Below are 56,074 nucleotides of genomic sequence, written 5' to 3'. Positions count from 1 at the left end.
TCCTGTGGGCGCTAAATGCGAAAACTACGCGGCTTAAAAGGGCCAATTCCCGCCTTTAGACGGAAAAAAATAAAAAGGTTGAAATTCATTTTCTCTCAGGCAAGAATGGCTTTTCATCCGTATACGTTACAGGACGACCTGTAAACGCTATTCTCACCGGGGACGGCCCCATTAATTATCTGGAGCCTGCTATGTCCTGGATCATTCTATTAATCGCTGGTTTACTTGAAGTGGTATGGGCTGTCGGCCTGAAGTATACCCACGGTTTTTCTCGTCTGACCCCCAGTATTATCACCATTACGGCCATGGTTATCAGTATGGCGTTACTTTCCTGGGCAATGAAAACGCTGCCCGTTGGAACGGCGTACGCCATCTGGACCGGCATCGGCGCCGTCGGGGCGGCAATCACCGGTATCCTTCTGCTGGGCGAGTCTGCCTCACCGGCGCGTTTGCTCAGTCTTGGCTTGATCGTCGCGGGTATCATTGGGCTAAAACTCAGTGCGCATTAATTCGTCGCTGATATTGCTACGAACCTGATTGTTTTACCCAAATTAATTTATTGACGTCAAACCCCTCCCGGGTCGCGACGGCCAGCATTTGCTGTTTTATTTCCTCAGAAAGCGTTGGCGTGCGAGAGAGTATCCACAGATAGTCGCGATCCGGGCCGCACACCAGCGCATGACGGTATTCCCGGTCAAGCGCAATCACGTTATAGCCGCCGTAGAACGGGCCGAAAAAAGAGACCTTGAGCGCGGCGCGGTTTGGACTACCGGTAAAATACGCTTTGCCTTCTGTTTTTTGCCACATTCCCCGATCCGGGTTATAGCCTTTATTGATGACATTAATCCCGCCATCGTCACGCAGACTATAGGTGGCCGTGACTTGTTCCAGTCCACGTTCAAATCGATGATCGAGGCGTGCGATCTCATACCAGGTGCCGAGGTAACGTTTGGCATCAAAGTTATTTACCACGGTAACGCCTTTAGGCGGAGTAGGCGAACTACAGGCGACAACCAGAAATGCAGCCGTAACTGCAGCAACGACGGGCAGAATGCGCATGAGATTTTCCTTCCAGTGTTTTTTCTAAGTGTAGAACCTGGCGGGAAAATGAGAGGCAGGAAAAGAAAAAACGCCCTCTTATCGGGTAGATAAGAGGGCGTCGTGGCAACTTAGAGAGTGATAACGCCAATCGCCGTCACAACGGTCAGGATTGCCGCCAGACCGTAGAAGACCCATTTGCCCGCAGGCACGTGGATTTTCAGGTCATGCATCGCGTGGTGCATACGGTGTAGGCCACACCATAGCGGCAGCACGATCATCAGGAACAGAAAAACGCGACCAATGAAGCTTTGGGCGAACGTCAGTACGCGCTCAAAACTCAGGGCATCGCCCGGAAATAGCCCCAGCGGCAGCATGATGCCAACCAGTAGCACGATCACCGGCGCGATGATCGCGCCCCACATACCGCCTGCGCCAAACAGTCCCCAGAATACGGGTTCATCAGAACGTTTTGGGTTTGGATTAATCATCCGGGACTCCTTACCAGAACAGGGCAACATACAGAATGACTACGGTGACTACCGCAGTGACCACCCAAAGCCCTTTGATGATTGGCTCTGGCCCCATTTTTTCGTCTTTTACAATGATATTGGCCGCCTTCGGCGCCAGTTCAAACCAGGTTTTGGTGTGCAGCAGCGCGGCCGCCAGGGTGATCAGGTTTAAGATCACTACCACCGGGTTTTGTAAAAAGCCGACGAATCCCATCCAGGATTCCGCGCCGTGTTTGAGCGCAAACAGACCGAAAATCAGTTCAATACTGAACCAGACTGCCGGCACCGCTGTGCCTTCGCGCAGCATATAAAAGCGATAAAACGGCAGTTTTTTCCACCAGGTGGACGTCATCGGCCGCACATAGGGTTTGCGTTTAGTCGTCATGTTGCACTCCTTAGCGTGGTTTCAGGGTGGCGATAAGAAAGTCTTTCGAGCTTTCCACTTTACCCTGCTGAATGGCCGCAGCCGGATCGACATGTTTTGGACAGACTTCGGAGCAGTAGCCCACGAAAGTACAGGTCCATACGCCGTTCGGACTGTTCAACTGCGCCATACGCTCCTTCTTACCGTGATCGCGGCTATCTTCGTTATAGCGATGCGCCAGCGTAATCGCAGCCGGTCCGATAAACTCAGGATTCAGACCGAACTGCGGGCACGCGGCGTAGCACAGACCACAGTTGATGCAACCGGAGAACTGGTGATACTTCGCCATTTGCGCCGGGGTCTGGACATTCGGCCCCTGATCTGGCGTGCGAGAGTTGCCAATAATGTACGGTTTGATCGCTTCCAGGCTTTCGATAAAGTGCGTCATATCGACAACCAGATCGCGCTCAATCGGGAAGTTCGCCAGCGCTTCCACCTTCATACCGTTGGTGTAATCGCGCAGGAAGGTTTTACACGCCAGTTTAGGGACGTTGTTGACCATCATGCCGCAGGAGCCGCAGATCGCCATACGGCAGGACCAGCGGTAGCTCAGGTCTGGCGACAGGTTATCTTTGATGTAGCCCAACGCGTCCAGTAGCGATGTTGTTTCATCATAAGGAACTTCATAGAAAGCACTGTGCGGCGCGGTATCGGTTTCCGGGTTATAGCGCACCACCTCAACTTTCAGGTTTTTCATCTCAGCCATTCGCCTTCTCCTTCTTATCGGCTGCTTCCGCTTCACCGCCGTAAACACGTTTGGCTGGCGGCAGGGTGGTGATTTTCACGTCGCTGTATTCCAGACGGGTCGTGCCATCAGCATCGCGGAAGGCGAGGGTGTGCTTGAGGAAGTTCACATCGTCGCGCTCGGTACAGCCTTCATCCAGACGCTGATGCGCGCCGCGGGACTCTTTACGCGCCAGCGCAGAGTGCGCCATACATTCCGCCACGTTCAGACCATGACCCAGTTCGATGGTATACAGCAGGTCAGTGTTGAACACGCTGGAGGTATCGGAGATACGTACGCGCTTGAAACGTTCCTGAAGCTCGGCCAGTTTATCAACGGTTTTCTGCATCAGTTCCGGGGTACGGTAAATACCGCAACCTTCTTCCATAGACAGACCCATCTCATCGCGGATCTTCGACCAGTTTTCGTTGCCTTCCTGGTTCACCAGATTTTTCAGACGTTGTTCAATATCGGCAACCTGGGCGTCGAGCGCGGCGCTATTTGCGGCACCTGCCGTAGCAGCGCGTTCCATTGCTTGTTCGCCAGCCAGACGACCAAACACCACCAGTTCCGCCAGCGAGTTGGAACCGAGGCGGTTCGCGCCATGCAGGCCAACAGAGGAGCATTCGCCAACGGCAAACAGCCCTTTGACACGGCTTTCACAGTTCTGGTCGGTTTCAATGCCGCCCATGGTGTAGTGCGCGGTCGGACGTACTGGAATCGGTTCTTTAACCGGATCGACGCCGACATAGGCTTTCGCCAGTTCGCAAATGAACGGCAGACGTTCATGCAGTTTCTTCTCGCCGAGATGACGCAGGTCGAGGTGAACCACATCGCCGCGCGGCGTGGAGATGGTGTTGCCTTTACGCCATTCGTGCCAGAAAGCCTGGGATACTTTGTCGCGCGGCCCCAGTTCCATATATTTGTTTTTCGGCTCGCCCAGCGGCGTTTCGGGGCCCATGCCGTAGTCTTGCAGGTAACGGTAGCCATTTTTATTGACCAGAATACCGCCTTCGCCGCGGCAACCTTCGGTCATCAGAATACCGGAACCTGGCAGGCCGGTCGGGTGATACTGAACGAATTCCATATCACGCAGCGGAACGCCGTGGCTCAGCGCCATGCCCATCCCGTCGCCGGTGACGATGCCGCCGTTGGTGTTATAGCGGTATACGCGGCCTGCGCCGCCTGTCGCCATGACCACGGCGTTGGCGCGGATTTGCACCAGCGTGCCTTCCATCATGTTCATTGCCACCAGGCCGCGCGCATGGTTGTCATCAACCAGAATATCCAGCACGAAATGTTCGTCAAAGCGCTGGATTTGTGGGAACTGCAGGGAAGTCTGGAACAGGGTATGCAGCATATGGAAGCCGGTTTTATCCGCGGCGAACCAGGTACGCTCGATTTTCATACCACCGAAGCGACGCACGTTAACGCTACCGTCCGGACGGCGGCTCCACGGGCAGCCCCATTGCTCCAGCTGCGTCATCTCAGTGGGACAATGGTGGACAAAGTAATCCACGACATCCTGCTCACACAGCCAGTCTCCGCCTGCTACCGTATCGTGAAAATGGTAGTCAAAGCTGTCATGATCCTGGGCGACAGCGGCTGAACCCCCTTCGGCAGCGACGGTGTGGCTGCGCATCGGGTACACTTTTGAGATCAGTGCGATTTTAGCATTGGGATTCGCCTGTGCGGCAGCAATTGCAGCACGTAATCCCGCGCCACCGGCGCCTATAATGGCAAGATCGGCTTGAAAGGTTTGCACGACATTCCTCCAGATTATTGTAATTTCACCCTCGCGCAGCCAGATAAAGCCTCTGGGTTCTGCGAAGTATGAATGCGTTTCCACTGCTCCTTTATGGGTACAACAGTATAGTCTCAGGGATGTGAGGGAAATTTGACGTGTTCGATTTTTTTAGCGTATCAGAGGGATGAATTATCATTGATTTTGATTAATTTAATTACTAAACCATCTGAAATCACTTTTTTTACCCTCCAGAAGGCGCCCGATACGCCTGCGCAAAATTTGTTTCGCCCGCGCGTTGCGAGTAGACTTCGTGACCTTGTCTTAAACTGGAGAAAGAATCATGAGCGAAACGGCAACCTGGCAGCCGAGCGCGTCCATCCCCAATTTATTAAAACGTGCGGCGATTATGGCGGAAATCCGTCGTTTCTTTGCCGATCGTGGAGTGCTTGAGGTTGAGACGCCCTGCATGAGTCAGGCGACGGTCACAGACATTCATCTGTTCCCGTTCGAAACGCGTTTCGTCGGACCTGGCCATTCCCAGGGGATGAACCTCTATTTAATGACCAGTCCGGAATACCATATGAAACGCCTGCTGGCGGCAGGGTGCGGCCCGGTTTTCCAGCTATGCCGCAGTTTCCGTAATGAAGAGATGGGACGACATCATAATCCGGAATTCACTATGCTGGAGTGGTATCGCCCGCATTACGATATGTACCGCCTGATGAATGAAGTGGATGATTTGCTTCAGCAAGTGCTGGATTGTCAACCCGCGGAAAGTCTCTCCTATCAACAGGCGTTTCAGCGCCATCTGGAGATTGACCCGTTATCAGCAGATAAAACGCTGCTGCGTGAGGCGGCGGCAAAGCTTGATTTAAGCAATATCGCCGATACGGAAGAAGACCGTGATACGTTGCTGCAACTGCTGTTCACGATGGGGGTTGAGCCGCATATAGGTAAAGAAAAGCCGACCTTTATTTATCACTTTCCGGCAAGTCAGGCATCGCTGGCACAAATCAGTACCGAGGATCATCGCGTCGCCGAGCGCTTTGAGGTGTACTACAAAGGTATTGAGCTGGCGAATGGTTTCCACGAACTGACGGACGCACGTGAGCAACAACAGCGCTTTGAACAGGACAATCGTAAGCGCGCCGCTCGCGGTCTGCCGCAGCAGCCGATTGACCAAAATCTACTGGATGCGCTGGCCGCCGGTCTACCGGATTGTTCCGGCGTGGCGCTGGGGGTTGATCGTCTGGTGATGCTGGCGCTGGGAGCAGAAAGCCTGGCGGACGTGATTGCTTTTACGGTCGATCGGGCGTAAATCTGAAATTCACTCTTTCGCGAGATAAAATGGCGCAATAAGCGCCATTTTGTAGCATATTTTTTCAATTATCCTCTGTTTGCCACAACATAAGGCTGGAACTTTGATGCCATTTAGGTATCAATCCTGTGTTGATTTTTTTATCGCTGACCTTTGTAAAAAAGAAGGCGGCGTCAATCGGTGAGCGGCGTCTGGCAAACGCGCTCGAGCGTAAGGGATGGTTGAATGACCCACACGATAAAAAAGATGAGCCTTATTGGGCTTATCCTGATAATTTTTACTTCTGTTTTTGGTTTTGCGAATAGCCCGTCGGCGTTTTATTTAATGGGGTATAGCGCAATTCCGTGGTATATATTTTCTGCCTTGCTGTTTTTTATTCCATTCGCTTTAATGATGGCTGAAATGGGTTCCGCTTATCGCAAAGAAGAGGGCGGGATCTATTCGTGGATGAATAATAGCGTGGGGCCACGTTACGCGTTTATCGGCACGTTTATGTGGTTTTCATCGTATGTCATATGGATGGTAAGTACGGCGGCAAAAATTTGGGTACCGTTTTCTACTTTTGTTTTTGGCGCCGATATGACGCAGCACTGGCGTATTGCGGGGCTTGAGCCTACGCAGGTTGTCGGGCTGCTCGCCGTTGGCTGGATGATTCTGGTGACGTGTGTCGCCGCCAGAGGGATCAATAAAATTGCGCGAATTACGGCGGTCGGAGGTATTGCCGTAATGTGTCTTAATTTAGTTTTATTGTTAGTGAGTGTCGCTATTTTGTTATTAAATGGTGGGCATTTTGCACAAGAAATTAATTTTACCTCGTCACCGAATCCGGGTTATCACTCCGGCCTGGCAATGTTGTCATTTGTGGTATTTGCTATTTTTGCTTATGGCGGTATTGAGGCTGTCGGCGGACTGGTGGATAAAACCGAGAAACCGGAAAAGAATTTTGCGAAAGGTATTGTCTTCGCGGCCATTGTGATTTCAATTGGTTATTCTTTGGCGATCTTTTTATGGGGCGTCAGCACTAACTGGCAACAGATATTAAGTAATAGCGCCGTTAACTTAGGGAATATTACCTACATTTTGATGTCGAGTTTAGGCACGACATTAGGTAACGCGTTAAACCTTTCTCCGGACGCAGCGATGACGGTGGGCGTCTGGTTTGCGCGTATCACCGGCCTTTCTATGTTTCTGGCTTATACCGGCGCGTTTTTTACGTTGAGCTATTCACCGCTGAAAGCCATTATTCAGGGGACGCCAAAAGCGTTGTGGCCCGCGCCGATGACGACACTGAACGCTAACGGTATGCCGGCGACCGCTATGTGGCTACAGTGCGTGCTGGTGAGTCTGTTTATTTTGCTGGTCTCTTTTGGCGGTGACACTGCATCGGCGTTTTATAACAAACTCACGCTGATGGCGAACGTCTCAATGACCTTGCCATACCTGTTCCTTGCGCTGGCATTTCCCTTCTTTAAAGCGCGTCAGGATCTGGAGCGGCCATTTGTTCTATTTAAAACCAAAGCCTCTACCCTGGTCGCGACGGGTGTTGTGGTGCTGGTGGTGACGTTTGCCAACGTCTTTACCATCATCCAGCCGGTGATTGAAGCTGGGGACTGGGACAGCGCCTTGTGGATGATCGGCGGCCCGATCTTCTTCTCGCTGCTGGCGATGGCGATTTATCAGAATTACAGCAGCCGCATGAGCGCTGATCCGGAGTGGGCGGCGGAGTAAAGACCGTATGCCGGATAAGACCCCAAGGGGCGCATCCGGCATTTCTTGCCTGGATCATGCGCTACAAACTCCCCGCCGGGCGGCTGGTTTTACCCGCTGACGTTAACGTTCTCCCCGTTTGTTTACCTCCGAGACTCTCCAGACGCATCTGGAACGGCGGGAACGGCATATCAATACCGTGTTCGCGGAAGCCAGCCAGAATCAATTGGTGGATCTCATGGCGTAATGGCATACGGTGTCCCATTTCCGCGGCATAGATACGCAGTTCGAAAATCTGAATACCCTGCTGGAGATCCACCAGAAAGATTTCAGGCGGTGGGTTATCAAGCACCAAAGAACAGCGCTGCGCCGCCGTCAGCAGAATTTGCGTCACCTCTTCGCTATTGGCATCCGCCGGTGCCGGGATGGTTAACACCACGCGCGTAACGGAGTCAGATAGCGACCAGTTGATAAACTGTTCGGTGATAAAGGCTTTATTCGGCACGATAATCTCTTTACGATCCCAGTCACTGATGGTGGTGGCGCGGGTATTGATTTTGGTCACGCTGCCGGTGAGATCGCGAATGGTCACCGTATCGCCGATACGAATCGGCTTTTCAAACAAAATAATCAGGCCGGAGATAAAGTTAGCGAAAATTTCTTGCAGGCCAAAACCAAGCCCAACGCCGAGCGCGGCCACCAGCCATTGTAGCTTCGACCACTCAATGCCGATCATCGAGAAACCGACCAGCCCGCCAATTAGCATTAACAGATATTTGGTGATGGTCGTGATGGCGTAACCGGTACCAGGCGTTAAATCGAGATGCTGTAATAACGCCAGTTCCAGCAGCGCAGGCAGATTACGCACCAACTGCGTGGTGATGATAAAGACCAGAATCGCAATGAGCACCGCCCCCAGAGTAATTGGCTCCAGGCTTTCCACGCCTTGCACCGTAGAGGTGACATCCCACAGCGAAATATTCTCCAGGAAGCCGAATGCCGAGTGGATTTCCGACCACAGTACAATTACCGATAGCAGGGCGATAAGCATCAGAATTGAGCGGACCAGACGCAGCGACTGAGCGCTAATAGCGTCAAGATCGATTTCACTTTCATCAATGTCGACCGCGCCTTCCAGGCTGGAGGAGTGCGCCGGTTCTTCTTCGCCGCGCGCGCGCTGCGCCAGCATTTCCGCCCGACGATGTTTGGCGCGGTCAAAAGCCAGTCGGCGTCGTTGGATCAGCATCCAGCGGCGAATGACGTGATAGATGACCAGCAACAGGAACCAGATAGCGACCGAGGTTTCCAGTCTCGCCAGTAGCGCCTGTGCCGTGGCCAGATAACCTACCGCCGCCGCCAGAATCGCGATAAGCGGCGCGCCCATCAGCATATTCCACAGCAGGCTGTTGACCATGTTGTCGCCGTTGCCTTCTTTATCAAGATAGAGCGGGATGCCCGCTTTTTTCAGACTCAGCGTGACCAGCGCCAGCGCGCCGCATATCAGGATGAAGCAAAGGCGGCCCAACGAGCCGGAAAACTCCCGATCGTTAAGATTATCAAACATGATCACTGCCATAATGAGCGGCACGATCAGCCCAATGCTCATCAGGTAGTAGCGCATCGCTTTCGCTACCCGGTTTCGCGGCCAGCCGAAATGCGCCACAAACAGGCCATTAGGGCGGGCAAAAGCGGCGCAAATCATGACTACCCACAACAGCGGTACTGTCGCCGTCACGCCATCGCCGATGGCGACGGCCAGCGGATACGGCCAGGCTTCCTGCAGACCATAGCCGAGCGTCGCCCACAAGACCGGCAGCGGCGAGGCGACCAGAATCGACCAGAACACCGTTCGCAGCGTCAGCGAGAAGTGATCCTGGGTGACTTTCCCGACGCGCGAGGCCGAACGCTCAAGGAACCGGTTGAAGTGTTGGCGTGAATAGAGGCTAAACCCGACCAGCGCCAGCGCGCCGAATAACGGCAGTAGCGTCTCTTTGCTGGTCAGCATCATGATGCTGGCTTTACCTAACTGATTAAACGTATCTAATGAGATAAGCCGACGTAAATCCTGAACCAAATCAACAGGCCAGGAGAGCGATAGCGGGCTAACGTCAGCGGTCCAGAACAGATAACGGTGGGTCGCTTCATTAACCTCTTTAAGCGCATCCTCCAGTTGGCTGTTGGAGACTTTCAGTTTGGTCAGCTCCAGGATCAGCGTATCGCCGCCCTGTAACAACGAGTTGAGCAGCTCGCGCTGAGTGCGAAGCTGGGCGTCAAGAATCTGGTTTTGCTCGGCGGTCAGCGGCTGTCCATTGGCCTGACGTATTTGCCGTAGCTGCGGCTGCTTATTGAGTAACTCTTCATAGCGCATACGGTGGACGCGTAGCTGCGCCATTTCCGTATCAAGCTGCTGCGGCTTAGGCATCTCTGGCAGACGGGCGACCTGCGCACGCAGCGCTTCGCCAAGCATGTTGGACACGCCAAGCCATTGCGACTGCTCCCGCAGCGTATTGAGCGCCTGGCGCACCTGTAACGTTTGGCTGGTGGCCTGTCGCTGCTGCGAGGCGACCAGATCCATCCGCTGCGCTTGTTGATTGAGCGCCTGTGACAGCTCGCGGTTGACTTTAAATTGTTCGACGATGCCTTCCGGCAAACCGGCGCTGTTTTCCGCCAGCAGCTCAGTGCTTTCCAGCGCGCGTTCCGCTTCACGTTGGCGCAGGCTATTGAGCTGATTGCGCAGCGCCTGAAGATACGCATCCAATTGCTGACTCTGTTTTTCCGCCAGCTCGGAACGCAGACGAGCCAGTTCCTGCCGGTTGTTGGCGGACAGTTGCGCCAACTCCAGTTCGTCGACTAACGCTTTTAGTTTGGCGGACTCTGCCTGCATACTGAGACTTTGCGCCTGGCTAAGCGCGGCACTTCCGCCTGCGGCGCCGAGCCGTCGCTCAATCTCATTAAGCTGGCGGCGGGCGTCGTTTTGCTGTTGGGGAAGCTGGCTGAGCGAGTCGGCGATCTCCCTGACGCGCTCCTGCTCCTGTTGCGCCTCGCGGGTTTTATCCAGTAGTTGGCTGCTAACCTGCAAGATCTCCTGATTTAACGCTTCGGTGGACATCTCTGGCGGTACGCTGCGAGGTTCATCGCGCAGATTATTCAACTGGGCGCGCAAGGTGGCGGATAGTTTAGGAAAATTATCAATAACGTGTTGATATTGTTTCGCGCGCTCAAGCGAGCCTTTTCGCTCTTCAAGCGCGTTTAACGCAGTCTGGAGCGCCTCAACGGCTTCCGGCTGAGCGGGCTTCGCCGCTTTTGCCTGCTCCAGTTCCTGCGTGATTTGTTTGGCGTCGGGGGCCGTTGCGGCGAACGCCCCCGTGCTGAGGCACCAGGCCATCAGAAAAGCGATAATCAGGCGCACGTCAGCATTCTCTCTTGATTAGGTGTCGTCTTTTTTATTGTCAACCAGCGGGCTGGCGTCGTGTTCGGCTTTAATTTCTTCTGCCGGCAGCGGAGCAGGTTCTACCTCCGGCGCGACGAATGTTTCGGTCGACGTCGCCAGCGGTTGGCCAATTTTGGTAACGGACAGGCTTGCCAGCGACTCGATCAGATTCACTTTCCCCGGCGCAAATAAGTTGATGACCGTGGAACCCAGTTTAAAGCGTCCCATCTCCTGGCCTTTCAACAAGGCGACAGACCCTTCATGTTCGCCTTCTGGCCAGGTCCAGCGCTTGATGATGCCTTCGCGCGGCGGGGTAATGGTCCCCGCCCAGACGGTTTCGATACTGCCGACAATAGTTGCGCCGACCAGAATCTGCGCCATAGGGCCGAACTCGGTATCAAACAGGCAGATAACGCGCTCGTTGCGGGCAAACAGGTTGGGGACGTTTTGCGCGGTCAGATGGTTAACGGAGAACAGATCGCCCGGTACGTAGATCATTTCACGCAGGATGCCGTTGCATGGCATGTGCACGCGATGGTAGTCGCGAGGGGAGAGGTAAGTGGTCACAAACGTGCCGTTGCGGAACTTATCCGCCATCAGGTAGTTACCCGCCAGCAACGCCTCAAGGCTGTAATTATGGCCTTTGGCCTGCAAAATTTTATCTTCTTCGATACGACCCAACTGGCTTATCACGCCGTCAGCAGGCATCACCAGGATGTTAGGATCGGTATTGAGCGGACGCACGTCATCACGCAGCGGACGAACAAAGAAATCATTGAACGTACGATAGCTGGCGGTATCCGGTTTTTGCGCCTCGGTCATATCGACTTTGTAATACTTTACGAAGAGATCGATAACCAGTTTTGTCAGCCATCCTGCTCGTTTGCTTGCGCCCCAGCCCGCCAGGCGAGTGAGCCATAGTTTCGGCAGAATGTATTGTAGCGAAAGTTTAAATGAGTTTAACAAGGTAGCCTCCAGGCCATTGTTGTTCCTGAACCGGCAGTTATACCGGTATCCTGAAAAAAGTGGACGATTCTAACGACGCCTAGCGTATCTGTCAGTCGTCCGTATCAGAAAAGTTTTTACGCGTTTTTACCTGCGCCATACTTTCAAGAATTCGGTGATAATTTTCGAAACGGGTTTCCGCAATAGCGCCGTTCTCTACCGCTTCGCGAATGGCGCAGCCTGGATCGGCGTCATGCTTGCAGTCCCGGTATTTGCAATGTCCCAAATAGTCATGAAATTCGACAAAGCCCTGGGTGATTTGTTCCGGCTCCAGATGCCATAAGCCGAACTCGCGCACGCCGGGGGAATCAATGACATCGCCGCCATGCGGGAAATGATACAGACGAGCAGCGGTAGTGGTATGTTGACCCAGACCGGAGACATTCGACACATCGTTCGTCAGAATCTCGTTCTGTAAGCCGAGCAGAGCGTTTAGCAGACTGGATTTTCCGACGCCGGACTGCCCGGCAAAAATACTGATGCGACCGGTTAACGCCTCTTCCAGCGGTTTCAGACCATCCTGCGTATGACTGGAGACCATCAGCACGCGATAGCCGATATTGCGGTAGATATCCATCTGCTCATTAACGAAGTCCATACCTTCGTCGTCCAGCAGATCAATTTTATTGAGTACGATAAGCGGCTCAACCTGTAGGGTTTCACAGCCGACCAGATAGCGATCGATGATATTCAGCGACAGCTCCGGCAAAATCGCGGAGACGATAACGATTTGGTCAATGTTGGCGGCAATAGGCTTCACGCCGTCGTAGAAGTCCGGGCGCGTCAATACCGAGGTGCGCTCATGCACCGCTTCAACGATGCCTTTTACGTTGACGCCCTCTGCGGCGGCTTTGCCCGGACGCCAGACGACGCGATCGCCCGTCACCAGCGAACGGATAGTGCGGCGGATATTGCAACGGTGAACCTCGCCGTCAGCAGACTCCACATCGGCATGCATACCAAAACGGCTAATGACGATACCTTCTGCAGGCTCGCCAAACAGGTTGTCATCGTAGTCGGCTTTCTCCGCGGACGTTTTTAAACGACGCTGGTGATTGGCGTTCACACGGCGCTGCTGGCCTTTGGAGAGTTTATTTTTGCTCAATCGTACTGGCTCCTGGTCGCCCATAGTGGGCAAAACATCTATGATACACGCAATTGTAGATGAATATAGTCACAGTGAATGTGACCTCTGAAGGGTGGAAAATAGCATGAGTGCCGATGAAAACAACCTGATTTGGATCGATCTGGAGATGACAGGTCTGGACCCCGAGCGCGATCGCATTATTGAGATAGCTACGCTGGTGACGGATGCCAGCCTGAACATTCTGGCGGAAGGGCCGACGATTGCGGTACATCAATCCGATGCGCAACTGGCGTTAATGGATGACTGGAACGTGCGCACCCATACCGGCAGCGGTCTGGTGGATCGCGTTAAGGCAAGTACGATGGGCGAACGAGACGCTGAACTGGCGACGATTGAATTTCTGAAAACGTGGGTGCCTGCGGGTAAGTCGCCGATTTGCGGTAACAGCATCGGTCAGGATCGTCGTTTTCTGTTTAAATATATGCCGGAACTGGAGGCTTACTTCCACTATCGCTATCTGGATGTCAGTACGCTCAAGGAACTGGCGCGCCGCTGGAAGCCGGAGATTCTGACCGGCTTTACCAAGCAGGGCACGCACCAGGCGATGGATGATATTCGCGAGTCGGTGGCGGAGCTGGCTTACTACCGCGAGCATTTCATTAAGCTGTGAGGCGTAACATGCCGGATGGCAACGCCAGAGCGTCTCATCCGGCAGCTCTCCCGCCACTGAATTACTGCGTAAACCATTTCTCCTGCATTTGTGCATATTCCGGCGATGCTTTCACCTTGTCGAGCGCGGCATTAATTTCTTGCAATAGCGCGTCGTTGCCTTTGCGTACCGCAATGCCTAACCCTTTTCCGTAGTAGTCAGGATCGCTGGCGCGTTCATCCATGATGGCGTAATCCGGATTGTTTTTTAGCCACTTACCAATCGCGGCGACATCGCCAAACACGCCCTCAAGACGGTTGTTTTTCAGATCGGTAAAGGCGTTTAGATAACTGTCATAGGCGACAGGCGTGATAGCTTGTTGTTTATCCTGCAAATAGCGCTGATGCGTTGTACCGTTTTCCAGACCGACTTTTTTGCCTTTCAGATCGGCAAAAGTGTGATAAGCCCCTTTACGCGTGACGACTACCGCCGATAAACCTTCGTAATAGGGTTGGCTAAAGGAGACCTGCTGCTCACGTTTGGGCGTCATATCCATACCGGCGATCACCGCATCAAACTTTTTGAAGCGTAGGCCGGGGATCAGGCTATCAAAGCTCTGGTTAGTGAATGAGCACTCCGCTTGCATCTCTTTGCAGACCGCGTTGGCGACATCAATATCGAAACCAACAATTTTATTATCGGCATCGACAAACTCATAGGGCGCATAGGTGGCGGAGGTGCCAAAATGTAATGTTCTGGCGGAAACGGAAGCGGCGTGAACGGAGAGGCTGGCTAACAGCATGACAATAAGTTTTTTTTTCATCTTGATCCCTGATATCAATTGGATGTTGTGGTCACCGTGCTATTCTTTTTTTGGCGCAGGGTGCTATTCTGATTCTGTGCCTTTAGGCGTGGCGTGAAAAGTTTTTTGTTGCATAGCGCACGCTTTGCTCGTTTTTTGTCTTGTTTGGTGATTTAATCAGCATTCAAACAAAAATCGCGAAAAAATGCGTTCAGGGGCTTGCAGCTAAATGGATTTCTCGTATAATGCGCCTCCCGTAACGACGCTGAAATGCGAATTACGACAGCAACAAATTTGCGGGAATAGCTCAGTTGGTAGAGCACGACCTTGCCAAGGTCGGGGTCGCGAGTTCGAGTCTCGTTTCCCGCTCCAAAATTTGAAAGTACTTGTTAAGTACAAACCACCAATCGCAGGATTTCGAATTGCGACAAGGCGGCAACTGAATGAGTCCTCAGGAGCTTACTGAAGTAAGTGACTCAGGCGAGTGAAGGCAGCCAACGCAGTAGCGGTTCGAAAGACGAAGATTATGCGGGAATAGCTCAGTTGGTAGAGCACGACCTTGCCAAGGTCGGGGTCGCGAGTTCGAGTCTCGTTTCCCGCTCCAAAATTTGAAAGTGCTTGTTAAGCACAGACCACCAATCGCAGGATTTCGAATTGCGACAAGGCGGCAACTGAATGAGTCCTCAGGAGCTTACTGAAGTAAGTGACTCAGGCGAGTGAAGGCAGCCAACGCAGTAGCGGTTCGAAAGACGAAGATTATGCGGGAATAGCTCAGTTGGTAGAGCACGACCTTGCCAAGGTCGGGGTCGCGAGTTCGAGTCTCGTTTCCCGCTCCAATTCTTATCTACAGTAAAATTATCCACAACGAATATCGCGTTGGGGCACGTTTTGTTCCGCTTTCGTCAGATCCTTGTAAACAGACTTATCCACAGGTTGGCCCATTACTCCTGGAATGCAAAAAATCATACCTGACGCGTAGAATTTCTATAATTTACTGAAAAATATAGAAAAAATAAGATTTCAAAACGTTAGCGTTATTGACTATTCCTTTTTTCCCTCTTGAATCGCAATGTGTTTTTATTTTTATACACAGCCTGTGAATAATTCAGGCATCGCGCACCAGCCCTTTTTCAATCACCCTGACCAGACGCTGTTTTTTCGGTAGCTGCACTTCAATGATGCAGGCGTTGCGCTTTTCAATTTGTTGCGCAATCGCCCATTCGATATGCTCATCGAGAAGTGGATGCTCACCCTTGCGGCTTTCCAGCGCCGTAATGACGGCATTACTCCACGGCGCATTCCCCAGCGCGACGGCAACATTGCGCAGCCAGCGTAAATGGCCAATGCGCCGAATCGCAGAACCTTCAGTGACTTTCAGAAACTGCGCTTCGCTCCAGCTAAACAACTCAAGCAAATCTGGGTTATGCAGCGCCTTGCGTGGGCTAAAATCTGCTTCGTCGGTCAACTGAGAGTAACGATTCCATGGACAGATAAGCTGGCAGTCATCGCAGCCGTAAATACGGTTGCCTATCAGTGGGCGAAATGCTTCCGGAATAGCGCCTTCCAGCTCAATGGTGAGATAAGAAATACAGCGCCGCGCGTCCACCGTATACGGTTCGACGATCGCCCCGGTCGGGCAAATGGTCATACAGGCGACGCATTTGCCGCAACCATCCTCGACCGGCTGGTCGACCGGCAGCGGTAAATCAATCAGCAGTTCCCCCAGGAAAAAGAATGAGCCCGCCTCCCGATTAAGGATAAGTGAGTGCTTACCCGTCCAGCCAAGTCCGGCTTTTTCCGCTAATGGGCGTTCAAGAATAGGCGCAGAGTCGACAAACGGTCTAAAATTCAGCGAACCGCAGTACTGCTGGATCTGCTCGCCTAGTTTTTTAAGGCGGCTGCGTAATAGCTTGTGATAATCACGCCCCAGCGCATATCGGCTAACGTAGCCCAGCGTGGGATCCTTCAACGTAGTGGCAAACGCGGCGTTGGCGGGCAGATAGTTCATGCGCACGCTGATGACACGTAGCGTACCGGGTAAGAGTTCATGAGGCCGGGCGCGCATCATACCGTGGCGCGCCATCCATGCCATCTCGCCGTGGTATTGTTTGTCCAGCCACGCCTGCAGCGCAGGTTCGGATGCGCGCAGATCGGTATCAGTAATACCGACCTGCTGAAAGCCCAGCTCCAGCCCCCACTGCTTAATATTTTGCGCTAACTGATTGAGATCGAGGGGCTTTGACATGATGGACCATAACATGAAGAAAAACCCTGTAAGTATACCACACTCCATTTGGCCCGCCGATGACATCAAACGGCTGGAACGCGATGCGGCGGATGCCTTCGGACTCACACTCTATGAATTGATGCTGCGCGCTGGCGACGCGGCATTTCGGGTAGCCCGTGACAGTTATCCTGACACCCGACACTGGCTGGTGTTGTGTGGTCATAGCAACAACGGCGGCGATGGTTACGTCGTGGCGCGACTAGCGCAAGCGGCGGGCATTAGCGTAACGTTGCTGGCGCAGGAGAGCGACAAACCGTTGCCTGAAGAAGCGGCGCAGGCGCGCGATGCCTGGCTGAATGCCGGCGGCATTATCCATGCTGCCGATATTATCTGGCCGGAAGCGACGGATCTGATTATCGACGCGCTGCTTGGCACCGGCATAGCCCAGGCGCCGCGCGACCCGGTAGCCGGTCTGATTGAACAGGCGAACGCCCATCCTGCGCCGGTTGTCGCCGTCGATATCCCGTCAGGCCTGCTGGCGCAAACGGGCGCCACGCCTGGCGCGGTGATAAGCGCCGCGCATACGGTCACGTTTATCGCCCTGAAACCAGGCCTGCTGACCGGCAAAGCGCGTGACGTTACTGGCATACTGCATTATGACGCGTTGGGACTGGAAGGCTGGCTGGCAAGCCAGACGCCGCCGCTCCGGCGTTTTGACGCGACGCAGTTGGGGCAATGGCTAACGCCGCGTCGACCGACCTCGCATAAGGGCGATCATGGTCGTCTGGCGATTATTGGCGGCGACCAGGGAACAGCGGGCGCAATTCGGATGGCTGGCGAGGCGGCGCTGCGTACGGGAGCTGGCTTGGTCAGAGTACTGACCCGCGGTGAAAACATCGCGCCGTTGCTGACGGCCCGCCCGGAACTGATGGTACATGAACTCACGCCTCAGTCGCTGGAAGAGAGCCTGTCCTGGGCTGACGTTGTGGTGATCGGTCCGGGGCTTGGGCAGCAGGAATGGGGCAAAAAAGCCTTACAGAAAGTAGAAAACGTCCGTAAACCTATGCTGTGGGATGCGGATGCGTTGAACCTACTGGCAATCAATCCTGATAAACGTCACAATCGCGTGATTACGCCGCATCCGGGAGAGGCTGCCCGCCTGTTAGGATGTTCTGTGGCAGAAATTGAAAGTGATCGCTTACTTTCAGCACAGCGTCTGGTAAAACGGTACGGAGGCGTGGTCGTGTTAAAAGGCGCAGGAACGATTATTGCCGCTGAACACCACCCTCTGGCTATCATTGACGCTGGTAATGCGGGGATGGCGAGCGGCGGGATGGGCGATGTCCTGTCCGGCATCATCGGCGCATTGCTCGGACAGAAGTTTACCCCGTATGATGCGGCATGTGTGGGATGTGTGGCTCACGGCGCGGCGGCGGACTTACTGGCAGCGCGTTATGGCGCTCGCGGCATGTTGGCGACCGATCTTTTTACTACGCTGCGGCGTATTGTTAACCCTGATGTGATTGACGTAAACCATGATGAATCGAGTAATTCCGCTACCTGACGAACAGGCGACGCTAGACCTGGGGCAACGGGTAGCCAACGCCTGCGATGGCGCGACCGTTATTTATCTGTATGGCGATTTAGGTGCCGGTAAAACGACGTTTAGCCGGGGATTTTTACAGGCGTTAGGCCATAACGGTAATGTAAAAAGCCCCACCTATACGCTGGTAGAGCCTTATACGCTTGATAACATGATGGTATATCACTTCGACTTATACCGTCTTGCGGACCCGGAGGAGCTGGAGTTTATGGGCATTCGCGATTATTTCGCCAACGACGCCATTTGTCTGGTGGAGTGGCCGCAACAAGGTAAAGGCGTTCTCCCCGACCCGGACGTCGAAATCCATATTGATTACCAGGCGCAGGGGCGTGAGGCTCGCGTAAGCGCGGTATCCTCATCGGGTCATTCGTTACTGGCGCGTTTAGCCGATTAGCTATAAAGGTGGCGGGATGATTTATCGCATCAAAAATGCCGTAATAGCAGCCTTAATCCTGCTGTGCGCGCAGGCGGGCGCCGCCAGTCTCTCTGATATTCAGGTGTCCAACGGCGAGCAGCAGGCGCGCATTACGCTGAGTTTTATCGGCGAGCCGGAATATGCTTACTCACAGGACGGTAAACGGACCGTGGCGCTGGATATCAGGCAGACCGGCGTGATTCAGGGGCTGCCGCTTCAGTTTAGCGGTAACAATCTGGTAAAAACGATCCGTGCCGGAACGCCGAAAGATGCGCAATCTTTACGGTTGCTTGTCGATCTGACGGAAAATGGTAAAACCGAGGCTGTGAAGCGGCAAAACGGCGGCAACTATACGGTCATTTTCACCATTAATGCCGATGTTCCGCCGCCACCACCACCGCCTGTCGTCGCGAAACGGGTTGAAAGCGCGCCCCGCCCGACGGAGCCTGCCCGTAATCCGTTTAAATCTTCTGATGATCGCCTGACCGGCGTAACCAGCAGCAATACCGTTACGCGGCCTGCGGCGCGCGCGTCGGCAGGCGCTGGCGATAAAGTGGTGATTGCTATTGATGCCGGACATGGAGGCCAGGACCCCGGCGCGATAGGCCCGGGCGGTACGCGCGAGAAAAATGTCACCATCGCTATCGCGCGTAAGTTACGCACATTACTGAATAACGATCCGATGTTTAAAGGCGTGCTGACGCGTGACGGCGACTATTTTATTTCGGTGATGGGGCGGTCTGACGTGGCGCGTAAGCAAAACGCCAACTTCCTTGTCTCTATTCATGCGGATGCCGCGCCAAATCGCGATGCCACCGGCGCCTCCGTCTGGGTATTGTCCAATCGTCGCGCGAACAGCGAAATGGCAAACTGGCTTGAGCAGCATGAGAAGCAATCCGAACTGTTAGGCGGCGCTGGCGATGTGCTGGCAAACAGTCAGTCAGACCCTTACCTGAGCCAGGCGGTACTGGATTTGCAATTCGGTCATTCGCAGCGGGTAGGGTATGATGTGGCGACGAACGTACTAAGCCAACTCGACGGCGTGGGGTCGCTGCATAAACGTCGCCCGGAACACGCGAGCCTGGGCGTGTTGCGTTCGCCGGATATCCCGTCCATTTTGGTGGAGACGGGCTTTATCAGTAATCACGGCGAAGAGCGATTGCTGGCGAGCGACCGCTATCAGCAGCAGATTGCTGACGCTATATACCGGGGGTTGCGTAAGTACTTTGCAGCGCATCCGATCCAGTCTGCGCCGCAGGGCGGCCCAGGCCAGACGGCCAGTACCAACCAGCCTGGCGCCATAACCGCCGCGAATTAAGGAGATTTCATGCCGATTCAGGTTCTGCCGCCGCAGCTTGCGAACCAAATCGCCGCTGGCGAAGTGGTGGAACGCCCTGCGTCGGTTGTTAAAGAGCTGGTAGAGAATAGTCTGGATGCAGGCGCCACCCGCGTTGATATCGACATCGAGCGTGGCGGCGCGAAGCTTATTCGTATTCGCGACAATGGCTGCGGCATTAAAAAAGAGGAGCTGGCGCTGGCGCTGGCCCGTCATGCCACCAGTAAAATCGCCTCGCTTGACGATCTGGAAGCGATTATCAGTCTGGGATTTCGCGGCGAAGCGCTGGCCAGTATCAGTTCGGTCTCGCGTTTGACGCTAACGTCGCGCACGGCGGAGCAGGCGGAAGCCTGGCAGGCGTATGCGGAAGGGCGCGACATGGACGTGACGGTAAAACCCGCCGCGCACCCGGTCGGCACCACCCTGGAAGTTCTGGATCTCTTTTATAATACGCCCGCCCGGCGTAAATTCATGCGTACCGAAAAAACGGAATTTAATCACATCGATGAGATCATCCGTCGTATTGCATTGGCCCGTTTTGACGTCACGCTTAACCTGTCGCACAACGGCAAATTGGTACGGCAGTATCGCGCTGTCGCAAAGGACGGGCAAAAAGAGCGCCGGTTAGGCGCCATCTGCGGCACGCCGTTTCTCGAACAGGCACTGGCGATCGAGTGGCAGCATGGCGATCTGACCCTGCGCGGCTGGGTCGCCGATCCGAATCACACCACCACGGCGTTAACGGAGATCCAGTACTGCTATGTGAATGGCCGCATGATGCGCGACCGCTTGATCAATCATGCCATTCGCCAGGCCTGTGAAGATAAACTGGGCGCGGACCAACAGCCTGCGTTTGTGTTGTATCTGGAGATTGACCCGCATCAGGTGGATGTCAATGTTCATCCCGCCAAGCACGAAGTGCGTTTTCATCAATCCCGGCTGGTGCACGACTTCATCTATCAAGGGGTGCTGAGCGTTCTGCAACAGCAGACGGAAACGACGCTGCCGCTGGAGGATATTGCGCCAGCGCCGCGGCATGTCCCGGAAAACCGTATCGCCGCCGGGCGCAACCATTTTGCTGTACCCGCCGAGCCAACTGCGGCGCGCGAGCCCGCGACACCGCGTTATTCCGGCGGCACATCGGGCGGTAACGGCGGGCGTCAGTCCGCAGGTGGTTGGCCGCACGCGCAGCCAGGTTATCAGAAGCAGCAGGGCGAGGTTTATCGCACGCTTTTACAGACGCCGGCGACGAGCCCCGCGCCGGAGCCGGTTGCGCCTGCGCTTGACGGACATAGCCAGAGTTTTGGTCGCGTACTGACGATAGTCGGCGGTGACTGCGCGTTGCTGGAACACGCGGGGACTATCCAGCTCTTGTCGCTGCCGGTTGCGGAGCGTTGGCTGCGTCAGGCGCAGCTTACACCGGGTCAAAGTCCGGTTTGCGCGCAGCCGTTGCTGATTCCGCTGCGTTTAAAAGTGAGCGCCGATGAAAAAGCCGCGCTGCAAAAAGCCCAATCTTTGTTGGGAGAATTGGGTATTGAATTTCAGTCAGATGCGCAGCATGTGACCATTCGGGCGGTGCCTTTACCCTTACGACAACAAAATTTACAAATCTTGATTCCTGAACTGATAGGCTACCTGGCGCAACAGACCACATTTGCAACGGTCAATATTGCACAATGGATAGCGCGTAATGTGCAGAGTGAACATCCGCAGTGGTCGATGGCGCAGGCCATATCGCTGCTGGCGGATGTTGAGCGGCTATGTCCGCAGCTGGTAAAAGCGCCGCCGGGTGGCCTGTTACAACCTGTTGATTTACATTCGGCGATGAACGCCCTGAAGCATGAATGATGTAAGCAAGGCGAGCCTGCCTAAGGCGATATTTTTGATGGGGCCGACGGCCTCCGGCAAAACGGCGCTGGCGATAGAACTGCGTAAAGTTTTGCCAGTAGAGTTGATAAGCGTTGATTCCGCCCTCATTTATCGGGGAATGGATATTGGCACGGCTAAGCCGAATGCCGATGAGCTGAAAGCGGCGCCGCATCGACTGCTGGATATACGCGACCCGTCGCAGGCGTATTCGGCGGCGGATTTTCGCCGCGACGCGTTAGAGCAAATGGCGGAGATCACCGCTGCGGGGCGTATCCCGCTGTTAGTGGGCGGTACCATGCTGTATTTTAAGGCATTGCTGGAAGGGTTATCGCCGCTGCCTTCAGCAGATCCGGAAGTCAGATCCCGGATAGAGCAGCAAGCAGCGGAGCTTGGATGGGAGGCGTTGCATCAGCAACTTCAGGAGATAGATCCGGTTGCCGCCGCGCGAATTCATCCAAATGATCCGCAAAGACTTTCCCGGGCACTGGAAGTTTTTTTCATTTCGGGTAAAACTTTAACGGAGCTAACGCAAACGTCAGGAGACGCGCTACCGTACCAGGTGCATCAGTTCGCTATCGCCCCGGCGAGCCGTGAACTGCTCCATCAGCGCATTGAACTGCGTTTTCATCAGATGTTGGCTTCAGGTTTTGAAGCAGAAGTCCGGGCGCTTTTTGCCCGAGGAGATTTGCATACGGACTTGCCTTCCATCCGTTGTGTGGGATACCGCCAGATGTGGTCATACATTGAGGGCGAAATCTCATATGATGAAATGGTTTATAGAGGTGTTTGCGCCACGAGACAGTTGGCGAAGCGCCAGATGACCTGGTTGCGCGGTTGGGAAGGGGTGCGCTGGCTTGACAGTGAGAATCCCGATCGGGCGCGAAAAGAAGTATTACAGGTTGTTGGTGCTATCGCAGACTGAATGTGTACAATTGAGACGTATCGTGCGCAATTTTTCAGAATCGAAAGGTTCAAAGTACAAATAAGCATATAAGGAAAAGAGAATGGCTAAGGGGCAATCTTTACAAGATCCGTTCCTGAACGCATTGCGTCGGGAACGTGTTCCAGTTTCTATTTATTTGGTGAATGGTATTAAGCTGCAAGGTCAAATCGAGTCCTTTGATCAGTTCGTGATCCTGTTGAAAAACACGGTCAGCCAGATGGTTTATAAGCACGCGATTTCTACTGTTGTCCCGTCTCGCCCGGTTTCCCATCACAGCAACAATGCCGGTGGCGGCGCCAGCAATAACTACCATCACGGTAGCAACGCGCAGGGTTCTACTGCGCAACAGGACAGCGAAGAGACTGAATAAGTTCACGCGCTGTTTATCCATGTCGGGGGCGTCGGATAATCGCCCCCACTGGTTATTAAGAGGGTTTACGCTTGTTTGACCGTTATGATGCCGGTGAGCAGGCGGTACTGGTACACATCTATTTTTCGCAAGACAAAGATATGGAAGACCTCCAGGAGTTTGAATCTCTGGTCTCTTCCGCCGGTGTCGAAGCAATGCAGGTGATTACCGGTAGCCGTAAAGCACCGCACCCGAAGTACTTTGTAGGTGAAGGTAAGGCAGTTGAAATTGCGGAAGCCGTGAAAGCGACTGGCGCAGCGGTCGTATTGTTTGATCATGCATTGAGTCCAGCCCAGGAGCGAAACCTGGAGCGTTTGTGCGAGTGCCGGGTTATCGATCGCACCGGTCTTATCTTAGATATTTTTGCCCAACGTGCGCGTACCCATGAAGGTAAGTTGCAGGTTGAGCTGGCGCAGCTACGCCATCTGGCTACGCGTCTGGTGCGTGGCTGGACCCACCTTGAACGTCAGAAAGGCGGGATTGGTTTGCGCGGTCCGGGTGAAACCCAGCTCGAAACCGACCGTCGTTTACTGCGTAATCGCATTGTGCAGATTCAGTCGCGCCTGGAGAAAGTTGAGAAGCAACGTGAGCAGGGGCGGCAGTCGCGCATCAAGGCCGATGTTCCGACGGTATCGCTGGTGGGCTATACCAACGCCGGAAAATCCACCCTTTTTAATCAGATCACTGAAGCGCGGGTCTATGCGGCAGATCAGCTATTTGCGACGCTGGACCCGACCTTACGTCGTATTGATGTAGCGGATGTCGGTGAAACCGTTCTGGCGGATACGGTAGGCTTTATCCGCCATTTACCGCACGATCTGGTGGCTGCCTTTAAAGCTACCCTGCAGGAGACGCGTCAGGCGACGCTGCTGCTGCATGTGGTCGATGCGGCGGATGTTCGTGTGCAGGAAAACATCGAGGCGGTAAACACCGTTCTTGAAGAGATTGATGCTCACGAAATCCCCACCTTAATGGTGATGAACAAAATCGATATGCTGGACGACTTTGAACCGCGTATCGACAGAGATGAAGAGAATAAACCCATCCGCGTTTGGCTTTCAGCGCAAAGCGGCGTGGGGATACCACAGCTTTTTCAGGCTTTGACGGAGCGTCTTTCCGGCGAGGTGGCGCAGCATACGCTGCGTTTGCCGCCGCAGGAAGGGCGTCTGAGAAGTCGGTTTTATCAGCTTCAGGCAATAGAAAAAGAGTGGATGGAGGAAGACGGTAGCGTCAGTCTGCAGGTACGAATGCCGATTGTCGACTGGCGTCGCCTCTGTAAACAAGAACCGGCGTTGATCGAATACGTGATCTAGACGCGAAGTCATTCAGGTCGTATTGAAGCGGTAGCTGAGAGAATTTCAGGAGCTCACAACGAAGTGACCTGGGGTAAAAAAGCCGCCACTCAGGACGTAGCCTGAAAGATGATGTCTGTAACGGCGGTTCGTCTGAAGCATGGAGTAATTTCGCCTTATCCTCTGAGGTCGAAAGACAACGGGGATCACCGCATAACAAATATGGAGCACAAACATGGCGTGGAATCAGCCCGGTAATAACGGACAGGACCGCGACCCGTGGGGAAGCAGCAAACCTGGCAGCAACTCTGGGGGAAATGGAAACAAAGGTGGCCGCGATCAGGGACCTCCCGATCTGGATGATATCTTCCGTAAGCTGAGTAAAAAACTCGGTGGTTTTGGGGGCGGTAAAGGCACCGGTTCCGGCGGCGGTAGCTCATCGCAAGGCCCGCGTCCGCAACTGGGAGGCCGTATTGTCGCCATCGCCGCGGCGGCAGTAGTCATTATCTGGGCGGCCAGTGGTTTTTATACCATTAAAGAAGCCGAGCGCGGCGTTGTGACGCGTTTTGGTAAATTCAGCCATCTGGTAGAGCCAGGTCTGAACTGGAAGCCGACATTTATTGACGACGTTACGCCGGTGAACGTCGAAGCGGTGCGCGAACTGGCGGCGTCAGGCGTGATGCTGACGTCTGATGAAAACGTCGTGCGCGTTGAAATGAACGTGCAATACCGCGTCACCGATCCGCAGAAATATCTGTTTAGCGTGACCAGCCCGGACGATAGCCTGCGTCAGGCCACCGACAGCGCGCTGCGTGGCGTCATTGGTAAATACACGATGGATCGCATCCTGACCGAAGGCCGTACCGTTATTCGTAGCGATACCCAACGCGAGTTGGAAGAGACTATCAAACCGTACAACATGGGGATTACCCTGCTGGACGTGAACTTCCAGGCTGCGCGTCCGCCGGAAGAGGTGAAAGCCGCCTTTGACGACGCGATTGCCGCACGTGAAAACGAGCAGCAGTACATTCGTGAAGCGGAAGCGTATACCAACGAAGTTCAGCCGCGCGCCAACGGTCAGGCGCAGCGTATTCTGGAAGAGGCACGCGCCTATAAAACCCAGACTATCCTGGAAGCGCAGGGTGAAGTCGCCCGGTTTGCGAAGATTTTGCCGGAATATAAAGCCGCGCCGCAGATTACACGCGAGCGTCTGTATATTGAAACGATGGAAAAAGTGCTGAGCCATACCCGTAAAGTACTGGTTAACGACAAGAGCGGTAATTTAATGGTGCTGCCGTTAGATCAGATGCTGAAAGGCGGGAATGCGCCGGCGGCAAAGAGCGACAATAGCGCCAGCAACCTGCTGCGCCTGCCGCCGTCCACAAAGTCTAACGCCAGCGGAGCAAGTAACACGTCGTCCTCAAATCAGGGCGATATTATGGACCAACGCCGCGCGAATGCGCAGCGTAACGACTACCAGCGTCAGGGGGAATAACGATGCGTAAGTCAGTTATTGCGATTATCATCATCGTGCTGGTAGTGCTCTACATGTCCGTCTTTGTGGTCAAAGAGGGCGAGCGCGGCATTACGCTGCGTTTTGGTAAAGTTCTGCGTGACGATGAGAACAAACCGCTGGTTTACGCGCCGGGTCTGCACTTTAAGATCCCGTTTATTGAATCAGTGAAAATGCTTGATGCGCGTATCCAGACGATGGATAACCAGGCCGATCGCTTTGTGACTAAAGAGAAGAAAGACCTGATTGTCGACTCCTACATCAAATGGCGTATCAGCGACTTTAGCCGTTACTATCTGGCGACCGGCGGCGGCGATATTTCGCAAGCCGAAGTGCTGTTAAAACGTAAATTCTCGGACCGTTTGCGTTCTGAGATTGGTCGCCTGGACGTAAAAGACATCGTGACCGATTCTCGTGGTCGCCTGACTCTGGAAGTGCGCGACGCGCTGAACTCCGGTTCAGCCGGCACTGATGATGAAGTGGCGACCCCGGCGGCGGATGACGCGATTGCCGAAGCGGCGGAACGCGTCACGGCGGAAACCAAAGGTAAAGTACCGGTCATCAACCCGAACAGTATGGCGGCGTTGGGTATCGAAGTGGTCGATGTGCGTATTAAGCAGATCAACCTGCCGACCGAGGTTTCTGAGGCGATTTACAACCGTATGCGCGCCGAGCGTGAAGCGGTCGCGCGTCGTCATCGCTCACAAGGTCAGGAAGAAGCGGAAAAACTGCGTGCGGCTGCTGACTATGAGGTGACGAAAACTCTGGCGGAAGCCGAGCGTCAGGGGCGTATCATGCGTGGTGAAGGTGATGCTGAAGCCGCGAAGCTGTTTGCCGACGCGTTCAGCCAGGACCCTGATTTCTACGCGTTCATTCGTAGTCTGCGCGCTTACGAGAAGAGCTTCGAAGGTAATCAGGACGTGATGGTACTGAGCCCGGACAGTGATTTCTTCCGCTACATGAAGACACCGAGTTCGACGACACGCTAAAATAGCGTCAGCGGTTTTAGACCAGCAAAACCACCGCATCCAAAGGATGCCGGTGGTTTTCTTTTATAAGGGCGATAAATGAATTCAACAATCTGGTTGGCGCTTGCTCTGGTATTAGTCCTCGAAGGGCTGGGACCGATGCTGTATCCCGGCGCATGGAAAAAAATGGTTTCGGCACTGGCGCAACTGCCGGAAAATGTTTTACGTCGTTTTGGCGGCGGACTTGTGGTCGCGGGAGTTGTGGTCTACTACATGTTGAGGAAAACGATTGGCTGAGCAAAAAGTGGTCGGATTTGCCGCAGATTGAGTGCAAAAAGTGCTGTATATCTGAAAAAGCGATGGTAGAATCCATTTTTAAGCAAACGGTGATTTTGAAAAATGGGTAACAACGTCGTCGTACTGGGCACCCAATGGGGTGACGAAGGTAAAGGAAAGATCGTCGATCTTCTGACTGAACGGGCTAAATATGTTGTACGCTACCAGGGCGGTCACAACGCAGGCCATACTCTCGTAATCAACGGTGAAAAAACCGTTCTCCATCTTATTCCATCAGGTATTCTTCGCGAGAATGTAACCAGCATCATCGGTAACGGTGTTGTGCTGTCTCCGGCCGCGCTGATGAAAGAGATGAAAGAACTGGAAGACCGTGGCATCCCCGTTCGTGAGCGTCTGCTGCTGTCTGAAGCCTGTCCGCTGATCCTTGATTATCACGTTGCGCTGGATAACGCGCGTGAGAAAGCGCGTGGCGCGAAAGCGATCGGCACCACCGGTCGTGGAATCGGGCCTGCTTATGAAGATAAAGTGGCACGTCGCGGTCTGCGTGTTGGTGACCTTTTCGACAAAGAAACCTTCGCTGAAAAACTGAAAGAAGTGATGGAATATCACAACTTCCAGTTGGTTAACTACTACAAAGCTGAAGCGGTTGATTACCAGAAAGTTCTGGATGATACGATGGCTGTTGCCGACATCCTGACTTCTATGGTTGTTGACGTTTCGGACCTGCTCGACCAGGCGCGTCAGCGTGGCGATTTCGTCATGTTTGAAGGTGCGCAGGGTACTCTGCTGGATATCGACCACGGTACTTATCCGTACGTAACTTCTTCTAACACCACTGCAGGTGGCGTGGCGACCGGTTCCGGCCTGGGCCCGCGTTATGTTGATTACGTTCTGGGTATCCTCAAAGCTTACTCCACTCGTGTAGGTGCAGGTCCGTTCCCGACTGAGCTGTTTGATGAAACCGGCGAGTTCCTCTGCAAGCAGGGTAACGAATACGGCGCTACTACCGGCCGTCGTCGTCGTACCGGCTGGCTGGACACCGTTGCCGTTCGTCGTGCGGTACAGCTGAACTCCCTGTCTGGCTTCTGCCTGACCAAACTGGACGTGCTGGATGGCCTGAAAGAGGTGAAACTCTGCGTGGCTTACCGTATGCCGGATGGTCGCGAAGTGACTACCACTCCGCTGGCAGCTGACGACTGGAAAGGTGTAGAGCCGATTTACGAAACTATGCCGGGCTGGTCTGAATCCACCTTCGGCGTGAAAGATCGTAGCGGTCTGCCGCAGGCGGCACTGAACTACATCAAGCGTATTGAAGAACTGACCGGCGTGCCGATTGATATTATTTCTACCGGCCCCGATCGTACTGAGACGATGATTCTGCGCGATCCGTTCGACGCGTAATTGATGGATGATGCCCGGTAACGCTACGCTTACCGGGTCTATGATGAGTACGCATTTGTTGGCCGGATAAGATGCTTTGCATCATCCTTCGGCTCAAATGCGTCATTGTTCCCCGCTTTTTTCCTTCCTGAACCGAAATAAATTAGCAGCCTGACAGGTGGCTGGTTTATCATCAATACAGATAAGTTATATCCCGTTTTCCCTTTTCCTGAGGTTGATGTGCAGTTAACGAGTTTCACCGATTACGGCTTACGTGCGCTAATCTATATGGCGTCGTTACCAGATGGACGAATGACCAGCATTTCTGAGGTGACAGAAGTCTACGGCGTGTCCCGTAATCATATGGTCAAAATTATCAATCAGCTTAGCCGGGCGGGCTTTGTCACCGCCGTTCGGGGAAAAAATGGCGGTATCCGCCTGGGTAAACCGGCTAATACTATTTGTATTGGCGATGTGGTGCGTGAGCTGGAACCCTTATCACTGGTCAACTGTAGCAGCGAATTTTGCCACATCACCCCTGCCTGTCGTCTGAAACAGGCGCTTTCTAAGGCCGTGCAGAGTTTTCTCAAGGAGCTGGATAACTACACGCTTGCCGATTTGGTTGAAGAGAATCAACCGCTTTATAAATTATTACTGGTGGAGTGAAGTAAACTTCATTAGAGATGACAATGGAGGAACCTCAATGTCACAAGATCCTTTCCAGGAACGCGAAGCAGAAAAATACGCGAATCCTATCCCGAGCCGGGAATTTATCCTCGAACATTTAACGAAACGTGAAAAACCGGCCAGTCGCGAAGAACTGGCCGTAGAACTGAATATTGAAGGCGAAGAGCAGCTTGAAGCCTTGCGTCGCCGCCTGCGCGCGATGGAGCGCGACGGACAACTGGTCTTTACCCGCCGCCAGTGCTATGCGCTGCCGGAACGCCTCGACCTGCTGAAAGGCACCGTGATCGGTCATCGTGACGGTTACGGTTTCTTACGTGTCGAAGGCCGCAAAGACGATCTGTATCTTTCCAGCGAGCAGATGAAAACCTGTATTCATGGCGATCAGGTGCTGGCGCAGCCGCTGGGCGCCGATCGTAAAGGTCGCCGCGAAGCGCGTATCGTCCGTGTACTGGTACCGAAAACCAGTCAGATAGTCGGGCGTTATTTCACCGATGCGGGCGTCGGCTTTGTGGTGCCGGACGACAGCCGCCTAAGCTTCGACATTCTTATCCCGCCAGAAGACGTCATGGGCGCGCGGATGGGGTTCGTGGTCGTGGTTGAACTGACCCAACGTCCAACTCGCCGTACTAAAGCGGTAGGGAAAATCGTCGAAGTGCTGGGCGACAATATGGGCACCGGTATGGCGGTTGATATGGCGCTGCGTACCCATGAAATACCTTACATCTGGCCGCAGGCGGTAGAGCAGCAGGTCGCCGGGCTGAAAGAAGAGGTGCCGGAAGAGGCGAAAGCAGGTCGTGTCGATCTGCGCGATTTGCCGCTGGTCACGATTGATGGCGAAGATGCCCGTGACTTTGACGACGCGGTTTACTGTGAGAAAAAACGCGGCGGCGGCTGGCGTTTGTGGGTCGCTATTGCTGACGTGAGCTATTATGTACGGCCGCCAACGCCGTTGGATCGCGAGGCGCGCAATCGCGGCACGTCGGTTTACTTCCCGTCACAGGTTGTCCCAATGTTGCCGGAGGTGCTCTCCAACGGCCTGTGTTCGCTAAACCCGCAGGTTGACAGGCTGTGTATGGTCTGTGAAATGACCATCTCGGCGAAAGGTCGGCTGACCGGCTACAAATTCTATGAAGCGGTGATGAGCTCCCATGCGCGTCTGACCTATACCAAAGTCTGGCATATGCTGCAGGGCGATCAGGATCTGCGTGAACAATATGCGCCGCTGGTGAAGCATATTGAAGAGCTGCACAACCTCTACAAAGTGCTGGATAAAGCGCGTGAAGAGCGCGGGGGGATCTCGTTTGAGAGCGAAGAGGCGAAGTTTATCTTTAACGCCGATCGTCGCATTGAGCGTATCGAACAGACCCAGCGTAATGACGCGCATAAGCTTATCGAAGAGTGCATGATCATGGCGAATATCTCGGCGGCGCGCTTTGTCGAAAAAGCTAAAGAGCCGGCGTTATTCCGTATTCATGATAAGCCCACCACCGAAGCGATCACCTCATTCCGCTCCGTACTGGCGGAGCTGGGGTTGGAGCTGCCGGGCGGAAACAAACCGGAACCGCGCGATTATGCCGAACTGCTTGAATCGATTGCCGACCGGCCGGACGCCGAAATGCTGCAAACTATGCTGCTGCGTTCAATGAAGCAGGCGATTTACGATCCGGAAAACCGCGGGCACTTTGGCCTGGCGTTGCAGTCTTATGCGCACTTTACCTCGCCGATTCGCCGCTATCCGGATCTTTCTTTGCACCGCGCCATTAAGTACCTGCTGGCGAAAGAGCAAGGGAACAAGGGCAACACCACAGAAACGGGCGGTTATCACTACTCGATGGAAGAGATGTTGCAGCTCGGTCAGCACTGTTCGATGGCGGAACGCCGCGCTGATGAAGCGACGCGTGATGTCTCCGACTGGCTGAAATGTGACTTTATGCTGGATCAGGTAGGCAACGTCTTTAAGGGCGTGATTGTCAGCGTCACCGGTTTCGGCTTCTTTGTCCGTCTTGATGAACTGTTTATCGATGGGCTGGTACACGTTTCCTCACTGGATAACGATTACTATCGCTTCGATCAGGTAGGGCAACGTCTGATTGGCGAGTCCGGCGGACAGACATATCGCCTGGGCGACCGGGTAGAGGTACGCGTCGAAGCGGTGAATATGGACGAACGGAAAATTGACTTTAGCCTGATCTCCAGCGAGCGCGCACCGCGTAACGTCGGCAAAACGGCGCGTGAAAAAGCGAAAAAAGGTGAAAGTAAAAACGCCGGTAAACGTCGTCAGGTAGGTAAAAAAGTTAACTTCGAGCCTGATAGCGCCTTCCGCGGCGAGAAAAAAGCGAAGCCGAAAGCAGCGAAGAAAGACGCGAGAAAAGCAAAAAAGCCATCGGCTAAAACGCAGAAAATAGCCGCAGCGACCAAAGCGAAGCGTGCGGCGAAGAAAAAAGCGGCAGAGTGAGCAATACCCTCTTCAAACAGAAGAGGGTGAATTATCTGTAGGCCGGGCAAGCGTAGCGCCCCCGGCAAAACGTAAACAATGAGTACATTAATGAGCGAAATGATTTACGGCATCCACGCAGTGCAGGCCCTGCTGGAGCGCGCCCCTGAACGTTTTCAGGAAGTCTTTATTTTAAAAGGCCGTGAAGATAAACGTCTGTTGCCGCTGATTCACGCCCTTGAGTCCCAGGGCGTGGTTATCCAGCTGGCAAACCGCCAATATCTCGACGAGAAAAGCGACGGTGCCGTGCATCAGGGTATTATCGCTCGCGTGAAACCAGGCCGGCAGTATCAGGAAAACGATCTGCCGGATCTGATCGCATTACACGATCGCCCCTTTTTGTTGATCCTCGATGGCGTCACCGATCCGCATAATCTTGGCGCCTGTCTGCGCAGCGCCGATGCCGCAGGCGTACATGCGGTAATCGTGCCGAAAGACCGCTCCGCGCAACTTAACGCGACGGCGAAGAAAGTCGCCTGCGGCGCAGCAGAAAGCGTGCCATTGATCCGCGTCACCAACCTGGCGCGCACGATGCGCATGTTGCAGGAAGAGAATATCTGGATTGTCGGAACGGCGGGCGAGGCTGACCATACGCTGTATCAGAGCAAAATGCCTGGCCGCATGGCGCTGGTCATGGGCGCAGAAGGTGAAGGTATGCGTCGTCTGACCCGTGAGCACTGCGATGAGCTGATCAGCATTCCTATGGCCGGTAGCGTGTCGTCGCTGAATGTCTCTGTTGCGACCGGGATTTGTCTGTTTGAAGCCGTTCGCCAGCGAACCTGACGCTAATAGTATTTTTTAAGAAAAAACCATCCATAATCGGATGGTTTTTTTTTATCTCTGGCTGGTAATATAAAAAGAAAAACCTACCCTGTAATTTCTTTTATTTATAAAAATGAGATAGAGATAAAAATATGGCATGGACTCCACGGACGCTGGCGGATGCATTAAACAACATCGCCGAATTAGATATTGATATAGAAAATAATGAATCCTCATTAATAATAAAAATGAATGATTATGGCGATTTACCACTGGCGGTTTTATTTACCTCGCAACAAATAGTTATCGAGACTTATATCTGTCCGGTAAATACGATTAGAGATACCGCGGAATTTAATCTTTTCTTACTGAGAAATCAGAAGGTTTTACCGCTGTCTTCAGTCGGTATTACCCAGGTAAAACAGGAGGAATATTATGTCGCTTTTGGCGCGCTGTCGTTAAATTCGTCGCTTGCCGACGTGACGCTGGAAATCACCACGCTTGTAGAAAATGCGTTGGATATCGCTGAAATAACACAAGTCTATTCACAGGAATAATACAGGCGGCTTACATGGGAATTTTAAAAAGTTTGTTCACGTTAGGTAAATCATTCGTTGCTCAGGCAGAAGAAGCCATTGATGAAGCACAGGGTGTACGTATGCTGGAGCAGCATATTCGCGACGCAAAAGCCGAGCTGGATAAAGCGGGTAAATCCAGAGTGGATTTATTGGCGCGGGTGAAGTTAAGCCATGACAAGCTGAATGATTTACGTGAGCGTAAAGCCAGCCTTGAAACGCGGGCGTTGGCGGCAATGAGTAAGAATGTCGACGCCGCTTTACTCAACGAAGTGGCGGAAGAAATAGCCCGTCTGGAAAATGCCATTCTTGCCGAAGAACAGGTGCTGACTAATCTGGAAGCCTCTCGCGATGCGGTGGAGAAGGCCGTAACGGCGACAGGCCAGCGGATTGCGCAGTTTGAGCAGCAACTTGAAGTGGTTAAGGCGACAGAAGCCATGCAGCGCGCGCAGCAGGCGGTGACGACCTCGACCGTCGGAGCCGCGTCGAATGTGTCTACGGCGGCGGAGTCGCTTAAACGTTTACAAACGCGTCAGGCTGAACGCCAGGCCCGGCTGGATGCCGCCGCGCAGCTGGAAAAAGTCGCCGATGGACGCGACCTGGATGAAAAACTGGCGCAGGCGGGTATTGGCGCAACCAATAAAAGCAATGCTCAGGATGTGTTGGCGCGTTTACAGCGTCAACAAGGCGAATAATGCTCTTTACGTGGATGGTCAAAACCTGCCAGCGTCATTTGTCCAGACTGACCTGGCCCGCTTTGCTGGGCCTGTTTATCGGGCAGTATCTGCTTTGTTATCGGTAGCGCGAAAGCGCGCTACCGTGCTGAGCTTCGTCGCTTTCATACGAGACGGCACATGAATGCGCGATCTCAAATGGCATTATGCCCAACGACAATCGCATTCTGGCTGAAGAGGTCGCATGGCAAGAGATAGAGGTTCCCCTATGATGCAATTTTTTCAGCGTTTGCTCGGTAAAACAAGCGCGCCAGCGCCGATTCGCGGACCATTAGGATTACATCTTAACGCCGGTTTCACGCTGGATACGCTGGCATTCCGGCTACTGGAGTCGTCGTTGCTGGTGGCGCTACCAGGTGAAAAATACACTGTCGCGGCAGCGAGTCGTATAGATTTAGGCGGCGGCAGTCAGATTTTTCGCTACTACACCTCTGGCGATGAGTTTTTGCAAATTAACACCACTGGCGGCACGGATGTTGACGACATTGATGACATCAAACTTTTTGTATATGAGGAAAGTTTCGGTATTAACGAGGAACGTCACTGGCGTTCAGCCATTGCGCCAGCGGCAATAGGGCCGATGACGCTCAACTGGCAAGAACGGCGCTGGCAGCGTTTTTTTAACCATGAAGAGCCGGGCAATATTGAACCTGTCTACATGCTGGAAAAGGTTGAAAATCAGCAGGCAGAGAAATGGGACGTTCACAATTTTACGATGGGCTTCCAGCGCCAGGTGACGGATGACGCCTGGGAGTATCTTCTATTGAACGGGGAAGAATCATTTAACGAGCGCGGTGAGCCTGAATGGGTGTTTTCACGCGCCCTTGGCGTGGATATCCCGCTCACTTCACTGACGGTTATTGGTTAAGCACATACAGGGAAATTATGCATATACTGGACGCATTACTGGCTTTCTGCGCCTATTTTTTTATTGGCGCGGCAATGGTCATTGTATTTCTTTTTATTTACTCAAAGATAACGCCGCATAATGAATGGCAGTTGATAAAAAATAACAATACTGCGGCATCGCTGGCCTTTAGTGGTACGTTGCTGGGTTATGTCATCCCCTTATCCAGCGCGGCGATAAACTCGGTCAGTATCCCGGACTATTTTGCCTGGGGCGGCATTGCGCTGGTGATTCAACTGCTGATTTATGGTTGCGTAAGGTTATACATGCCTACGCTGAGCGAAAAAATTATTAATCACAACGTGGCGGCGGGGCTATTTATGGGAACCGCAGCGCTGGCTGGCGGTATTTTTAACGCTGCCTGTATGACATGGTAACGGAAGATCATGGCAAAAAAACGAAAATCCAGAAGCACATCCGGCGTAGGCCATTCGGCAATAAGACGGATAGCCGAACCGGTCAATCCCTTTGAGCGGCAACGAAATCGCTACACGCCAAAATACCTGACGCTGGCGATTATGGGCGGAGCGGCCTTTTTTCTCCTGAAAGGGTACGGTGACGGCAGCAATAGTGACAACGACGGCGATGGGACGTTTTACGCCACGGTGAACGACTGTATTGACGATGGCAATAGCGCCAGCGTTTGCGCTGACGGCTGGAATAATGCGAAAACAGAATTTTACGCTAATGTGCCTAAGCAATTGACGCAGGAGCGCTGTCAGTCGCAGTTTGGCGATTGCTACTTTGATATCACCGAGCGGAGCTGGGTTCCGGTATTAAGCGGCTTTTTACTCAGCCGCGCGATTCGTCAGAACCGTGATGAACAATACATCTATAGCAGCGGCGGTTCATCCTACGTCTCCCGTCCCGTCTGGCGCACCACATCCGGCGACTATGCGTGGCGCAGCGGCACAGGGAAAAGCGATACCGTGACCAGCCCTGGTTATATCACACGGAAAGCGTCCACCGTCTCCCGCGGCGGCTATGGCCGTTCTTCCAGCGCCCGCGGGCACTGGGGAGGCTAACCATGCTACGACATAACGTACCGGTACGCCGGGATCTGGATAAGATCGCATGCGATCACGGTTTTGACTTTCATGTTATCGATAACGAAATTTACTGGGATGAAAGCCGGGCCTACCGTTTTACATTACGGCAAATTGAAGAACAGATCGAAAAACCGACCGCAGAGCTTCATCAGATGTGTCTGGAGATTGTCGAGCGGGCCGTCCGGGATGAGCAGATCATGCAGCAGCTGGCGATCCCGCCATTGTACTGGGATGTTATCGCCGAAAGTTGGCGCAGTCGCGACCCTTCGCTTTACGGGCGGATGGATTTCGTCTGGTGCGGCAAAGATCCGGTTAAATTGCTGGAATACAATGCGGATACGCCGACGTCGCTCTATGAGTCCTCCTACTTTCAATGGCTATGGCTGGAGGATGCCCGTCGTAGCGGCGCCATCCCGCGTGATGCCGATCAATACAACGCGATACAGGAGCGGCTGATCGCCCGCTTCAGCGAGCTGTACAGTCGGGAACCGCTCTACTTTTGCTGTTGTGAAGATACCGACGAAGATCGCACGACGGTGCTGTACCTTCAGGATTGCGCGCAGCAGGCGGGGCAGGAAACGCGATTTATCTATATTGAAGAACTGGGGCTTGGCGTAGGCGGCGTGCTGACCGATCTGGACGATAACGTGATTCGCCGCGCCTTTAAGCTCTACCCGCTGGAGTGGATGATGCGCGACGACAACGGCCCGCTGTTGCGAAAACGGCGTGAGCAATGGATTGAGCCATTGTGGAAAAGTATTCTGAGTAACAAAGGGCTGTTGCCGTTATTGTGGCGCTTTTTCCCTGGCCATCCGAATCTGCTGCCGGCCTGGTTTGAGGGCGAAAAATCGCTCGCAGCGCCAGGTGAAAGCAGCGTGCGGAAGCCGATTTATTCACGTGAAGGCGGCAACGTCACGATTTTTGACGAGCGGCAAAATGTTATCGATCATGCCGACGGCGACTACGCTGACGAGCCGATGATTTACCAGGCGTTTCAGCCTTTGCCGCGCTTTGGCGATAGCTATACGCTGATTGGCAGTTGGATCATTGACGATGAAGCCTCCGGGATGGGGATTCGCGAGGACAATACGCTAATTACCAAAGACACTTCCCGTTTCGTCCCACATTATATTGCCGGTTAATCATACTTTTGTGATCTTGCTCCGGCGTCAATGGCGCAGTCATGACCATACTTGACGTCAGCGCCATTGAAGGAGGGAGACACCATGTCCTGGCAAACACATACCGTCTTTAATCAACCTGCTCCGCTCAATAACAGTAACTTATTCCTGTCTGATGGCGCGCTGTGTGAAGCGGTTTCCCGGGAAGGCGCGGGATGGGATAGCGATCTTCTCGCCAGCATTGGCCAACAACTGGGAACGGCGGAATCACTGGAACTGGGGCGTCTGGCGAACGCGCATCCTCCTGAGTTGCTGCGTTACGATCCCCAGGGACAGCGCCTGGATGACGTTCGCTTTCATCCCGCCTGGCACCTGTTGATGCAGGGGCTTTGCGCTAATCGGGTACATAACCTGGCCTGGGAGGAAGAGGCAAGGGCGGGAAGTTTTGTCGCCCGGGCGGCGCGTTTTGTATTACATGCTCAGGTAGAAGCGGGAACACTCTGTCCTGTCACGATGACCTTTGCCGCGACGCCGTTGCTATTGCAGATGCTTCCCGCCACTTTCCATGACTGGCTGGCGCCGCTGCGCAGCGATCGCTACGATTCGCATTTGCTGCCGGGCGGGCAAAAACGGGGCCTGCTTATCGGCATGGGAATGACGGAAAAGCAGGGCGGATCTGACGTACTCAGTAATACGACCCACGCGGAGCGGCTGGCGGATGATTCATATCGGCTGGTGGGACATAAATGGTTTTTCTCTGTGCCGCAAAGTGATGCGCACCTCGTGCTGGCGCAGGCAAAAGGAGGACTATCCTGTTTCTTTGTGCCGCGTTTCCTGCCAGACGGGCAACGGAACTCTGTTCGTCTTGAACGCCTGAAAGATAAACTCGGTAATCGATCTAATGCCAGCGCCGAAGTCGAGTTTCAGGATGCCGTCGGCTGGCGGCTGGGAGAAGAGGGCGAAGGGATTCGGCATATCTTAAAGATGGGCGGTATGACGCGTCTTGACTGCGCGCTCGGGAGTCATGGTTTAATGCGGCGCGCGTTTTCAGTCGCGATTTACCATGCTCATCAGCGTCAGGCTTTTGGTAAGCCGCTGATCGAACAACCGTTGATGCGACAAACCTTAAGTCGTATGGCGCTATGCCTGGAGGGGCAGACGGCGCTGTTGTTTCGGCTGGCGCGCGCCTGGGAGCAACGTCGCGAGGCGAAAGAGGCATTATGGGCGCGATTATTCACGCCAGCGGCGAAATTCGCCATCTGTAAGCAGGGAATCCCTTTTGTGGCTGAGGCGATGGAGGTTCTCGGCGGGATGGGGTATTGCGAAGAGAGCGAACTCCCTCGCCTGTACCGTGAAATGCCGGTGAACAGTATCTGGGAAGGTTCCGGCAATATCATGTGTCTGGATGTACTTCGGGTGCTGACAAAACAACACGGCGTCTATGACGTATTGAGTGAAGCTTTTGCGGAAGTCAAAGGTCAGGATCGCCATTACGACCGCGCGGTACGTCAGCTACAGCAACGTTTACGCAAACCGGACGAAGCAATGGGCAGAGAGATTACGCAGCAGCTTTTCCTGCTGGGGTGCGGAGCGGAAATGCTGCGTCATGCCTCGCCGCCGCTGGCGCAAGCGTGGTGTCAGATGATGCTGGATACACGCGGCGAAATGCCGCTGCCTGCCCAGGTGCAAAATGATTTACTGTTAAGGGCGACCGGGGGACTGCGGTAACGTTTGACCTGTAGTACATGCCATCCTTCAGGCCGGATAAGACGCTGGCGTCGCCATCCGGCGCGAGCCACGCGGCATCAGGCATAGAGTATCGCCTGTACGCGCCAGTTATCCGACTGTTGTTCTTCATACATTTGAATAATTCTGTACCAGGACGCACCCTGTTCATCGGCTTTCAGGGCGATAATCCGCTCCACATCCTGTGGGTTTCCTGCAACATTACTGACCGAGATCAGGCCGATTTCATTCAGACCCGTTACGCAGTCAGCACTGGCGAATTCGGCAGACTGTGCCGTCGTACTCACCAGTCCGGCAGAAAGCAGCAGTGAGGATAAGGCAAGTTCTTGTTTCATCGTCAGCTCCTTATTACATACCCCGCATTTAACAGGACGCTCCATCACGGTAAACCTGTTTGTTTATTGTGCACAGGTAAACGCATAGGGACGCAAAGCAATGTAAAACTGACTAAAAATCAATCTACTGTTATTGACGATACAAAATGGCTTGTGAATACCACTGGCCGGTTACAACCGTTTCATCAACCATTAAGATAACGTAATAATCGGCTTTCGCAGCGACGGCTTTCGCTCTGATTTCATCTATTGCATCATCCGGGGAGCCCCGAACCAGCGCGCTTACGGTCCCCATCCGCTGTAGTCCTTGCGTTTGATCGCGACGGATTTCCTGCGGGTGATCGGCGACAGGCGGCGCAGGTTGCGGCGTACCCTGCAGCACGCTACACGCGCTTAATAACAGCGCTGCTATCAATGAAGCAAACCGACGCATAACTCTATCTCGTTTCCTGATAATCATAGTGTAATGCCTTATTGATTTCCCTTTAGGGGGAATGTTCCCGAAGTGTTACCTGTCACGCGATTTTCGAATGAAAACGTTGCGAAAGCGTAACCCAGTTCTCAAACATTATGAATTATTGCGCTATCCATAAACTTGCGTTAAGTATTTCTCCGTGGCATACCGGATAAAAAGGAGAGAATAATGATAGCGATTGAAACACGACAATTAGCCGGAGGCGTCGTACTACATGCCTTCCCGGAAGGGAAACGCGCCGTGCCGCTTCCCTGTGTGGTGTTCTATCATGGCTTCACCTCCTCCAGCCTGGTTTATAGTTATTTTGCCGTTGCCCTGGCACAGGCAGGATTCCGGGTAGTCATGCCGGATGCGCCGGAGCATGGCGCTCGCTTCGGCGGCGACTCACAGGGACGAATACACCGATTCTGGCAGATTCTGCACCAAAACATGCAGGAATTTACGACGTTACGTGCGGCGATTCAGGCGGAAAACTGGCTACTTGACGGGCGGTTAGCGGTGGGCGGCGCATCCATGGGCGGTATGACGGCGCTGGGCATTATGACGCGTCACCGAGAGGTAAAATGCGGGGCCAGTTTAATGGGGTCGGGCTATTTTACCGGGCTCGCCCGGACGCTTTTCCCGCCGTTATCCCCGCAGAATCCGGCACAGCAGGCGGAATTCGACAATATCATTGCGCCGCTACGTGAATGGGAAGTCACACACCAGTTAGAGCGACTGGCCGACAGGCCGCTTCTGTTGTGGCATGGTCAGGAGGATGACGTGGTGCCTGCTATCGAAACCTTCCGGCTCCAGCAGGCACTCGCCGGGGCGAAGCTGGATAAGCATGTGACCTGTTTATGGGCCGCAGGCGTGCGGCATCGCATTACGCCAGAAGCGTTGTCGGCGACGGTAGCGTTTTTCCGACAGCATCTTTAAACGCGGAGTATGTTTACACCCTGGGCTTCAAGCTGTTGCAAAACCTGCGGATTGGCATTTTTGCCGGTAATCAGCATAGCGATCTGATCGGCGCGGCTGAACAGCATCCCCGCGCGCTCGCCAATTTTACTGCTATCGACCAGCGCGACCAGTTTCCCGACGACGCTGAGCATTTTTTGTTCCGCCATAGCGGTTAGCATATCGGTCTTGTACAGGCCATCCGCAGTTAAGCCCTTTCCGCTGGTAAACATCCAGTGGCCAGCATAGAGACTGTTTTCACTTCCCTGCGGGCTCAGGGTAATCGACTGGCTTTTGTTGTACTGACCCCCCATGATAATCACGCTGTCATGCTCTTGATCGATCAGATAATTCGCCAGCGGCAGATAGTTGGTAATGATCTGTACCGGCTTCCCGCACATTTCGCGCCCCAGCAGGAAAGCGGTGGAGCCGCAGTTAATCACTACGCTCTCACCCGGGTTTACCAGCTGCGACGCCGCTTTCGCGATGCGTACTTTTTCATCGTGGTTTTGCGCCTGGTGCAGATTCATCGGCGTCCAGCGGGGCCGCTGTTGGGTTATGGCCTCTGCGCCGTTGCGCACTTTTTTAAGTTTCCCGCTTTCGTCGAGCTTGTTGATGTCGCGGCGCGCTGTCGCCGGGGAGATCCCCAGACGCTCAATCACGTTTTCGACGGTAACAAAGCCCAACTGTGCCAGCATATCCAGCAGTATTTGATGTCTTTGTGCTTCAGTCATGAGCTATTCCGATACAAATTGATTTGAAAAGATGATATTTGAAATAGCCTGGAAATACTAAAGTAAATGGAAAAAATGCCGGGTAATCCCGGCATGATATCGACTCACAGGAAGGATTTGAACGGTAGATCGGGTTCAATGGTAAAGCAATCGTCAAACCCACGCGGATAGTGGTATTCGAAATTGTCTTTATCCAGCGGCCAGGTAAACTTGCCGCCAACCTGCCAGATAAACGGTTTAAAACCATACTTCAGGCGATCTTTCTTCATTTCCCATAGCACGCGGATCTCTTGCGGATCGGCCTGGAAGTTCGACCAGATATCGTGATGGAACGGGATCACCACTTTGGTATTCAGCGATTCCGCCATGCGTAAAATATCCGCGCTGGTCATTTTGTCCGTAATACCGCGCGGGTTTTCACCGTAAGAACCGAGCGCGACATCAATTTGATGTTCGTTGCCGTGTTTCGCGTAGTAGTTGGAATAGTGAGAATCGCCGCTGTGATAGAGATTGCCGCCCGGCGTTTTAAACAGATAGTTAACCGCGCGTACATCCATGCCGTCCGGCAGTACGCCAGCGGCTTTCTGATCGGCGGGCAGGGTGATTAATGCGGTGCGGTCAAAGGCATCAAGCGCATGAATTTCAATATCTTTCACTTTCACGACATCGCCCGGTTTTACCACGATGCAGCGTTCTTTCGGCACGCCCCAGCCAACCCATAAATCCACGCAGGTCTGCGGGCCGATAAACGGAACATCATCGGCGCAATTCTGCATTACGGCAGCCGCGACATTGACGTCAATGTGATCGTTATGGTCGTGGGTCGCTAGTACGGCGTCAATCTGACGGATAGCGAAAGGATCGAGAACAAACGGCGTGGTGCGCAGGTTAGGCTGTAATTTTTTGACGCCAGCCATACGCTGCATCTGATGGCCGGTTTTCATCAACGGATTACCGTGGCTCTGTTTACCGGTACCGCACCAGAAATCGACGCATACGTTAGTGCCGCCTTCAGATTTTAGCCAGATACCGGTACAGCCCAGCCACCACATAGCGAACGTACCCGGCGCGACCTGCTCTTGCTCAATCTCTTCGTTCAGCCAGCTTCCCCACTCCGGAAACGTGCTCAGAATCCATGATTCACGCGTGATGCTTTGTACTTTACTCATCGCATTTACCTTCATGTTTGTTCAAAATGGTTCAAAACGTGATTTGTTTTGATTAATCCTGACACTATTTTCTCAAGAAGGCAATGGGCTATTTTTTGACTTTTGGGTAGAGGAGAACGCAGCCAGAAGAAAATTTAATCTTTTCTGGCGTCATGGGGATGTATTCATCTTTATGATTTTACTTATTTTAATGAAGAAATGAGTTATTTATAAGTAAACCATGTATTAAGTGTGCTAATTATTTGCGCGCTACGTCACATTTAATCAAATTCAATCTTGTTGTGATTACTTTTGAAAATTACAGTGGAGGGACATTATTCTGAGCGCCTGTGACTCAGCAACCTTGTCTACCGGAGATCGTTATGGAGATCCTCTACAACATCTTTACCATTTTTTTTAATCAGGTAATGACCAATGCCCCGCTATTACTGGGTATTGTGACCTGCCTGGGCTATATCCTGCTGCGTAAAAGCGTCAGCGTGATCATCAAAGGGACGATCAAAACCATCATTGGCTTCATGCTGCTACAGGCCGGGTCCGGCATTCTGACCAGCACCTTTAAACCGGTGGTGGCGAAAATGTCTGAGGTCTACGGCATCAACGGCGCGATTTCCGATACCTATGCTTCGATGATGGCAACGATCGAACGGATGGGTGATGCGTATAGTTGGGTAGGCTACGCGGTGTTGCTCGCGCTGGCGCTGAATATTTGTTACGTCTTGTTGCGACGCATTACCGGTATTCGCACCATCATGTTGACCGGGCACATCATGTTCCAGCAGGCGGGGCTGATTGCGGTCTCTTTCTATATCTTCGGCTATTCCATGTGGACCACCATTATCTGCACGGCGATACTGGTTTCCCTGTACTGGGGTATTACCTCCAACATGATGTACAAGCCGACTCAGGAAGTGACGGACGGCTGCGGTTTCTCCATCGGTCACCAGCAGCAGTTTGCTTCCTGGATTGCCTATAAAGTCGCGCCGTTCCTCGGCAAAAAAGAGGAAAGCGTTGAAGACCTCAAACTGCCAGGCTGGCTGAACATTTTCCATGACAACATCGTCTCCACGGCGATTGTAATGACCATCTTCTTTGGTGCCATTCTGCTCTCCTTTGGTATCGATACCGTACAGGCGATGGCGGGTAAAACCCACTGGACAATCTATATCCTGCAAACCGGTTTCTCCTTTGCGGTGGCGATCTTCATCATCACCCAGGGCGTGCGTATGTTTGTCGCCGAGCTCTCTGAGGCCTTTAACGGTATCTCCCAGCGTCTGATTCCGGGCGCAGTACTGGCGATTGACTGTGCGGCTATTTATAGCTTCGCGCCGAACGCGGTGGTCTGGGGCTTTATGTGGGGCACCATCGGCCAGCTGATTGCGGTTGGCATCCTGGTTGCCTGCGGCTCCTCGATCCTGATTATTCCTGGCTTTATCCCGATGTTCTTCTCTAACGCCACTATCGGCGTGTTCGCTAACCACTTCGGCGGCTGGCGTGCGGCGCTGAAGATTTGTCTGGTGATGGGGATGATCGAAATCTTTGGTTGCGTCTGGGCGGTGAAACTCACGGGGATGAGCGCCTGGATGGGTATGGCGGACTGGTCGATTCTGGCACCGCCGATGATGCAGGGCTTCTTCTCCCTCGGTATCGCCTTTATGGCCGTCATCATTGTAATTGCACTGGCTTATATGTTCTTCGCTGGCCGCGCACTGCGCGCAGAAGAAGATGCAGAAAAACAACTGGCAGAACAGTCTGCTTAATAAGGAGTTTTGATTATGACCGTACGTATTCTGGCTGTGTGTGGCAACGGACAGGGCAGTTCCATGATCATGAAAATGAAAGTGGACCAGTTTTTAACCCAATCAAACATTGACCACACGGTAAACAGCTGCGCGGTTGGCGAGTACAAAAGCGAGTTGAGCGGCGCGGATATCATCATCGCTTCTACCCATATTGCAGGCGAAATCAGCGTGACCGGCAACAAATATGTGGTTGGCGTGCGCAACATGCTGTCGCCTGCGGATTTTGGCCCGAAACTGCTGGAAGTGATCAAAGAACATTTCCCGCAAGACGTGAAGTAAGGATGCAACATGAAATTACGTGATTCACTGGCGGAGAATAATTCTATCCGCCTGCAGGCTGAAGCGAATACCTGGCAGGAAGCCGTCAAGATCGGCGTCGATTTACTGGTGGCTGCCGACGTGGTGGAGCCGCGTTATTACCAGGCCATTCTCGATGGCGTTGAGCAGTTTGGCCCCTATTTTGTGATTGCCCCCGGCCTGGCGATGCCGCATGGCCGCCCGGAAGAAGGGGTCAAGAAAACCGGTTTTTCTCTGGTGACGCTGAAAAAGCCGCTGGAGTTTAATCACGAAGATAACGACCCGGTCGATATTCTGATCACCATGGCGGCGGTTGATGCCAACACTCACCAGGAAGTGGGCATCATGCAGATCGTCAACCTGTTTGAAGACGAAGCTAATTTTGACCGTTTACGCGCCTGCCGCACCGCGCAGGAAGTCCTGGATCTCATTGACCGCACCAACGCGGCAGCTTAAGAAGGAATTGAAAATGTCATTACCAATGTTGCAGGTCGCGCTGGACAACCAGACTATGGATAGCGCCTATGAAACCACCCGCCTGATTGCCGAAGAGGTGGATATTATTGAAGTGGGCACCATTCTGTGCGTGGGCGAAGGCGTGCGCGCCGTTCGCGACCTGAAAGCGCTCTATCCGCACAAAATCGTGCTGGCGGACGCCAAAATTGCCGATGCCGGTAAAATCCTCTCCCGTATGTGTTTCGAAGCTAACGCGGACTGGGTGACGGTCATTTGCTGTGCGGATATCAACACCGCAAAAGGCGCGCTGGATGTGGCGAAAGAGTTCAACGGCGACGTGCAGATCGAACTGACCGGTTACTGGACCTGGGAACAGGCGCAGCAGTGGCGCGATGCGGGCATTCAGCAAGTGGTTTATCACCGCAGCCGTGACGCGCAGGCCGCAGGCGTGGCGTGGGGCGAGGCGGATATTACCGCGATTAAGCGGCTCTCCGATATGGGCTTTAAAGTGACCGTGACCGGCGGACTAGCGCTGGAAGACCTGCCGCTGTTCAAAGGCATTCCGATCCATGTCTTTATCGCGGGGCGTAGCATTCGCGATGCCGAATCGCCGGTAGAAGCCGCACGGCAGTTCAAACGCTCCATTGCCCAACTGTGGGGCTAAGGAGCGGCTATGCTGTCGAAACAAATTCCGCTCGGCATCTATGAAAAAGCGCTCCCTGCCGGGGAGTGCTGGCTGGAGCGCCTGCGGCTGGCGAAAACGCTGGGTTTTGACTTTGTTGAAATGTCGGTGGACGAGACCGACGCCCGACTGGCGCGGCTCGACTGGAGTCGCGAGCAGCGCCTGGCGCTGGTGAGCGCGGTTGCTGAAACCGGCGTGCGCGTGCCGTCCATGTGTCTGAGCGCGCATCGTCGTTTTCCGCTCGGTAGCGAAGATGACGCGGTACGGGCGCAGGGGCTGGAGATTATGCGTAAAGCGATTCAGTTTGCGCAGGACGTCGGGATTCGCGTCATTCAACTGGCGGGGTACGACGTTTACTATCAGCAGGCCAATGACGAAACGCGTTGCCGCTTCCGCGATGGGTTAAAAGAGAGCGTTGATATGGCCAGCCGCGCCCAGGTGACGCTGGCGATGGAGATCATGGATTACCCATTGATGAATTCCATCAGTAAAGCGCTGGGCTATGCTCACTACCTCAATAACCCGTGGTTCCAGCTCTATCCGGATATCGGCAATCTGTCTGCCTGGGATAACGACGTACAGATGGAGCTACAGGCGGGAATCGGGCATATCGTCGCGGTACACGTCAAAGATACTAAACCCGGCGTGTTCAAAAATGTGCCGTTTGGCGAAGGCGTTGTCGATTTCGAACGCTGCTTCGAAACGCTCAAACAGAGTGGCTATTGCGGGCCCTATCTGATTGAGATGTGGAGCGAAACAGCAGAGAACCCGGCGGCAGAGGTAGCGAAAGCGCGTGACTGGGTGAAAGCGCGCATGGCCAGCGCCGGTCTGGTGGAGGCAGCCTAATGCAAAAGCTCAAGCAGCAGGTATTTGACGCTAACATGGATTTGCCCCGTTATGGACTGGTGACGTTTACCTGGGGCAACGTCAGCGCTATCGATCGCGAACGCGGGCTGGTGGTGATTAAGCCAAGCGGTGTCGCCTATGAAACCATGAAGGTAGATGACATGGTGGTGGTGGATATGGATGGCAAAGTGGTGGAGGGAGGTTATCGTCCTTCTTCCGATACCGCTACCCATCTGGCGCTGTATCAACGCTATCCGTCGCTTGGCGGCGTCGTTCATACCCACTCCACCCACGCCACGGCATGGGCGCAGGCGGGGATGGCTATTCCGGCGCTCGGTACCACGCACGCGGACTATTTCTTTGGCGATATTCCTTGTACCAGGGCGTTAAGCGAAGAAGAAGTGCAGGGCGAGTACGAGCTGAACACCGGTAAGGTGATCATCGAAACGCTGGGCGAGGTGGAACCGCTGCATACGCCAGGCATTGTCGTGTATCAACACGGGCCATTCGCCTGGGGGAAAGATGCGCACGATGCGGTACATAACGCGGTCGTCATGGAAGAAGTGGCGAGAATGGCGTGGATTGCGCGCGGTATTAACCCTGGCCTCAACCCCATCGACGATTATCTGATGAACAAGCACTTCATGCGTAAGCATGGCCCGAATGCGTATTACGGGCAGAAGTGAAGTATGAGCTCCGGAATGTGAATATTATCGGGATGTCACAGGTCTAATTCCGGAGCCATCTTTCCGCGAAAAAAGCCCCCTGTTCAGGGGGCAAATCAACTATGGCTTTTTCGTTGGTTTTCCTGATGCTAGCGATAAATATTCGCGCTGGCGTGTATATTGCCATTGCTACCCGGTTCCCGGATAAGTATGACGTGATAATACATTGCGTTTCGCACGTCGGCCTCTTCATTCAGCGCCAGATTGGCTTCACTTTCCGTGGCGAAGTTATGGTTGATGTAGATCACGCCTAAGCTGCGCACATCATCCATATTTCTGGCCTGGTGATTATTTAACTCGATGGCTGCCGTTGCCGTTATGCCAGGCAAAAGCGCAGCCAGAAATAACATTATCCGGGCTCGCATAGAGTACCTCCTCAGCAGCGCGGTCTGGTTGGCGATATCCCCCTTTAGTGAATCGCTTCTGGTTTAATTTTAACCATAACCCGCCGCAGAGATGGCGACCTTTTCTGATGCTGTTGTTCAAAAAATTATCGCATTGTCGTTTTTTACCTGATTAACAACCCGTTGATGTATGCCGCTATGTTTAAGAAACCCTGAGTGGCAAAAAAGTACGCTGACCACAGTGTCAATTTCTCTGCTGCAACAGGCCGTTTATAGTGGCATGCGATATGAAGTTAATATCTCAGCAGCAAAATGCGACGGGACAGGCGTTACGTTCGGCACGATAAATAATTGTACAATCACCTTGAGTTTGCCCGCAGGCGCCAGTATTATAACGCGTCATTTTTCAGCCGACCTTTAACACGTTCCTTGCCTCCATGGGCTGCGGCTGACCCAGACAGGAGGCTGAATAATCCGTAAGGAGCAATTCGATGCGTCATTACGAAATCGTTTTTATGGTCCATCCTGACCAGAGCGAACAGGTTCCGGGCATGATCGAGCGTTACTCTGCTGCCATCACTGGCGCAGAAGGCAAGATCCACCGTCTGGAAGACTGGGGCCGCCGTCAGCTGGCTTACCCGATCAACAAACTGCACAAAGCGCACTACGTTCTGATGAACGTTGAAGCGCCGCAGGAAGTGATCGATGAGCTGGAAACTACCTTCCGCTTCAACGATGCCGTTATCCGCAGCATGGTTATGCGTACTAAGCACGCTGTTACCGAAGCTTCTCCGATGGTTAAAGCGAAAGACGAGCGCCGTGAGCGTCGCGATGATTTCGCTAACGAAACCGCAGATGATGCTGAAGCTGGGGATTCTGAAGAGTAATTTCTGATGACCAACCGTCTGGCGTTGTCCGGCACCGTGTGCAGGGCCCCCCTTCGAAAGGTCAGTCCATCAGGAATTCCGCATTGCCAGTTCGTGCTTGAGCATCGTTCTGTGCAAGAGGAAGCCGGCTTTCACCGGCAGGCGTGGTGCCAAATGCCCGTTATTGTTAGCGGACACGAAAACCAGGCCATTACTCACAGTATAACGGTCGGCAGCCGCATAACCGTTCAGGGGTTTATTTCTTGCCACAAGGCAAAGAACGGTCTGAGCAAAATGGTTCTGCATGCCGAGCAGATTGAATTGATAGATTCTGGAGACTAGCCATATGGCACGTTATTTCCGTCGTCGCAAGTTCTGCCGTTTCACCGCGGAAGGCGTTCAAGAGATCGACTATAAAGATATCGCTACGCTGAAAAACTACATCACCGAAAGCGGTAAGATTGTCCCAAGCCGTATCACCGGTACCCGTGCAAAATACCAGCGTCAGCTGGCTCGCGCTATCAAACGCGCTCGCTACCTGTCTCTGCTGCCGTACACTGATCGCCATCAGTAATCGGTCACGGTCCATTAATACGACTTTGAGAGGATAAGGTAATGCAAGTTATTCTGCTTGATAAAGTAGCAAACCTGGGTAGCCTGGGTGATCAGGTTAACGTTAAAGCGGGCTATGCTCGTAACTTCCTGGTACCACAGGGTAAAGCTGTTCCGGCTACCAAGAAAAACGTTGAATACTTCGAAGCACGTCGCGCTGAACTGGAAGCTAAACTGGCTGACGTTCTGGCTGCTGCAAATGCACGCGCAGAGAAAATCAACGCCCTGGAAACCGTTACTATCGCGTCTAAAGCAGGCGACGAAGGTAAACTGTTCGGTTCCATCGGTACTCGCGACATCGCTGACGCTGTGACTGCAGCTGGCGTTGACGTGGCTAAGAGCGAAGTTCGTCTGCCGAACGGCGTTCTGCGTACCACTGGCGAACACGAAGTGAACTTCCAGGTTCACAGCGAAGTATTCGCAAAAGTTATCATCAACGTGGTTGCTGAGTAATCAGTCATTCTCGTTTTTGCTAGCAACAAAACGTCGGCCCAGCGCCGGCGTTTTGCTTTTTTAACCCCATCGCTTTTCGACTGGCTATCTCCCCCTCTTTTCGCGATAATCAAAAATAAAACATTATTTTAATTTCTTGGTGAAAGAATGGATACCCAACGCCAGGCCTCCCCGTTTGCCCGCAAAAACGTCGTTTATGTGTGTGCCGCATTTTGTTGCCTGCTATGGGGCAGCGCTTATCCAGCCATCAAAAGCGGTTATGACCTCTTTCAGATAGCCACCGACGATATCCCTTCTAAAATTGTTTTTGCTGGTTATCGTTTTTTGTTTGCGGGTGGGTTGCTACTACTGTTCGCGCTGCTTCAGCGTAAACCGATTGGTCGGTTTCGTCCGCGCCAGTTTGCTCAGTTAACGTTACTGGGGCTGACCCAGACGTCGCTGCAATATCTCTTTTTCTATATCGGCCTTGCGTTTACCTCCGGCGTGAAAGGCTCAATCATGAACGCGACAGGCACATTCTTCAGCGTATTGCTGGCGCACTTTATTTATCAGAACGACCGATTGAGCTACAACAAAACGCTCGGCTGTATTCTGGGCTTTGCGGGCGTCATGGTGGTGAACGTCAGCAATGGCCTGGATTTCAGCTTTAATCTGCCGGGAGAAGGCTCCGTGGTGCTGGCGGCGTTTATTCTTTCTGCGGCCACGTTGTATGGCAAACGTCTCTCGCAGACGGTCGATCCGATGGTCATGACTGGCTATCAATTGGGGATTGGCGGTCTGGTACTGGTCATTGGCGGTTACGTTTTTGGCGGTACGCTGACGATACATGGCTTCTCGTCGGTGGCGATTTTAGTCTACCTGACGCTGCTCTCGTCGGTCGCTTTTGCGCTATGGAGCATTTTACTCAAATATAACCGCGTGGGGATGATTGCGCCGTTTAACTTTCTGATGCCGGTTTCTGGCGCGGCTCTTTCGGCTATTTTTCTCGGCGAGAATATATTGGAGTGGAAATACATGATTGCGCTGGTGCTGGTATGTTCGGGGATTTGGTGGGTGAATAAGGTGAAGCGGTAATGCTTCACCTGAACGAATAGGGTACAGGCGGGGTAAGGCGTAGCCGGCGTTACTGCGCGCGAATAAAACTGCCGTCAGGCTGACGCGTAAACAGCACCTGTTGACCGTTATCGCCATCTATCGTTAAACCCGTCACCACCCCGCTGGCATTCTGGCGAATTTTAATCATTTGACCATTTTTGAGATTACTCAGCGGCTTGCCAGCGCCTTCTACCTGCGCCATTGCATAAACGTCTGTCGGGGGCAGTCCGTGGTCACGGAACAGTTGCGCCAGAGTTTTACCAGACTCTACCCGGTACGAGCGCCACTGTTGACCGATGCCGCTATCCTGCTGGAAAGGCTGCGTCTGCGGCTGGTTTTGTTCTTCCGGCTGGCCTTCCTGGATAGGTTCCGGCGCAACGGGCGCCACCTGATCCGGATCGTTTTGCGGCGCGACCAGTTGCGCCTGAAGCTGGGCCTCCGTCGGCGGCTGTGATTGCGATTGCAGATCCAATTGCGCTTCCCGCGTGACGACAGGCGAGTCGCTGGTCTCGCTGGCGGGCAGCAGGAAACCGATCACCAGCACGATAGCGGCAATGATAATGCCACGACGATGCATAGGCGGCAGCGGCTCCATGATGCGAAAATTATCCGGCGCGTGCCAGATTTTCGCCAGGGTTGGTTTTAATTCAAAGCGCCCGGGCATGGTTTACCTCCTGCTCCGCATCTCGTTCCTTAATCATAGAGTATAGATGGCTAACGCTATGATACTGGTAGTGCTATCCGCTTTCGTGACATCAATACGGATAATCTATTGTTTCTTTTTCCCTGCGATTTGTCATCCTCCCTGAGACAAAGTTTTACCAGAAGAAGCGTGGCTGTTATGCTGCCCGCTACTTTTTTGATATCCAATGAAGGAAAAATAATGGCCACCCCGACTTTTGACACTATTGAAGCGCAAGCGAGCTACGGCATTGGTTTGCAGGTAGGGCAGCAGCTCAGCGAATCCGGTCTTGAAGGGCTGTTGCCTGAAGCGCTGGTTGCAGGCATTGCTGATGCGCTGGAAGGTAAACACCCGGCGGTTCCTGTTGATGTGGTGCATCGTGCGCTGCGTGAAATTCATGAGCGTGCGGACGCGGTGCGTCGTGAGCGTTTCAAAGCGATGGCGGCCGAAGGCGTGAAATACCTGGAAGAAAACCGCGAAAAAGACGGTGTGAACAGTACTGAGTCTGGTTTACAGTTCCGCGTTCTGACGCAGGGCGAAGGCGCGATTCCGGCGCGTACCGACCGCGTACGCGTGCATTACACCGGTAAGCTTATTGATGGCACCGTATTTGACAGCTCCGTCGCGCGCGGCGAGCCGGCTGAATTCCCGGTAAATGGCGTGATCGCCGGCTGGATTGAAGCGCTGACTCTGATGCCGGTAGGTTCCAAATGGGAACTGACTATCCCACAGGAGCTGGCCTATGGCGAGCGTGGGGCCGGGGCATCTATTCCGCCATTCAGCACCCTGGTGTTTGAGGTGGAACTGCTGGAAATTCTGTAAGCGCCCCGGGTTTGCCGGATGATGGCGTAAACGCCTTATCCGGCAACCCTGACTTCAGCAGATGCCAATATTTTATTTTGCAAATGGCGTCGTTACGTGTATTTTTGTGAGCTAATTCGCATTATCAAAGTGATATAACACTCATTTTAAACATAAAATTAACATTGTATTTGAATCTTAGTATTCATCCCGCCGATTCTTACCTAATATCGATGAGTCCTGATAACAGGATCGTCGTATCATAGACCAAAGGCCGTAGAGCCCGCACAACACAGACAGGTACAGGAAGAAAAACATGGTAGATCAGGTAAAAGTCGCAGCCGACGAACAGGCTCCGGCTGAACAGTCGCTACGGCGCAATCTTACAAACCGTCATATACAGCTTATCGCTATTGGCGGCGCTATTGGTACCGGTCTGTTTATGGGATCGGGTAAAACGATCAGTCTCGCCGGACCGTCGATCATTTTTGTGTATATGATCATCGGTTTTATGCTTTTTTTCGTGATGCGCGCCATGGGGGAATTGCTGCTCTCGAATCTGGAATATAAATCGTTTAGCGATTTTGCTTCCGACCTGCTTGGCCCCTGGGCGGGATATTTCACCGGCTGGACGTACTGGTTTTGCTGGGTAGTGACCGGTATGGCTGACGTGGTGGCGATTACCGCCTACGCGCAGTTCTGGTTTCCCGGCCTTTCCGATTGGGTCGCCTCGCTGGCGGTAGTGATCCTGCTGTTAAGCCTCAACCTCGCCACCGTTAAAATGTTTGGTGAAATGGAATTTTGGTTTGCTATGGTCAAAATCGTCGCCATTGTGGCGTTGATTGTGGTCGGGCTGGTGATGATTGCGATGCACTTTAAATCGCCGACCGGCGTTGAAGCGTCTTTCGCGCATCTGTGGAATGACGGCGGCTGGTTCCCGAAAGGCATTAGCGGGTTCTTTGCCGGTTTCCAGATTGCGGTATTCGCCTTCGTGGGCATTGAGCTGGTCGGTACTACCGCCGCAGAAACTAAAGATCCGGAAAAATCGCTGCCGCGCGCGATTAACTCAATACCGATCCGTATCATCATGTTCTACGTCTTTGCGCTGATTGTCATTATGTCGGTGACGCCGTGGAGTTCCGTGGTGCCGGATAAGAGCCCGTTTGTTGAGCTGTTTGTACTGGTGGGTCTGCCTGCCGCCGCGAGCGTGATCAACTTTGTCGTGCTGACCTCGGCGGCGTCTTCCGCCAACAGCGGCGTCTTCTCGACCAGCCGTATGCTGTTTGGCCTGGCGCAAGAAGGCGTGGCGCCAAAAGCATTCGCTAAGCTATCGAAACGCGCGGTACCGGCGAAAGGCCTGACCTTCTCCTGTATCTGCCTGCTGGGCGGCGTGGTTATGCTGATGGTCAACCCGAGCGTGATTGGCGCATTCACCATGATCACTACGGTTTCGGCTATCCTGTTTATGTTTGTCTGGACCATCATTCTGTGTTCATACCTGGTGTACCGCAAAAAGCGTCCCCACCTGCATGAAAAATCCATCTATAAGATGCCGCTCGGTAAGCTGATGTGCTGGGTCTGTATGGCGTTCTTTGCGTTCGTGCTGGTATTACTGACGCTGGAAGACGATACGCGCCAGGCGCTGATCGTGACGCCGCTGTGGTTTATCGCGTTGGGTCTGGGCTGGCTGTTGATAGGTAAGAAACGGATGGCGGGAATGCGTTAATTGTTTTGCCCGGTGGCGCTGGCGCTTACCGGGCTTACAGCGTAGCGTTGATTTGTAGGCCGGATAAGGCGCAGTTTACAGCCGCCATCCGGCAAAATGCCCGGCTGGCGATTATTCCCCGGCCAGCGCGCGTGGGAACAGCACGTTATTCTCCAGGCTGATGTGCTCCATCAGATCATCAATCATCTCATTAATGCCGTTATACATCGCTTTCCAGGTGGTACAGGCTTCTGGCGGCGGCGTTACATTTTGGGTGACGTGTTTGATGACGTCTACCAGCTCTCCCGCCTCGTCATGCTCGCTTTCCATTACGCTTATCGGGCCCGTTGCCTGGCGACCCATACCCTGTTTGATCATGGGGAACAGGATCTGTTCTTCTTTCATCATATGGCTGGAAAGCTCTTCATGCAGCGCGGTGAGATATTTTGTCAGGCCGCGTGGGACGTTTGGCTTATCCGCGTGGACGCGTTCCACTTTGGTTGCCTGCAGGATAAGCTCCGGCAGTTGTTCGCGGTGTCGGTCATGATAGCGCACAACGATATGGTCAATAATGTCCGCCAGCGGAACGGCGCGCCAGTCTTTTTCGATGGGCTGTTCAGCCAACTGCGCCAGTTGCGCTTCAATGATGTCAATATCGACGTCGTGACGCGCGGCGGCGCGCGCCAGCGTCTGTTTTCCGCCGCAGCAGTAATCCATATCGTACTGGCGAAACAGCGCCGATGCGCGGGGAATAGAGAGCGCCAGTTCGCCTAAAGGTTGATCGCGATAAGCCATAGCCGTTACCTCATTTGCAATAATATAAGTTGTATTTTAAATGCATCTTTAAGGCGAGGCTATAACTCTTTCGGGGTGCGTATAATTTAAGCGAGTATGAAATTAGCGTTCCGTGACCGGAACGACGGTCGCTTTTTCCGGTTTCGCTCTCACGGCAATGACCACGCCCGCCACCAGGAGCGCAATGCCGCTTAACGTCAGGAATGGCGGGATTTCCTGGCGCAGAATGAAGGTATAGAGCAGTCCCGCCAACGTCTCAAAAACAATCAGCGGCCCTAAAATAACGGTTGGCAATTTTTGGCTGGCGATATTCCAGCACAGCGCGCCCACCCAGGAACACAGCACCGCGATGGCGATCATCAGACCGATAAACAGCGCGGGATGCGGGCCAAAGGGCAGGGTAAACAGCGGTTTCTGGATACTCAGCCACAGACAGACCGCCGCATAGCCGATTAACGAGACCGGCAGCGTAACCAGCGCCTGCGCCGTTGCCCACATCATGGGATGTTTGTCGGGATTTTCCCGCAGCCAGCGGGCGTTGCGCAGCGCATACCATGCCCAGCACGCTACGGAAATCAGCGCCAGCACAATGCCTGAACCATAGCGCCAGCCGCTAACATCGGACAATCCCTGGCTAAGTTCAGCAATATTGACGCACAGCAGGCCAAAACCGATAAGCGCCAGCGCGGGCGCTAAACGCCGCCAGGATAATCTGCCGTCTCGTTGGCTATAGAGAACGTTAGCGAAAAGCGGAATGACGACCGGCAATGTCCCGATGATCATCGTCGAAACCGGCGCGCCGGTTCGCTGAATAGCGCTGGCGAGGCAGGCGTAATAGATTACATTGCCCATCAGAGTCAGCGACAGGGCGGTGAACCAGTCTTTGCGCGTCAACTGGCGTAACCGCGTGCGGCCTAACCAGGCAATCGGCAGGGCAATCAGCCCCAGCGCCAGATAGCGTCCCATTGACTGTAAGAGGGCCGGGTAATCCGGCACGATTAACGGGCCGACGAAAATCAATCCCCACATTAGCCCTGCCAGCAGGGCGTATAGCACGCCGCTAATCATCAGATTCTCCTCATAAACCGTTCCGTCATTATCAGAGAAGGTCTATGAGGATGCCACATAAATTAACTAAATTTTAACACTTACAGTACGGAGCGAAGGCTTTCTGTGAGCCTCGTCGTCGGGCGACCGATGAGTTTACGCAGCGTATGGCTGTCATCAAACAGGCCGCCTTTCGCCGCGCCAGCGTCAGAATTGGCCAACATATCCGCCAGTCCGTCAGGCAGGCCTGCGCCTTTTAACGCGGCGGCAAAATCGACTTCGCTCAGGTTCTGGTAGACGATTTTTTTTCCGCTCTGATGAGTAAGTTCATCCGCCAACTGGCGTAATGTCCAGGCGTCATCACCCGCCAGCTCGTAGACATTCCCGGCGTGACCCTCTTCACGGATGACGCGCGCGGCGGCGGCGGCATAGTCAGCGCGCATTGCG

59 protein-coding genes, 3 tRNA genes and 1 pseudogene (1 of these 63 only partly in view) are annotated in these 56,074 nt (G+C 53.5%); 44 read left to right on the top strand and 19 right to left on the bottom strand.

Features of this window, described 5'->3' with window-relative positions; translation table 11 throughout:
• Positions 1-191 precede the first annotated feature (191 nt).
• Positions 192-509 (top strand): quaternary ammonium compound efflux SMR transporter SugE, encoded by a 318-nt coding sequence (gene sugE / locus EOS98_RS20550; protein WP_000118469.1) that lies wholly within the window; start codon positions 192-194, stop codon positions 507-509.
• A 16-nt stretch (positions 510-525) separates the two neighbouring features.
• On the opposite strand, the gene EOS98_RS20545 is transcribed toward sugE, so the two are convergent.
• From EOS98_RS20545 to frdA, 5 genes are all read right to left on the bottom strand, one after another.
• On the bottom strand, positions 526-1,059 hold the full coding sequence (locus tag EOS98_RS20545; RefSeq protein WP_001221670.1) for a lipocalin family protein: 534 nt from the start codon (positions 1,057-1,059) through the stop codon (positions 526-528).
• Between the two features lie 110 nt (positions 1,060-1,169).
• Entirely contained in the window at positions 1,170-1,529 is a 360-nt protein-coding gene (frdD, locus tag EOS98_RS20540) for a fumarate reductase subunit FrdD (RefSeq protein WP_000609650.1), read from the bottom strand.
• A 10-nt stretch (positions 1,530-1,539) separates the two neighbouring features.
• A complete protein-coding gene (gene frdC, locus EOS98_RS20535) occupies positions 1,540-1,935 on the bottom strand; it encodes a fumarate reductase subunit FrdC (RefSeq protein WP_000208749.1) in 396 nt (131 codons plus the stop codon).
• A 10-nt stretch (positions 1,936-1,945) separates the two neighbouring features.
• A complete protein-coding gene (gene frdB / locus EOS98_RS20530) occupies positions 1,946-2,680 on the bottom strand; it encodes a fumarate reductase iron-sulfur protein (protein ID WP_000829509.1) in 735 nt (244 codons plus the stop codon).
• Positions 2,673-4,463: a fumarate reductase (quinol) flavoprotein subunit gene (frdA, locus tag EOS98_RS20525; protein ID WP_001192954.1), complete on the bottom strand. Its 1,791-nt coding sequence runs from the start codon at positions 4,461-4,463 to the stop codon at positions 2,673-2,675. The genes frdB and frdA overlap by 8 nt, the downstream gene beginning before the upstream one ends.
• A gap of 322 nt (positions 4,464-4,785) precedes the next feature.
• Between frdA and epmA the strand changes: the two genes are divergently transcribed.
• Both epmA and yjeM read left to right on the top strand, forming a co-directional pair.
• Entirely contained in the window at positions 4,786-5,763 is a 978-nt protein-coding gene (gene epmA, locus EOS98_RS20520; protein WP_023242530.1) for an elongation factor P--(R)-beta-lysine ligase, read from the top strand.
• A 225-nt stretch (positions 5,764-5,988) separates the two neighbouring features.
• Positions 5,989-7,491: a glutamate/gamma-aminobutyrate family transporter YjeM gene (yjeM, locus tag EOS98_RS20515; protein ID WP_126524345.1), complete on the top strand. Its 1,503-nt coding sequence runs from the start codon at positions 5,989-5,991 to the stop codon at positions 7,489-7,491.
• Positions 7,492-7,552: 61 nt separating this feature from the next.
• Here the strand turns inward: yjeM and mscM are convergent, their stop codons facing one another.
• The 3 genes from mscM to rsgA form a co-directional block, all read right to left on the bottom strand.
• Complete coding sequence (mscM, locus tag EOS98_RS20510) at positions 7,553-10,879, bottom strand: miniconductance mechanosensitive channel MscM (protein WP_001236755.1); 3,327 nt, start codon at positions 10,877-10,879, stop codon at positions 7,553-7,555.
• Positions 10,880-10,897: 18 nt separating this feature from the next.
• The gene (gene asd / locus EOS98_RS20505) at positions 10,898-11,866 is read right to left on the bottom strand and encodes an archaetidylserine decarboxylase (RefSeq protein WP_000934951.1); all 969 of its coding nucleotides are present in this window, start codon (positions 11,864-11,866) and stop codon (positions 10,898-10,900) included.
• A 91-nt stretch (positions 11,867-11,957) separates the two neighbouring features.
• A complete protein-coding gene (rsgA, locus tag EOS98_RS20500; RefSeq protein ID WP_000041945.1) occupies positions 11,958-13,010 on the bottom strand; it encodes a small ribosomal subunit biogenesis GTPase RsgA in 1,053 nt (350 codons plus the stop codon).
• A gap of 106 nt (positions 13,011-13,116) precedes the next feature.
• On the opposite strand from rsgA, the gene orn reads away from it, so the two are divergent.
• The gene (gene orn, locus EOS98_RS20495) at positions 13,117-13,662 is read left to right on the top strand and encodes an oligoribonuclease (RefSeq protein WP_023207253.1); all 546 of its coding nucleotides are present in this window, start codon (positions 13,117-13,119) and stop codon (positions 13,660-13,662) included.
• A gap of 61 nt (positions 13,663-13,723) precedes the next feature.
• Here the strand turns inward: orn and EOS98_RS20490 are convergent, their stop codons facing one another.
• Complete coding sequence (locus EOS98_RS20490) at positions 13,724-14,464, bottom strand: arginine ABC transporter substrate-binding protein (protein WP_000727892.1); 741 nt, start codon at positions 14,462-14,464, stop codon at positions 13,724-13,726.
• Between the two features lie 275 nt (positions 14,465-14,739).
• Between EOS98_RS20490 and EOS98_RS20485 the strand changes: the two genes are divergently transcribed.
• The 3 genes from EOS98_RS20485 to EOS98_RS20475 all read left to right on the top strand — a co-directional run bounded on the left by EOS98_RS20485 (position 14,740) and on the right by EOS98_RS20475 (position 15,279).
• Positions 14,740-14,815, top strand: a tRNA-Gly gene (locus EOS98_RS20485).
• Positions 14,816-14,971: 156 nt separating this feature from the next.
• Positions 14,972-15,047: transfer RNA gene (locus EOS98_RS20480), tRNA-Gly, on the top strand.
• Between the two features lie 156 nt (positions 15,048-15,203).
• Positions 15,204-15,279, top strand: a tRNA-Gly gene (locus EOS98_RS20475).
• Positions 15,280-15,548: 269 nt separating this feature from the next.
• On the opposite strand, the gene queG is transcribed toward EOS98_RS20475, so the two are convergent.
• Positions 15,549-16,688: a tRNA epoxyqueuosine(34) reductase QueG gene (gene queG, locus EOS98_RS20470; protein ID WP_164550771.1), complete on the bottom strand. Its 1,140-nt coding sequence runs from the start codon at positions 16,686-16,688 to the stop codon at positions 15,549-15,551.
• Between queG and nnr the strand changes: the two genes are divergently transcribed.
• From nnr to EOS98_RS20360, 22 genes and pseudogenes are all read left to right on the top strand, one after another.
• Complete coding sequence (gene nnr / locus EOS98_RS20465) at positions 16,687-18,234, top strand: bifunctional ADP-dependent NAD(P)H-hydrate dehydratase/NAD(P)H-hydrate epimerase (protein WP_126524343.1); 1,548 nt, start codon at positions 16,687-16,689, stop codon at positions 18,232-18,234. The two genes, queG and nnr, sit on opposite strands and share 2 nt — an antisense overlap.
• Complete coding sequence (gene tsaE, locus EOS98_RS20460) at positions 18,206-18,667, top strand: tRNA (adenosine(37)-N6)-threonylcarbamoyltransferase complex ATPase subunit type 1 TsaE (protein ID WP_000981990.1); 462 nt, start codon at positions 18,206-18,208, stop codon at positions 18,665-18,667. Before nnr ends, tsaE begins: the two co-directional genes overlap by 29 nt.
• Before the next feature lie 16 nt (positions 18,668-18,683).
• Complete coding sequence (gene amiB / locus EOS98_RS20455; protein ID WP_000640354.1) at positions 18,684-20,006, top strand: N-acetylmuramoyl-L-alanine amidase AmiB; 1,323 nt, start codon at positions 18,684-18,686, stop codon at positions 20,004-20,006.
• 9 nt (positions 20,007-20,015) lie between these two features.
• The gene (mutL, locus tag EOS98_RS20450) at positions 20,016-21,872 is read left to right on the top strand and encodes a DNA mismatch repair endonuclease MutL (protein WP_039590039.1); all 1,857 of its coding nucleotides are present in this window, start codon (positions 20,016-20,018) and stop codon (positions 21,870-21,872) included.
• Positions 21,865-22,815, top strand: coding sequence for a tRNA (adenosine(37)-N6)-dimethylallyltransferase MiaA (miaA, locus tag EOS98_RS20445; RefSeq protein WP_001000737.1), 951 nt, complete (start codon positions 21,865-21,867; stop codon positions 22,813-22,815). The genes mutL and miaA overlap by 8 nt, the downstream gene beginning before the upstream one ends.
• An 82-nt stretch (positions 22,816-22,897) precedes the next feature.
• On the top strand, positions 22,898-23,206 hold the full coding sequence (gene hfq, locus EOS98_RS20440; RefSeq protein WP_001051875.1) for an RNA chaperone Hfq: 309 nt from the start codon (positions 22,898-22,900) through the stop codon (positions 23,204-23,206).
• Between the two features lie 71 nt (positions 23,207-23,277).
• Entirely contained in the window at positions 23,278-24,558 is a 1,281-nt protein-coding gene (gene hflX / locus EOS98_RS20435) for a ribosome rescue GTPase HflX (protein WP_000460338.1), read from the top strand.
• A 214-nt stretch (positions 24,559-24,772) separates the two neighbouring features.
• Positions 24,773-26,032, top strand: coding sequence for an FtsH protease activity modulator HflK (gene hflK, locus EOS98_RS20430; RefSeq protein ID WP_000312505.1), 1,260 nt, complete (start codon positions 24,773-24,775; stop codon positions 26,030-26,032).
• Positions 26,033-26,034: 2 nt separating this feature from the next.
• The gene (gene hflC, locus EOS98_RS20425; protein ID WP_001232417.1) at positions 26,035-27,039 is read left to right on the top strand and encodes a protease modulator HflC; all 1,005 of its coding nucleotides are present in this window, start codon (positions 26,035-26,037) and stop codon (positions 27,037-27,039) included.
• A 78-nt stretch (positions 27,040-27,117) separates the two neighbouring features.
• Positions 27,118-27,315: a DUF2065 domain-containing protein gene (locus EOS98_RS20420; protein WP_001089290.1), complete on the top strand. Its 198-nt coding sequence runs from the start codon at positions 27,118-27,120 to the stop codon at positions 27,313-27,315.
• Positions 27,316-27,417: 102 nt separating this feature from the next.
• A complete protein-coding gene (purA, locus tag EOS98_RS20415) occupies positions 27,418-28,716 on the top strand; it encodes an adenylosuccinate synthase (RefSeq protein WP_000527960.1) in 1,299 nt (432 codons plus the stop codon).
• Between the two features lie 219 nt (positions 28,717-28,935).
• A complete protein-coding gene (nsrR, locus tag EOS98_RS20405; RefSeq protein ID WP_001177632.1) occupies positions 28,936-29,361 on the top strand; it encodes a nitric oxide-sensing transcriptional repressor NsrR in 426 nt (141 codons plus the stop codon).
• A 37-nt stretch (positions 29,362-29,398) separates the two neighbouring features.
• The gene (gene rnr, locus EOS98_RS20400; RefSeq protein ID WP_126524342.1) at positions 29,399-31,837 is read left to right on the top strand and encodes a ribonuclease R; all 2,439 of its coding nucleotides are present in this window, start codon (positions 29,399-29,401) and stop codon (positions 31,835-31,837) included.
• A gap of 90 nt (positions 31,838-31,927) precedes the next feature.
• Positions 31,928-32,659, top strand: a complete 732-nt coding sequence (rlmB, locus tag EOS98_RS20395; RefSeq protein WP_001293274.1) for a 23S rRNA (guanosine(2251)-2'-O)-methyltransferase RlmB — start codon at positions 31,928-31,930, stop codon at positions 32,657-32,659.
• Positions 32,660-32,790: 131 nt separating this feature from the next.
• On the top strand, positions 32,791-33,195 hold the full coding sequence (locus tag EOS98_RS20390; protein WP_000312605.1) for a YjfI family protein: 405 nt from the start codon (positions 32,791-32,793) through the stop codon (positions 33,193-33,195).
• A gap of 14 nt (positions 33,196-33,209) precedes the next feature.
• Positions 33,210-33,908, top strand: coding sequence for a PspA/IM30 family protein (locus EOS98_RS20385; RefSeq protein ID WP_000511981.1), 699 nt, complete (start codon positions 33,210-33,212; stop codon positions 33,906-33,908).
• Positions 33,908-34,009 (top strand): annotated as a pseudogene (locus EOS98_RS24950) (hypothetical protein); the annotation flags it as partial. The gene EOS98_RS20385 and the pseudogene EOS98_RS24950, both read left to right, overlap by 1 nt.
• Before the next feature lie 122 nt (positions 34,010-34,131).
• Complete coding sequence (locus tag EOS98_RS20380) at positions 34,132-34,815, top strand: YjfK family protein (RefSeq protein WP_000090290.1); 684 nt, start codon at positions 34,132-34,134, stop codon at positions 34,813-34,815.
• A gap of 17 nt (positions 34,816-34,832) precedes the next feature.
• Entirely contained in the window at positions 34,833-35,231 is a 399-nt protein-coding gene (locus EOS98_RS20375) for a DUF350 domain-containing protein (protein ID WP_000547738.1), read from the top strand.
• A 9-nt stretch (positions 35,232-35,240) separates the two neighbouring features.
• Complete coding sequence (locus EOS98_RS20370) at positions 35,241-35,879, top strand: DUF1190 domain-containing protein (RefSeq protein WP_001085606.1); 639 nt, start codon at positions 35,241-35,243, stop codon at positions 35,877-35,879.
• A 2-nt stretch (positions 35,880-35,881) separates the two neighbouring features.
• Positions 35,882-37,045, top strand: coding sequence for a glutathionylspermidine synthase family protein (locus EOS98_RS20365; RefSeq protein ID WP_000943942.1), 1,164 nt, complete (start codon positions 35,882-35,884; stop codon positions 37,043-37,045).
• 84 nt (positions 37,046-37,129) lie between these two features.
• Positions 37,130-38,752 carry an isovaleryl-CoA dehydrogenase gene (locus EOS98_RS20360; protein ID WP_000118964.1) on the top strand — a complete coding sequence of 541 codons (1,623 nt, stop codon included), beginning with the start codon at positions 37,130-37,132 and terminating at the stop codon, positions 38,750-38,752.
• A 77-nt stretch (positions 38,753-38,829) separates the two neighbouring features.
• Here the strand turns inward: EOS98_RS20360 and yjfN are convergent, their stop codons facing one another.
• A complete protein-coding gene (yjfN, locus tag EOS98_RS20355; protein ID WP_001518964.1) occupies positions 38,830-39,105 on the bottom strand; it encodes a DUF1471 family protease activator YjfN in 276 nt (91 codons plus the stop codon).
• Positions 39,106-39,235: 130 nt separating this feature from the next.
• Complete coding sequence (bsmA, locus tag EOS98_RS20350) at positions 39,236-39,565, bottom strand: biofilm peroxide resistance protein BsmA (protein WP_000586836.1); 330 nt, start codon at positions 39,563-39,565, stop codon at positions 39,236-39,238.
• Between the two features lie 183 nt (positions 39,566-39,748).
• Between bsmA and yjfP the strand changes: the two genes are divergently transcribed.
• Complete coding sequence (gene yjfP, locus EOS98_RS20345; protein WP_000560304.1) at positions 39,749-40,498, top strand: esterase; 750 nt, start codon at positions 39,749-39,751, stop codon at positions 40,496-40,498.
• On the opposite strand, the gene ulaR is transcribed toward yjfP, so the two are convergent.
• Both ulaR and ulaG read right to left on the bottom strand, forming a co-directional pair.
• A complete protein-coding gene (ulaR, locus tag EOS98_RS20340) occupies positions 40,495-41,250 on the bottom strand; it encodes an HTH-type transcriptional regulator UlaR (RefSeq protein ID WP_001525301.1) in 756 nt (251 codons plus the stop codon). The two genes, yjfP and ulaR, sit on opposite strands and share 4 nt — an antisense overlap.
• Positions 41,251-41,354: 104 nt before the next feature.
• The gene (ulaG, locus tag EOS98_RS20335) at positions 41,355-42,419 is read right to left on the bottom strand and encodes an L-ascorbate 6-phosphate lactonase (protein WP_000049161.1); all 1,065 of its coding nucleotides are present in this window, start codon (positions 42,417-42,419) and stop codon (positions 41,355-41,357) included.
• A gap of 362 nt (positions 42,420-42,781) precedes the next feature.
• On the opposite strand from ulaG, the gene ulaA reads away from it, so the two are divergent.
• Genes ulaA through EOS98_RS20305 form a run of 6 tightly spaced genes read left to right on the top strand, consistent with a single transcriptional unit; the run spans position 42,782 to position 47,188 of the window.
• A complete protein-coding gene (gene ulaA, locus EOS98_RS20330) occupies positions 42,782-44,179 on the top strand; it encodes a PTS ascorbate transporter subunit IIC (protein ID WP_000404873.1) in 1,398 nt (465 codons plus the stop codon).
• A gap of 15 nt (positions 44,180-44,194) precedes the next feature.
• Positions 44,195-44,500: a PTS ascorbate transporter subunit IIB gene (gene ulaB / locus EOS98_RS20325; RefSeq protein WP_000218358.1), complete on the top strand. Its 306-nt coding sequence runs from the start codon at positions 44,195-44,197 to the stop codon at positions 44,498-44,500.
• Between the two features lie 9 nt (positions 44,501-44,509).
• Positions 44,510-44,974: a PTS ascorbate transporter subunit IIA gene (gene ulaC, locus EOS98_RS20320; protein ID WP_000776531.1), complete on the top strand. Its 465-nt coding sequence runs from the start codon at positions 44,510-44,512 to the stop codon at positions 44,972-44,974.
• Positions 44,975-44,987: 13 nt separating this feature from the next.
• A complete protein-coding gene (gene ulaD, locus EOS98_RS20315; protein ID WP_000056761.1) occupies positions 44,988-45,638 on the top strand; it encodes a 3-keto-L-gulonate-6-phosphate decarboxylase UlaD in 651 nt (216 codons plus the stop codon).
• Positions 45,639-45,647: 9 nt separating this feature from the next.
• Positions 45,648-46,502 (top strand): L-ribulose-5-phosphate 3-epimerase UlaE, encoded by an 855-nt coding sequence (ulaE, locus tag EOS98_RS20310; protein WP_000949530.1) that lies wholly within the window; start codon positions 45,648-45,650, stop codon positions 46,500-46,502.
• Positions 46,502-47,188, top strand: a complete 687-nt coding sequence (locus EOS98_RS20305; protein ID WP_001170769.1) for an L-ribulose-5-phosphate 4-epimerase — start codon at positions 46,502-46,504, stop codon at positions 47,186-47,188. The genes ulaE and EOS98_RS20305 overlap by 1 nt, the downstream gene beginning before the upstream one ends.
• Positions 47,189-47,316: 128 nt before the next feature.
• Here EOS98_RS20305 and yjfY read toward each other — a convergent pair whose 3' ends face one another.
• Entirely contained in the window at positions 47,317-47,592 is a 276-nt protein-coding gene (gene yjfY, locus EOS98_RS20300) for a DUF1471 family protein YjfY (protein ID WP_001529484.1), read from the bottom strand.
• 169 nt (positions 47,593-47,761) lie between these two features.
• Between yjfY and EOS98_RS20290 the strand changes: the two genes are divergently transcribed.
• The 6 genes from EOS98_RS20290 (at position 47,762) to EOS98_RS20265 (ending at position 50,576) form a co-directional block, all read left to right on the top strand.
• On the top strand, positions 47,762-47,992 hold the full coding sequence (locus tag EOS98_RS20290; protein WP_001600988.1) for a hypothetical protein: 231 nt from the start codon (positions 47,762-47,764) through the stop codon (positions 47,990-47,992).
• Between the two features lie 70 nt (positions 47,993-48,062).
• The gene (rpsF, locus tag EOS98_RS20285) at positions 48,063-48,458 is read left to right on the top strand and encodes a 30S ribosomal protein S6 (RefSeq protein WP_001216673.1); all 396 of its coding nucleotides are present in this window, start codon (positions 48,063-48,065) and stop codon (positions 48,456-48,458) included.
• Positions 48,459-48,464: 6 nt separating this feature from the next.
• Complete coding sequence (gene priB / locus EOS98_RS20280) at positions 48,465-48,779, top strand: primosomal replication protein N (RefSeq protein ID WP_001519453.1); 315 nt, start codon at positions 48,465-48,467, stop codon at positions 48,777-48,779.
• A gap of 4 nt (positions 48,780-48,783) precedes the next feature.
• Positions 48,784-49,011: a 30S ribosomal protein S18 gene (gene rpsR / locus EOS98_RS20275; RefSeq protein WP_000135199.1), complete on the top strand. Its 228-nt coding sequence runs from the start codon at positions 48,784-48,786 to the stop codon at positions 49,009-49,011.
• A 41-nt stretch (positions 49,012-49,052) separates the two neighbouring features.
• Positions 49,053-49,502, top strand: a complete 450-nt coding sequence (gene rplI / locus EOS98_RS20270; protein WP_001196065.1) for a 50S ribosomal protein L9 — start codon at positions 49,053-49,055, stop codon at positions 49,500-49,502.
• 147 nt (positions 49,503-49,649) lie between these two features.
• Positions 49,650-50,576: a DMT family transporter gene (locus EOS98_RS20265; protein WP_126524341.1), complete on the top strand. Its 927-nt coding sequence runs from the start codon at positions 49,650-49,652 to the stop codon at positions 50,574-50,576.
• A gap of 49 nt (positions 50,577-50,625) precedes the next feature.
• On the opposite strand, the gene EOS98_RS20260 is transcribed toward EOS98_RS20265, so the two are convergent.
• Entirely contained in the window at positions 50,626-51,261 is a 636-nt protein-coding gene (locus EOS98_RS20260) for an OapA family protein (RefSeq protein WP_001119448.1), read from the bottom strand.
• Positions 51,262-51,480: 219 nt separating this feature from the next.
• Between EOS98_RS20260 and fklB the strand changes: the two genes are divergently transcribed.
• The gene (gene fklB, locus EOS98_RS20255; protein WP_000235161.1) at positions 51,481-52,101 is read left to right on the top strand and encodes an FKBP-type peptidyl-prolyl cis-trans isomerase; all 621 of its coding nucleotides are present in this window, start codon (positions 51,481-51,483) and stop codon (positions 52,099-52,101) included.
• Positions 52,102-52,396: 295 nt separating this feature from the next.
• Positions 52,397-53,806 (top strand): D-serine/D-alanine/glycine transporter, encoded by a 1,410-nt coding sequence (gene cycA, locus EOS98_RS20250; RefSeq protein ID WP_000228322.1) that lies wholly within the window; start codon positions 52,397-52,399, stop codon positions 53,804-53,806.
• Between the two features lie 111 nt (positions 53,807-53,917).
• Here cycA and ytfE read toward each other — a convergent pair whose 3' ends face one another.
• From ytfE to EOS98_RS20235, 3 genes are all read right to left on the bottom strand, one after another.
• Positions 53,918-54,580, bottom strand: a complete 663-nt coding sequence (ytfE, locus tag EOS98_RS20245; RefSeq protein WP_000331471.1) for an iron-sulfur cluster repair protein YtfE — start codon at positions 54,578-54,580, stop codon at positions 53,918-53,920.
• Between the two features lie 102 nt (positions 54,581-54,682).
• On the bottom strand, positions 54,683-55,648 hold the full coding sequence (locus EOS98_RS20240) for a DMT family transporter (protein ID WP_000623275.1): 966 nt from the start codon (positions 55,646-55,648) through the stop codon (positions 54,683-54,685).
• Between the two features lie 80 nt (positions 55,649-55,728).
• Positions 55,729-56,074 carry the final stretch of an SDR family oxidoreductase gene (locus EOS98_RS20235; protein ID WP_126524340.1) on the bottom strand. Its footprint extends 503 nt past the window's final position, so 346 of the gene's 849 nt are visible here — the last part of the coding sequence; its start codon lies off the right edge, out of view — the gene reads right to left on this strand; the stop codon is at positions 55,729-55,731.

The sequence above is a fragment of the Salmonella sp. SSDFZ69 genome (assembly GCF_004010755.1).
Lineage (GTDB): Bacteria > Pseudomonadota > Gammaproteobacteria > Enterobacterales > Enterobacteriaceae > Salmonella > Salmonella enterica.
This window is presented reverse-complemented; position numbering and strand designations above follow the sequence as displayed.

Coding starts and splice junctions, on each gene's coding strand:
- sugE (WP_000118469.1), top strand. CDS start 192: ATGTCCTGGATCATTCTATTAATCGCTGGTTTACTTGAAGTGGTATGG.
- EOS98_RS20545 (WP_001221670.1), bottom strand. CDS start 1,059: ATGCGCATTCTGCCCGTCGTTGCTGCAGTTACGGCTGCATTTCTGGTT.
- frdD (WP_000609650.1), bottom strand. CDS start 1,529: ATGATTAATCCAAACCCAAAACGTTCTGATGAACCCGTATTCTGGGGA.
- frdC (WP_000208749.1), bottom strand. CDS start 1,935: ATGACGACTAAACGCAAACCCTATGTGCGGCCGATGACGTCCACCTGG.
- frdB (WP_000829509.1), bottom strand. CDS start 2,680: ATGGCTGAGATGAAAAACCTGAAAGTTGAGGTGGTGCGCTATAACCCG.
- epmA (WP_023242530.1), top strand. CDS start 4,786: ATGAGCGAAACGGCAACCTGGCAGCCGAGCGCGTCCATCCCCAATTTA.
- yjeM (WP_126524345.1), top strand. CDS start 5,989: ATGACCCACACGATAAAAAAGATGAGCCTTATTGGGCTTATCCTGATA.
- orn (WP_023207253.1), top strand. CDS start 13,117: ATGAGTGCCGATGAAAACAACCTGATTTGGATCGATCTGGAGATGACA.
- EOS98_RS20490 (WP_000727892.1), bottom strand. CDS start 14,464: ATGAAAAAAAAACTTATTGTCATGCTGTTAGCCAGCCTCTCCGTTCAC.
- nnr (WP_126524343.1), top strand. CDS start 16,687: ATGATGGACCATAACATGAAGAAAAACCCTGTAAGTATACCACACTCC.
- queG (WP_164550771.1), bottom strand. CDS start 16,688: ATGTCAAAGCCCCTCGATCTCAATCAGTTAGCGCAAAATATTAAGCAG.
- tsaE (WP_000981990.1), top strand. CDS start 18,206: ATGATGAATCGAGTAATTCCGCTACCTGACGAACAGGCGACGCTAGAC.
- amiB (WP_000640354.1), top strand. CDS start 18,684: ATGATTTATCGCATCAAAAATGCCGTAATAGCAGCCTTAATCCTGCTG.
- mutL (WP_039590039.1), top strand. CDS start 20,016: ATGCCGATTCAGGTTCTGCCGCCGCAGCTTGCGAACCAAATCGCCGCT.
- miaA (WP_001000737.1), top strand. CDS start 21,865: ATGAATGATGTAAGCAAGGCGAGCCTGCCTAAGGCGATATTTTTGATG.
- hfq (WP_001051875.1), top strand. CDS start 22,898: ATGGCTAAGGGGCAATCTTTACAAGATCCGTTCCTGAACGCATTGCGT.
- hflK (WP_000312505.1), top strand. CDS start 24,773: ATGGCGTGGAATCAGCCCGGTAATAACGGACAGGACCGCGACCCGTGG.
- hflC (WP_001232417.1), top strand. CDS start 26,035: ATGCGTAAGTCAGTTATTGCGATTATCATCATCGTGCTGGTAGTGCTC.
- EOS98_RS20420 (WP_001089290.1), top strand. CDS start 27,118: ATGAATTCAACAATCTGGTTGGCGCTTGCTCTGGTATTAGTCCTCGAA.
- purA (WP_000527960.1), top strand. CDS start 27,418: ATGGGTAACAACGTCGTCGTACTGGGCACCCAATGGGGTGACGAAGGT.
- rnr (WP_126524342.1), top strand. CDS start 29,399: ATGTCACAAGATCCTTTCCAGGAACGCGAAGCAGAAAAATACGCGAAT.
- rlmB (WP_001293274.1), top strand. CDS start 31,928: ATGAGCGAAATGATTTACGGCATCCACGCAGTGCAGGCCCTGCTGGAG.
- EOS98_RS20390 (WP_000312605.1), top strand. CDS start 32,791: ATGGCATGGACTCCACGGACGCTGGCGGATGCATTAAACAACATCGCC.
- EOS98_RS20385 (WP_000511981.1), top strand. CDS start 33,210: ATGGGAATTTTAAAAAGTTTGTTCACGTTAGGTAAATCATTCGTTGCT.
- EOS98_RS20380 (WP_000090290.1), top strand. CDS start 34,132: ATGGCAAGAGATAGAGGTTCCCCTATGATGCAATTTTTTCAGCGTTTG.
- EOS98_RS20375 (WP_000547738.1), top strand. CDS start 34,833: ATGCATATACTGGACGCATTACTGGCTTTCTGCGCCTATTTTTTTATT.
- EOS98_RS20370 (WP_001085606.1), top strand. CDS start 35,241: ATGGCAAAAAAACGAAAATCCAGAAGCACATCCGGCGTAGGCCATTCG.
- EOS98_RS20365 (WP_000943942.1), top strand. CDS start 35,882: ATGCTACGACATAACGTACCGGTACGCCGGGATCTGGATAAGATCGCA.
- EOS98_RS20360 (WP_000118964.1), top strand. CDS start 37,130: ATGTCCTGGCAAACACATACCGTCTTTAATCAACCTGCTCCGCTCAAT.
- yjfN (WP_001518964.1), bottom strand. CDS start 39,105: ATGAAACAAGAACTTGCCTTATCCTCACTGCTGCTTTCTGCCGGACTG.
- bsmA (WP_000586836.1), bottom strand. CDS start 39,565: ATGATTATCAGGAAACGAGATAGAGTTATGCGTCGGTTTGCTTCATTG.
- yjfP (WP_000560304.1), top strand. CDS start 39,749: ATGATAGCGATTGAAACACGACAATTAGCCGGAGGCGTCGTACTACAT.
- ulaR (WP_001525301.1), bottom strand. CDS start 41,250: ATGACTGAAGCACAAAGACATCAAATACTGCTGGATATGCTGGCACAG.
- ulaG (WP_000049161.1), bottom strand. CDS start 42,419: ATGAGTAAAGTACAAAGCATCACGCGTGAATCATGGATTCTGAGCACG.
- ulaA (WP_000404873.1), top strand. CDS start 42,782: ATGGAGATCCTCTACAACATCTTTACCATTTTTTTTAATCAGGTAATG.
- ulaB (WP_000218358.1), top strand. CDS start 44,195: ATGACCGTACGTATTCTGGCTGTGTGTGGCAACGGACAGGGCAGTTCC.
- ulaC (WP_000776531.1), top strand. CDS start 44,510: ATGAAATTACGTGATTCACTGGCGGAGAATAATTCTATCCGCCTGCAG.
- ulaD (WP_000056761.1), top strand. CDS start 44,988: ATGTCATTACCAATGTTGCAGGTCGCGCTGGACAACCAGACTATGGAT.
- ulaE (WP_000949530.1), top strand. CDS start 45,648: ATGCTGTCGAAACAAATTCCGCTCGGCATCTATGAAAAAGCGCTCCCT.
- EOS98_RS20305 (WP_001170769.1), top strand. CDS start 46,502: ATGCAAAAGCTCAAGCAGCAGGTATTTGACGCTAACATGGATTTGCCC.
- yjfY (WP_001529484.1), bottom strand. CDS start 47,592: ATGCGAGCCCGGATAATGTTATTTCTGGCTGCGCTTTTGCCTGGCATA.
- EOS98_RS20290 (WP_001600988.1), top strand. CDS start 47,762: ATGCCGCTATGTTTAAGAAACCCTGAGTGGCAAAAAAGTACGCTGACC.
- rpsF (WP_001216673.1), top strand. CDS start 48,063: ATGCGTCATTACGAAATCGTTTTTATGGTCCATCCTGACCAGAGCGAA.
- priB (WP_001519453.1), top strand. CDS start 48,465: ATGACCAACCGTCTGGCGTTGTCCGGCACCGTGTGCAGGGCCCCCCTT.
- rpsR (WP_000135199.1), top strand. CDS start 48,784: ATGGCACGTTATTTCCGTCGTCGCAAGTTCTGCCGTTTCACCGCGGAA.
- rplI (WP_001196065.1), top strand. CDS start 49,053: ATGCAAGTTATTCTGCTTGATAAAGTAGCAAACCTGGGTAGCCTGGGT.
- EOS98_RS20265 (WP_126524341.1), top strand. CDS start 49,650: ATGGATACCCAACGCCAGGCCTCCCCGTTTGCCCGCAAAAACGTCGTT.
- EOS98_RS20260 (WP_001119448.1), bottom strand. CDS start 51,261: ATGCCCGGGCGCTTTGAATTAAAACCAACCCTGGCGAAAATCTGGCAC.
- fklB (WP_000235161.1), top strand. CDS start 51,481: ATGGCCACCCCGACTTTTGACACTATTGAAGCGCAAGCGAGCTACGGC.
- cycA (WP_000228322.1), top strand. CDS start 52,397: ATGGTAGATCAGGTAAAAGTCGCAGCCGACGAACAGGCTCCGGCTGAA.
- ytfE (WP_000331471.1), bottom strand. CDS start 54,580: ATGGCTTATCGCGATCAACCTTTAGGCGAACTGGCGCTCTCTATTCCC.
- EOS98_RS20240 (WP_000623275.1), bottom strand. CDS start 55,648: ATGATTAGCGGCGTGCTATACGCCCTGCTGGCAGGGCTAATGTGGGGA.